General features: G+C 59.5%; 33 protein-coding genes and 7 pseudogenes (1 of these 40 cut by a window edge). 30 read left to right on the forward strand and 10 right to left on the reverse strand.

Features of this window, described 5'->3' with window-relative positions; genetic code table 11:
• Together ACT4ML_RS16865 and ACT4ML_RS16870 are read left to right on the forward strand one after the other, a co-directional pair.
• On the forward strand, positions 1–166 hold the 3' portion of the coding sequence (locus tag ACT4ML_RS16865; RefSeq protein WP_444721946.1) for a thiamine pyrophosphate-binding protein. The gene continues 377 nt to the left of window position 1, outside the view; 166 of the gene's 543 nt are visible here — the last part of the coding sequence; its start codon lies beyond the left edge, outside the window; it ends in the stop codon at positions 164–166.
• Between the two features lie 936 nt (positions 167–1102).
• Entirely contained in the window at positions 1103–2362 is a 1260-nt protein-coding gene (locus tag ACT4ML_RS16870; RefSeq protein WP_444721908.1) for an orc1/cdc6 family replication initiation protein, read from the forward strand.
• Between the two features lie 615 nt (positions 2363–2977).
• Here ACT4ML_RS16870 and ACT4ML_RS16875 read toward each other — a convergent pair.
• A complete protein-coding gene (locus ACT4ML_RS16875) occupies positions 2978–4447 on the reverse strand; it encodes an orc1/cdc6 family replication initiation protein (protein WP_444721909.1) in 1470 nt (489 codons plus the stop codon).
• Between the two features lie 891 nt (positions 4448–5338).
• Here ACT4ML_RS16875 and ACT4ML_RS16880 point away from each other — a divergent pair.
• The 5 genes from ACT4ML_RS16880 to ACT4ML_RS16900 all read left to right on the forward strand — a co-directional run bounded on the left by ACT4ML_RS16880 (position 5339) and on the right by ACT4ML_RS16900 (position 9986).
• On the forward strand, positions 5339–6337 hold the full coding sequence (locus ACT4ML_RS16880; protein ID WP_444721910.1) for a sister chromatid cohesion protein PDS5: 999 nt from the start codon (positions 5339–5341) through the stop codon (positions 6335–6337).
• Positions 6338–6579: 242 nt separating this feature from the next.
• Positions 6580–7761, forward strand: coding sequence for an ABC transporter substrate-binding protein (locus ACT4ML_RS16885; protein ID WP_444721911.1), 1182 nt, complete (start codon positions 6580–6582; stop codon positions 7759–7761).
• Positions 7762–7935, forward strand: a complete 174-nt coding sequence (locus ACT4ML_RS16890; protein ID WP_444721912.1) for a hypothetical protein — start codon at positions 7762–7764, stop codon at positions 7933–7935.
• 9 nt (positions 7936–7944) lie between these two features.
• On the forward strand, positions 7945–9078 hold the full coding sequence (locus ACT4ML_RS16895) for an ABC transporter substrate-binding protein (protein ID WP_444721913.1): 1134 nt from the start codon (positions 7945–7947) through the stop codon (positions 9076–9078).
• The gene (locus ACT4ML_RS16900) at positions 9075–9986 is read left to right on the forward strand and encodes an FAD-dependent oxidoreductase (RefSeq protein ID WP_444721914.1); all 912 of its coding nucleotides are present in this window, start codon (positions 9075–9077) and stop codon (positions 9984–9986) included. The genes ACT4ML_RS16895 and ACT4ML_RS16900 overlap by 4 nt, the downstream gene beginning before the upstream one ends.
• Before the next feature lie 114 nt (positions 9987–10100).
• Here the strand turns inward: ACT4ML_RS16900 and dpsA are convergent, their stop codons facing one another.
• Positions 10101–10646, reverse strand: coding sequence for a DNA starvation/stationary phase protection protein DpsA (dpsA, locus tag ACT4ML_RS16905; RefSeq protein ID WP_138247412.1), 546 nt, complete (start codon positions 10644–10646; stop codon positions 10101–10103).
• Between the two features lie 681 nt (positions 10647–11327).
• Here dpsA and ACT4ML_RS16910 point away from each other — a divergent pair.
• The 3 genes from ACT4ML_RS16910 to ACT4ML_RS16920 all read left to right on the forward strand — a co-directional run bounded on the left by ACT4ML_RS16910 (position 11328) and on the right by ACT4ML_RS16920 (position 13362).
• Positions 11328–12035 carry a creatininase family protein gene (locus tag ACT4ML_RS16910; protein WP_444721915.1) on the forward strand — a complete coding sequence of 236 codons (708 nt, stop codon included), beginning with the start codon at positions 11328–11330 and terminating at the stop codon, positions 12033–12035.
• Positions 12032–12724, forward strand: coding sequence for a class I SAM-dependent methyltransferase (locus tag ACT4ML_RS16915; RefSeq protein WP_444721916.1), 693 nt, complete (start codon positions 12032–12034; stop codon positions 12722–12724). The genes ACT4ML_RS16910 and ACT4ML_RS16915 overlap by 4 nt, the downstream gene beginning before the upstream one ends.
• Positions 12725–13053: 329 nt before the next feature.
• Positions 13054–13362 (forward strand): DUF6653 family protein, encoded by a 309-nt coding sequence (locus ACT4ML_RS16920; protein WP_444721917.1) that lies wholly within the window; start codon positions 13054–13056, stop codon positions 13360–13362.
• A 101-nt stretch (positions 13363–13463) separates the two neighbouring features.
• Here ACT4ML_RS16920 and ACT4ML_RS16925 read toward each other — a convergent pair.
• Together ACT4ML_RS16925 and ACT4ML_RS16930 are read right to left on the reverse strand one after the other, a co-directional pair.
• Positions 13464–13786: pseudogene (locus ACT4ML_RS16925) on the reverse strand (DUF7475 family protein).
• A gap of 250 nt (positions 13787–14036) precedes the next feature.
• Complete coding sequence (locus tag ACT4ML_RS16930) at positions 14037–14648, reverse strand: TetR/AcrR family transcriptional regulator (protein WP_444721918.1); 612 nt, start codon at positions 14646–14648, stop codon at positions 14037–14039.
• 348 nt (positions 14649–14996) lie between these two features.
• On the opposite strand from ACT4ML_RS16930, the gene ACT4ML_RS16935 reads away from it, so the two are divergent.
• The 3 genes from ACT4ML_RS16935 (at position 14997) to ACT4ML_RS16945 (ending at position 21652) form a co-directional block, all read left to right on the forward strand.
• Positions 14997–18068, forward strand: a complete 3072-nt coding sequence (locus ACT4ML_RS16935) for an MMPL family transporter (protein WP_444721919.1) — start codon at positions 14997–14999, stop codon at positions 18066–18068.
• A gap of 280 nt (positions 18069–18348) precedes the next feature.
• A complete protein-coding gene (locus ACT4ML_RS16940) occupies positions 18349–19098 on the forward strand; it encodes a helix-turn-helix domain-containing protein (RefSeq protein ID WP_444721920.1) in 750 nt (249 codons plus the stop codon).
• Positions 19099–19162: 64 nt separating this feature from the next.
• Positions 19163–21652: a heavy metal translocating P-type ATPase gene (locus ACT4ML_RS16945; protein ID WP_444721921.1), complete on the forward strand. Its 2490-nt coding sequence runs from the start codon at positions 19163–19165 to the stop codon at positions 21650–21652.
• A gap of 128 nt (positions 21653–21780) precedes the next feature.
• Here ACT4ML_RS16945 and ACT4ML_RS16950 read toward each other — a convergent pair.
• Positions 21781–22010, reverse strand: a pseudogene (locus ACT4ML_RS16950) (IS6 family transposase); the annotation flags it as partial.
• A 421-nt stretch (positions 22011–22431) separates the two neighbouring features.
• Between ACT4ML_RS16950 and ACT4ML_RS16955 the strand changes: the two are divergent.
• Positions 22432–22649: pseudogene (locus tag ACT4ML_RS16955) on the forward strand (hypothetical protein).
• Positions 22650–23022: 373 nt separating this feature from the next.
• On the opposite strand, the gene ACT4ML_RS16960 reads toward ACT4ML_RS16955, so the two are convergent.
• Positions 23023–23802 carry a formate/nitrite transporter family protein gene (locus ACT4ML_RS16960; protein ID WP_444721922.1) on the reverse strand — a complete coding sequence of 260 codons (780 nt, stop codon included), beginning with the start codon at positions 23800–23802 and terminating at the stop codon, positions 23023–23025.
• 348 nt (positions 23803–24150) lie between these two features.
• On the opposite strand from ACT4ML_RS16960, the gene ACT4ML_RS16965 reads away from it, so the two are divergent.
• Positions 24151–24750, forward strand: coding sequence for an AI-2E family transporter (locus ACT4ML_RS16965; RefSeq protein ID WP_444721923.1), 600 nt, complete (start codon positions 24151–24153; stop codon positions 24748–24750).
• A gap of 140 nt (positions 24751–24890) precedes the next feature.
• Here the strand turns inward: ACT4ML_RS16965 and ACT4ML_RS16970 are convergent, their stop codons facing one another.
• Positions 24891–25271, reverse strand: a complete 381-nt coding sequence (locus ACT4ML_RS16970; protein WP_444721924.1) for an SPW repeat domain-containing protein — start codon at positions 25269–25271, stop codon at positions 24891–24893.
• Positions 25272–25278: 7 nt separating this feature from the next.
• Positions 25279–25632 carry a four-helix bundle copper-binding protein gene (locus ACT4ML_RS16975; protein ID WP_444721925.1) on the reverse strand — a complete coding sequence of 118 codons (354 nt, stop codon included), beginning with the start codon at positions 25630–25632 and terminating at the stop codon, positions 25279–25281.
• Positions 25633–25912: 280 nt separating this feature from the next.
• Between ACT4ML_RS16975 and ACT4ML_RS16980 the strand changes: the two genes are divergently transcribed.
• The 7 genes and pseudogenes from ACT4ML_RS16980 to ACT4ML_RS17010 all read left to right on the forward strand — a co-directional run bounded on the left by ACT4ML_RS16980 (position 25913) and on the right by ACT4ML_RS17010 (position 29540).
• Positions 25913–26233 carry a hypothetical protein gene (locus ACT4ML_RS16980; RefSeq protein ID WP_444721926.1) on the forward strand — a complete coding sequence of 107 codons (321 nt, stop codon included), beginning with the start codon at positions 25913–25915 and terminating at the stop codon, positions 26231–26233.
• Positions 26221–26802, forward strand: coding sequence for an ArsR family transcriptional regulator (locus ACT4ML_RS16985; RefSeq protein ID WP_444721927.1), 582 nt, complete (start codon positions 26221–26223; stop codon positions 26800–26802). The genes ACT4ML_RS16980 and ACT4ML_RS16985 overlap by 13 nt, the downstream gene beginning before the upstream one ends.
• A gap of 144 nt (positions 26803–26946) precedes the next feature.
• The gene (locus tag ACT4ML_RS16990) at positions 26947–28017 is read left to right on the forward strand and encodes a CNNM domain-containing protein (protein ID WP_444721928.1); all 1071 of its coding nucleotides are present in this window, start codon (positions 26947–26949) and stop codon (positions 28015–28017) included.
• A gap of 410 nt (positions 28018–28427) precedes the next feature.
• Positions 28428–28607 (forward strand): annotated as a pseudogene (locus ACT4ML_RS16995) (hypothetical protein); the annotation flags it as partial.
• A pseudogene (locus tag ACT4ML_RS17000) lies at positions 28586–28854 on the forward strand (DUF6610 family protein); the annotation flags it as partial. The pseudogenes ACT4ML_RS16995 and ACT4ML_RS17000, both read left to right, overlap by 22 nt.
• 31 nt (positions 28855–28885) lie before the next feature.
• Positions 28886–29122 carry a hypothetical protein gene (locus ACT4ML_RS17005; protein ID WP_444721929.1) on the forward strand — a complete coding sequence of 79 codons (237 nt, stop codon included), beginning with the start codon at positions 28886–28888 and terminating at the stop codon, positions 29120–29122.
• Between the two features lie 247 nt (positions 29123–29369).
• Positions 29370–29540 (forward strand): hypothetical protein, encoded by a 171-nt coding sequence (locus ACT4ML_RS17010; RefSeq protein WP_444721930.1) that lies wholly within the window; start codon positions 29370–29372, stop codon positions 29538–29540.
• Between the two features lie 85 nt (positions 29541–29625).
• Here ACT4ML_RS17010 and ACT4ML_RS17015 read toward each other — a convergent pair.
• Positions 29626–29724, reverse strand: a pseudogene (locus ACT4ML_RS17015) (MarR family transcriptional regulator); the annotation flags it as partial.
• A 783-nt stretch (positions 29725–30507) separates the two neighbouring features.
• On the opposite strand from ACT4ML_RS17015, the gene tuf reads away from it, so the two are divergent.
• A complete protein-coding gene (gene tuf / locus ACT4ML_RS17020; RefSeq protein ID WP_444721931.1) occupies positions 30508–31779 on the forward strand; it encodes a translation elongation factor EF-1 subunit alpha in 1272 nt (423 codons plus the stop codon).
• Here the strand turns inward: tuf and ACT4ML_RS17025 are convergent.
• Positions 31670–32014: pseudogene (locus tag ACT4ML_RS17025) on the reverse strand (PAS domain-containing protein); the annotation flags it as partial. The gene tuf and the pseudogene ACT4ML_RS17025 sit on opposite strands and share 110 nt — an antisense overlap.
• Before the next feature lie 162 nt (positions 32015–32176).
• Between ACT4ML_RS17025 and ACT4ML_RS17030 the strand changes: the two are divergent.
• From ACT4ML_RS17030 to ACT4ML_RS17060, 7 genes are all read left to right on the forward strand, one after another.
• Positions 32177–33106: a transcription initiation factor IIB gene (locus ACT4ML_RS17030; protein ID WP_444721932.1), complete on the forward strand. Its 930-nt coding sequence runs from the start codon at positions 32177–32179 to the stop codon at positions 33104–33106.
• 258 nt (positions 33107–33364) lie between these two features.
• Positions 33365–34066: a TVP38/TMEM64 family protein gene (locus tag ACT4ML_RS17035; RefSeq protein WP_444721933.1), complete on the forward strand. Its 702-nt coding sequence runs from the start codon at positions 33365–33367 to the stop codon at positions 34064–34066.
• A gap of 445 nt (positions 34067–34511) precedes the next feature.
• On the forward strand, positions 34512–37607 hold the full coding sequence (locus ACT4ML_RS17040; protein WP_444721934.1) for a PAS domain S-box protein: 3096 nt from the start codon (positions 34512–34514) through the stop codon (positions 37605–37607).
• A gap of 117 nt (positions 37608–37724) precedes the next feature.
• A complete protein-coding gene (locus tag ACT4ML_RS17045) occupies positions 37725–38000 on the forward strand; it encodes a HalOD1 output domain-containing protein (RefSeq protein ID WP_444721947.1) in 276 nt (91 codons plus the stop codon).
• Positions 38001–38028: 28 nt separating this feature from the next.
• Positions 38029–38241, forward strand: a complete 213-nt coding sequence (locus ACT4ML_RS17050; RefSeq protein ID WP_444721948.1) for a DUF7576 family protein — start codon at positions 38029–38031, stop codon at positions 38239–38241.
• A 54-nt stretch (positions 38242–38295) separates the two neighbouring features.
• Positions 38296–39939 carry an ATP-binding protein gene (locus ACT4ML_RS17055; protein ID WP_444721935.1) on the forward strand — a complete coding sequence of 548 codons (1644 nt, stop codon included), beginning with the start codon at positions 38296–38298 and terminating at the stop codon, positions 39937–39939.
• 203 nt (positions 39940–40142) lie between these two features.
• Positions 40143–40778, forward strand: coding sequence for an IS6 family transposase (locus ACT4ML_RS17060; RefSeq protein ID WP_444721936.1), 636 nt, complete (start codon positions 40143–40145; stop codon positions 40776–40778).
• Positions 40779–40786 lie beyond the last annotated feature (8 nt).

Consider the following 40786-nt stretch of genomic DNA (forward strand, 5'->3'; position numbering starts at 1 on the left):
CGAGTTCCAGCAGGCGATCCGTTCGGGGATCGAAACCGCACTCACACCCCCGCGCGGACCGGTCCGGCTCGGCGTTCCGAAGTCCCTCCTCGACGCCGAGTTCCGCTCGCCGGCGGTAACGATCGATCCGCAGACGAGCCAGTTCGACGGCGACGAGGAGTTTTGAGCTGCGAGGGCAAATAGCCCGGTCTCCTTTCAGTCGCCACTTTCGTTTGATTGAGAAATTGAGGTGGAACACCGTCCGAGACAAACAAGGAGGGGGTTGGCCTAGTTAGAAGGGCTAACTGATTAGCCTAACTCGTAAAGCCAGCACGATAACTCGAATTTGAAGACTACGGGCGCGAGTGTTGGCAATTAAGGAGCAGTTCAAGAGGGCTAAGAATATCGGTTCTGTCAACACCACACCACCATGTCCGCAGTTTTCGATCGAACTATCAGTATAACAACGGACATGGTGGTGTGGGGGTGGACTGGGGGAACGGAACTCGAGAGAGGTCGGAACAAAGCACGGACACCACAATGTCCGCTGTTCCGTGTGGAAGACTGGGCGATCTCAGGGCTGTAGAGAGGAGAAACGCGGCGAGAAAGAGCGACGGTATCCGCTACTCCGAAGAGATGGAACCGAACCGAGAGCAGCGGACAGCATGGTGTGGAAGAACGCAGTCGGCACCGTTGGTACTCGGAACACACAGTTCGAGAAGACCAGTCAATCGGGTGGTATAGGGAGGAAACGATGGTGAGAGACGAGAGTTACGGTCACACTGCTGACTCGAGTACGAGAGTCAACACACCCACCCCACCGTGTCCGCTGTTCTGCCGAACGAGCGGGGGGTGCCTAATCTGGGTGTGTATATTTCATATATTTCTCATCCTGAAATATCAACTACAGTTGCCATTTGGACTAGCTCTCAGTAGATTGCATTAAAACTTCTGTAGTCTAGATACCCGTCCGAGACCATCCCCCCTCTCGTAGAAGGATTACTGCGGACACGGTGGGGTGGGTGTGTTCCTCGGTTTGATATAAGTGAAAAGAACAGCGGACACTCCGGACGGTGTGGTTTTATAAACCCTGCCGAGAGACACACTCCCAGAGACAGTCCGAATGAGCCTGTTCGAACGAGACACCGAAATCTACAGGAATCGCGACGCGCTGCGGGAGGACTACCAACCGGAGCAACTCGTCGGTCGTGACGAAGAAATCCAGATGTATCAGGCTGCGCTCCAGCCCGTGATCAACGGCGAACAACCGAACAACGTCTTTCTCTACGGCAAGACCGGCGTCGGAAAGACCGCCGCGACCAGATATCTGCTCTCCCACCTCGAGGAAGACGCCAGTCAGTACGACGATATCGATCTCCGGCTGACGTTTCTCAACTGCGACGGCCTCACGTCCTCGTATCAGATCGCGACGCGTCTGGTCAACGAACTCCGAGACGAAACGAATCAGATCAGTACGACCGGCTACCCGCGAGCGACGGTCTACGAGATGCTCTGGGACGACCTCGACGACCTCGGCGGGACTAATCTCATCGTCTTAGACGAAGTCGATCACGTCGAAGACGACTCGATCCTCTATCAGCTTCCGCGAGCGCGTGCGAACAATAACCTCTCCGAAGCGAAAATCGGGATTATCGGTATCTCGAACGATTTCTCGTTTCGAGACGACCTCTCCCCGAAGGTAAAGAGTTCGCTCTGTGAACAGGAGATCCATTTCCCCGCGTACGACGCGAGCGATCTGCAGAAAATCCTCGAGCAGCGGGCGGCGGTCGCGTTTCACGACGACGTCCTCGACGATGCAGTGATCCCGCTGTGTGCCGCCTACGGTGCGAAAGACGCCGGCGACGCTCGCCAGTCGATCGACCTCCTGATGAAAGCCGGCGATCTCGCTCGCGAGGAAGCCGAGACGACCACCGTCGCCGAAACCCACGTAGAGGCAGGCCGTCACGATCTGGAACGCGGCCGGATCGAAGAGGGGATCAGCGGACTCACTCAGCACGGTCACTTGGTGTTGTACTCCCTGCTCACGCTGCATCTCCAGAACGAAACCCCCGTCCGATCACGAGACGTGCGGCCCCGATACACGAACTTCGCACAGCGAGCCGGGCGGGACCCGCTTGTTCCGCGCCGGATGCGCGATCATCTGGCGGAACTGGCCATGCTCGGACTCGTCTCGGTCACCGAACGAAACGAGGGGCGGCGCGGGGGAACGTATCGCGAGTATACCCTCGATATGGACATCGAACTCATCCTGTCGGCGCTCGACGAGGTCCTCGACGACGTCGGTATCCACGACTCCATTCAGGAGCACTTACTCGATGGCGATACGACCGACGAAAATACGTCATTAGCCGAATTTCAGTAATTCAGATCACTAATTCCAATATCAGAATCCCCACCTACCGAGTGAGCCACTTCTACGAGCCCCACACCACCATGTCCGGAGTAAAATCCCATCTCATACCTCCTGAACTCTATTTTATCTGGGTAGCGGATCCAGTATCCGTAATTGTTTACGACGCTGTTAGATATCTAATAGAAATGAGGGTTCCATCGATGAGCACATATCAGATATAACGATGTAGTATACTCTCGCCTTTCTTTGAACAATGGCTGTGCGTATCTCACTCGGAGTTAACACCACTCTGTCCGCTGTTCTTCTCCTATTTTTCTCTTGACAGCCACTGCTGTCGGCTGGGGACGGAAACACTTCGATAGAGGTGTGTCTAATTTCTCAATAATTGAGAAAGTAATGAGAAACGAGAGACACCCCGAACTGGCGATAATCGAGGATAGGTATCCGTATCGGATCGAATTTCCAAACTCCATATTTTCCGTCTATCAGGACATCAAACCGAAGATCACACATCGATAACGGTGTGTGCTGAGATGAGACGACTGTACTCACCTTTCCGGATTGGACGACAGCGATGGCGACCGCGGAGCAACACATCGATAGCGGGGCCCGACGAACAACGACTCACGTCTCGTTTCGAACCTGTGCTTTGACGACGCTCGAGACCTCGTCCACGGAGACCATTTCGAGGCGCGAATCCTCGCGAAGCGTTTCGAGGATCGTTTCGGGACGCTCTCCGAACTGGAACTCGAGGAACATCCCCGAACTCGGGCCGTGGCTCCGCCGTTCGAAGTCGACGAGCGAGTACGTCGTCATCTCTTTCATCTTGTTGACGTAGGTCTCCTGATGGTACTGTTCGGCGTCGATCGCATCCGTGAGGAACTGGTACACGCGGTAGCCAGTCGTGCTGCGAGCGGATTCGTCGTCCGTCTCCGAAGCGACGGCGGCCGTCGCGTAGAGACAGAGCTTCTTCTGCGTGCTGATACCGCGGACGACCTCGAGGACCCGGTTCTTCTCGACTTTGTCCTGTGCTTCGCGGACGTGTTCCTCGCGAACGCGCTCGTCGCCTTCGCGTTCCGCGAGTTCACCGGCGACTCGAACGAGATCGATCGCCTTGCGAGCGTCGCCGTGGGTCTGGGCCGCGAAGGCCGCTGCCAGCGGGATAACGTCCTCGTCCAGAACGTCGTCGTAGAAGGCGTCTCGCCGGCGACGGAGAATCGACTGGAGCTGGTTCGCGTCGTAGTCGTCGAAGTGGACGTCTTCGGGGGTAAAGGAACTCAGGGCGCGGCTCCCCACGGACTCCATCATTTTCGTGTCGTTCGAAATCGCGACGACGGAGACGTGAGCAGTGAGGTCGTTGTTCGCGCCGGCTCGAGAGAGCTGATAGAGGAGACGGGAGAAGGCTGGGTCCTGCTTGTCCCGTCGGCCGACGAGCATGTCGAGTTCGTCGAGAACGAACACTGCCGAGTCGAAGTTTTCGTTGACGATCCGATAGAGTTCGTCCCACTTCTCTTTCGTCGCGACGCCGTGTTTCGGGACCTGTACCTCGACGGCCGCTTCATCTGCCGCGCGACTCGCGAGTTCGTAGACCGCTACGCCGAGCGTATCGAGATCCTGGCAGTTGACTTCGATCGTCCCGAACCGAATGTCTCGCGTCTCGCAGATTTTGCTGATGTTCTTACAGACGGCCTTCGTGATCAGTGATTTTCCGGTTCCGGAGGGACCGTAGAGAAAGAGATTGGGCGGCCGGTTGTCCCCGAGAGCGACGCGGAGCATCTTGGTTACTTCCTGTAACTGTTCGTCGCGACCGACGATCCGGTCCTCGGAAACGATGTGATTCGGGTCGAGAAGCGACCGATCGCGAATGAGCCCCTCCTGTTGGTCGAACTCCAATAACATGTCCTCGATCGACTGCGACTCGCCGGCCGTCGCCGAATCGGTCGCGGATGGAGTCGTCTCGGGTGCCGTCGAATCGGACGAGGACGAAGCTTGCTCCGTCGCTTCATCTTTCGATGGCCCCACTCCGTCTTTCGATACCCTCGCTTCGTCCTTCGATGTCCCCGCTCCGTCTCGAGGATCCTCGAAGTCATCCATACGGTGACCCATACGGGGGAGGAAGAAAAGTGTTGCCACCCCTATCGATGTGTATTTCTTCGGTCGAGCGGCTAGAATGCACTATTTCGACTTGGCAGAGAGAAAACACCGTCGAAGAACGGCTGACGACCGACGATGTGTTCGAGAACCGAGTTTGCCGGAGACAGACACCCCTCTATCGATGTGTTTTCTCCCGCTCGAGCGATACCCTCTCGGGACGTGTGAGTCGGCGATCGATCGAGACGAGATCCATTCAGCCCAGAGAAGGCCTGAGAAACCCGTTCATGAGCGTACAATTGTTCGGCTGGTTTCGGAGAATACGCCCACTCCGCATCGATGAATTCGGAACCGCTCGAAACACATCGAACACATCGATAGAGGGGTGTGTGAGTGTGTTATCTAGAAAGCTAGAAGAAGAGACTCCAAAAACAGCCAGTTAGATCCTTCCAACCGACTTCTTGATCGGTTTCCTGCTGTAATCGTCCGAGTCATCGTTCTTCTCACGTCTTCTCGATCGAGCACCCCCCTCCCGTTCGGCGGGCCAAACACATCGATAAAGGGGTGTCTGTGTCGTGGACTACTCCTACTGTCCGAACCGGCAAGGATCGATCGTGCCTCGAGTGAGCGGAACGCCGAGAAACACATCGATAGAGGGGTGTCCGATCGGAAACTAGAGACCGAACGTCGAGTGATTCACGCCGAATCCGTCCTTGCTTTCCTCCTCGAGGTGCGAGTGATCTACTCGCACGTACACTTCGATAGAGGGGTGTCCCGGATTGGGGATTTACGTATTCTCGCATCGCGTCGAACTTAGCTCCCGGTACCAACCGGATATCCAGTGGATTTTATTGCCCGGCGGGCTCGAATCCACCGGTACACGCCGACGTAACTATGGACGATTCACTACAGCAGTCGTCTGTCGACCGGCTCGCGGGTGCTCTCAACAGTGACACTCCTAAGGAGGCTGTCACACATCTCGAGCGACTCGAAAACCGCGATAAAGAGACACGAAAAGCAGCGGTCCGAGCGATACGCCAGTTCGCCGAAACGCAACCGACCGCACTCGAGCCCGTCCTCACGACGCTTCCGCCGTTTTTGACCGACGAGGAGCGATCGGTTCGTCTGACGACCGCGAAACTGTTCGTCGAAGTCGCCGAGGCCGACCCCGACGCCGTCTCGTCGGTCGTCCCGTCGCTCGCGGACCGACTGGCCGACGAGGACGAGTTCTATTACGTGCGCGCTCGCTCGGCGGAGGCACTGGGCTATGTCGCGTTGGAGCATCCGGAGACGGCTGCCACACCCGAGGTGCTGGCTGACCTGCAAATCGGACTGTCGTTCGACGAGCCCGAGGTCAGAGAGAAGCTGGCGAAGGCCCTCGAGTTCGTGGCGCTTGGCGATCAGGATCGGCTCCGACACCGCGTCTCGACCCTGTCCGAGTCGCTCGACGATCCGAACGAACTCGTCCGTTATCACCTCTGTACCGCCCTCGTCGTGATCGGCTGTGCGTACCCCGATGCGCTCTCCGAGAGCGTCGCCGCACTGCGCGATCGAATGAACGACGAGAACCCCTACGTGCGCGGCCGGGTAGTCGAGGCCTTCGGGTTGCTCGAGCGAGCGGACTCGGACGTGTCGATCCCGGACGTGACCGCGGCCGTCGACGACGACCCCGAACAGTTCCTCGCCGCTCGAGTTCGCTTTGCAACTGGTGGGGACGAGGACCATGCAGACGCCGTTCCTGAGACGGTCGGGTCGATTCCGACCATCCGCGACCGAACCGATGAGATCGTCGCGGAAATCACCACACCGGACGGCGACGAGTGTCCGAACTGCGGACTCGCGCTTCCCGAAGCGAGCACTCCGATGTGTCCGCGATGCGGTGTCCCGTACTGACCGCAACGGACGAACGACTCGAGTTCGGGGGGACCCGATACTCGGCGGCGAGCCGATCGTGGCCGAATCGGGTGCGGTCACCGCACTCGTCGGCTCGAGCAGACCGGAGACGAGCACGCTTTTGGCGGGGCTGGCCGATCAGCTCGCCCGGAGGCGGTTCGGCACTGTTCGACGACGCACTCTTATTTTAGGCCTGCCTAATAATCGGAGCGTTTATTATGGTTTAGGGTAGCCTAAAACCCATGGAGACAAACGAAACGGGGGGCGAACTGCCGACGCGCAGAGACACACTGAAATACGGCGGCGCGCTCGCGACCGGGACCGCCCTCGCGGGCTGTTCGGAGCTGGTCGGACAGAGCGACGAACGGGGTGCCCAATCAGGCGAAGGGACGTATTCGGTGACGATGGCTCCGATGGGCGAGGTGTCGTTCGACTCGCCGCCGGAGAGCATCTTCACGCGACTGACACACCATGCCGGGATGGCGTTTGCCCTCGGACGCGGAAACGATGTCAACGCGATGCACGCACCCGAGTACTACGACAAACTGTGGAATCAGTTCACGCCGCGACTGCCCGGTGTCACGCTCGACTGGACCGGGTTGTACTCCTCGTGGGAGCCGAGCAAGGAGAAGCTCTACGATCTCGAGAGCGACGTTCACCTCGCCGATCCGGCGAGCGTCAACGCCCTCGATAGCTGGAACGCGGAGGATGTCGAGGAGATCGGCGGCACGGTTTCCCCGTGGTTCGGCAACACGTTCAGCGACAGACACGACCAGCCGCCGTCGAACTGGGCCGACCGCTACGAGTACTACGGCCTCTGGGAGATGTTCGAGAAGGTCGCGGCGGTCTTTCAGGAGGAGGAGCGATACGAGGCGCTCGCGGAGATACACACGTCCCTGTTGGACACGATCGAGACGAATCTGCCCGCGAAAGAAGAGCGCCCGACCGTCGTCATGGCGGGGATGAGCGACATCGAGAGCATGTACGCCTACACGCTGGATACGCCCGGGTTTCTGACGGCCCACGTGCGCCCGCTCGGCCCGATCGGCGCGCTGGGCGACAACATCTCCTCGGGCGACGTGATCGACATGGAAGTGCTGCTCGAGGCCGATCCGGACGTGCTCTTCTCGCTGGGCGGGATGCACCCCGAAACGGATCTGGCCGGCATTCGATCGTCGCTGCGGAACCACTCCGCCGGCAGCAGGCTCTCGGCGGTCCAAAACGACCGCGTCTACCCGCAAGGGGCCCGCTATCAGGGTCCGATCCTGAACCTGTTCCAGTTGGAGATGACTGCGAAGCAACTCTACCCCGACGTCTTCGGGGAGTGGCCGACCTATACCGAAGGCCCGTATCCGGAGATTCCGGCAGACGAGCAGCTATTCGACCGCCAAGCGGTCGCCGACATCATCACGGGTGATCGCTGAATGCGCGCTCGAGAGTGGGCGATCGCCGGAGCCTTCCGCGACCCGGCGGAGTACGATATCCCCGACTTGCCGTCGTGGCGCGTCCGTCGCAACGACTGCGGCGGGCTGTCCTTCGCCGACAAGGACGACGAGCCGTTCATCGCCGCCGACCACCCAGTGACGGCCAGACGCTAACGATACCCCATGAGTGACAATACCGATAGCACGACCGAGACACCGACACGCAGAGACACGCTGAAGTACGGCGGCGCTGTGGTCGGCGGCGGGCTGCTCGCCGGCTGTGTGGCTAGCCCGGAGGACGAAACGAGCGAAACGGAGGGATCGTACTCGGTGACGATGGAGCCCGTCGGTACCGTCGAGTTCGACGAGGTTCCCGAAACGTGGTTCCCGTACACGGGCGATTACGCGGACATGGGCGTCGCGCTCGGACGGGGTGACGGACTCTCGGCCATCGGCGTCCGCGCCCGGTTCGCCTCACACCTGTACGAGGAACTCCCCGGCGTCTCCGTCGACGGAAGCGAACTCACCGAACTCTATCAGGACGGCACCGGCAAAGAGATCTTTTACGAACTCGAGGCCGACGTTCACCTCATCGATCCGAACTTCATGGAGAATCGCCTCCAGTGGGATCGGGCCGATGTCGACGAGATCCGAGACGCCGTCGCGCCGTTCGTGGGGAACACGATCTTCTCCCGTGTCTACGACTGGCACGATTACGCCGACTACACGCTGTACGAGGCCTTCGAGAAGATCGCGCAGGTGTTCCAAGAGCAGGCTCGCTACGAAGCGTTCGCGGCGTATCACGACGAGGTGCTCGCGGACGTACGAGCGCGCCTTCCGAACGAAACCCCGACCATCGCGGTTCTCTACCCGGAGGGAGTCCCGCCGGAATCGTTCTATCCGTACCTGATCGGCTCCGGGACACAGTCCAAACACTGGACCGATCTGAACGTCGCGGATAGTCTCGCCCGGAACGATATCGGAGATGCGCAAGCCGGCGGGGGGACCATCGACTACGAAACGCTGTTGGAGATCGATCCGGACGCCCTCGCAATCAGGATGCAAGGTGAGATCACCCAGGAGTATTTCGACACCGAAATCGTCTCACATCTACGGAACCACAACGTCGCGAGCCAGCTTCAGGCGGTTCAAAACGACCGCGTCATCTATGGCGGGCTGACCTACCAGGGGCCGATCATCCACCTCTTCCAACTCGAGCGGGCGGCTCGTGGACTGTATCCCGACGAGTTCGGAGACGAACAGCTATTCGACCGCCAGCGCGTTGCGGACATCGTCAACGGGGAGTTTCACCGATGAGTACTAGCGACACGACCCAAACGAACGCAGCGTTCGATCACGATGTCGTCATCGTCGGCGGCGGCCCAGCGGGCTGTGCCGCGGGGGTCTTTACCGCCCGGTACGGGCTGGACACGGTCATCTTCGATCGCGGGCGCTCCTCGATCCAGCGGTGTGCCGTCCTCGAGAATTACCTCGGTTTCCCGGCCGGGATCGACATCGAGACGCTGTACGGGCTGATTCACGATCACGCCGAGGAGGCGGGCTGTGAGATCGTCCCCGACCTCGTCGAGTCGCTCGAGCGCGCCGACGGTGGCGAGGGGTTCGTCGTCGGCGTTCAGGAGGGTGAGCAAGTCACGGCTCGCCGAGTGATCGCGGCCACGCGCTACGACGGCGAATACATGCGCGGTCTCGACGACGAGGCGGCGATGTTCGAGACGCACGAACACGACGGCGAAGAACACGAGCACTTCGACAAGGGGTACGCCGAGGGCGACGGGACGACGCCCGTCGACGACCTGTTCATCGCGTCGCCGTACGGAGCCACCGGCTATCAGGCGAGCATGGCCGCCGGGCGCGGGACGCGGGTGGCGATCACCCTCGTCGAGGCCGTTCGGCGGGAACGAGGCTACCCCGACCCCGTCGCAACGTACTATGACTGGCGGCGTCCCGAGGCGGAACTCGATGGAGAGTGGAGCGACCGCGATCGGTGGCGGGAGTGGTTCGACGACCGATTGCCAGACGATCACGACCTCGAGGACGAGCGACGCCGAGAGATCCGCGAACGGGAAGTCGATCGCCGACTCGAGACGTACCTCTCCGACGACGAGATCGACGCTCGCGTCGAGCGCGGCCACAGGCGACTCCTCGAACACGTCGACGACGACCTGATCCTCGAGGCGGCGCGCGAAATCGAGTCAGCGGAGTGAGTCCGGAGTGAATAATGGCGCTCCTCGTAGACACACCGACCGACTCTGACCGTGAACCGGTCGTTCCTGTGACCCGACGAGAGAGTACTCCATTCGGGGCCGGACGATTCGCTGTTAGTTCGTCGCGGACTCGAGGACGAGGGTATCGTCTTCGAGGTAGTGTTCGATGTGGTGGGCGTGTTCCTCGATTGTCTCGAGTTGCTCGCGGAGGATCTCTCCCGTCGCGTAGTCGCCGAGTTGCTCCGCGAGTTCGATGTGCTGACGGTAGCTCTCGATGATATCGCCCATCATCTCGAGGTCGTTGGCGAGCGAGGTCCGGATGTCGTAGACGTCTTCGTCCTCGGGTTCGACCGTCGCGGTTTCTGCGAGCGTCGTCATGCTCGCGTGCGGGACGCCACCGAGCGCTTGGAGTCGCTCGGCGAGTTCGTCGGCCGCGTCTTCGACGTCTTCGTAGACCTCTTGGAGGAAGACGTGAACGTCGAGGAACTCCGCGCCTTCGACGTTCCAGTGGTGCTTGTGGAGCTGATGGTAGAGGACGTAGGCGTCCGCGAGGTCGGTATTGAGGGCGTCGATGATCTGTTCGGCCTTTCCGGTCTCGAGTCGAAGGGCGTTCTCTTCGACGGTATCTGCGTCCTGTCGGGTGCTCTTTTGCGTGTTCATTACGATTCACTATTGGTCCGTCACTCTCTTATAACTTTTCAATCACTAAACAATTCTTCGTACTGCCTAAACCAAGGGCTGGATCACAGCACACCTTCGCTCCCGTCCGTCCTCCTCACGGTCTGTGGAGAGAATTCTCGAGCGCCTCAGTATCTGCTTGACTCACACATCACGGTAGTTGTTGTGACGAACAGGGACGATTCCGAGTTCGCTGGAATCGGGATGAAGTTGATAATACCGTCGCCGAACATATTCACTGTCGCGCTCCCACCGCGCGACATGGCCGATCCAACCAACATCCCACCTGACATTGTCCGCGGCTCGCCCGGCGACGGTTGCCACCCCCAACCCGCCGGGCGCTTTTGAGGTTTTCTCGATCTCGAGGCGGTTATGACCGGTCCCGAACCGCTGACTTCCGAGTTCGCTGGCTCGAGCGCGCCACCTTCACAAACACTCGAGTTCTCGAATTGTATCTGAAAGCGAGGGATTGGTACAGTGATCCCGATCGGAGTACCCTTGTTGCAGGGCGAGATCGGCAGCGATCCGAGACGGATCGTAGGCCCCCTGTTTCGATCGACCGCAGAATCGGACGAATGCTGTGGCCATCGATTCCCACCCCGAATCGCAGCAGGCGATCCGTTCGAACCTGTTAAACGGGTCACCGACCAACCGCACAGACACATGGATCTCGAGCGGCATTCGTGGACGGAGATCGAGTCGGCAGCACCGACGACGGCACTCCTGCCCGTCGGCAGCACGGAACAGCACGGGCCCCATGCGCCGGTCGGGACCGATACGATCATCGCTCGGTCGATCGCCGCTGCGGTCGATCAGGAGTGGGACGGGAACGCGGCCGTGCTCCCACCGTTGCCGGTCGGGGTCGCACCGTACCACGGTCGGTTTCCCGGGACGCTGTCGGTCTCGCCGGAGACGCTTCGTCGGTACGCTCGCGATGTCGTGGACTCCGTCTCGGACTCGAGTGACAGTATCGAGACGGTCGTGTTCGTAAACGGACACGGCGGGAACGGCGACACGCTGTCTCACCTCGCTCGAGAGTTGACCGAGCGGGACTCGATCGACGTAGACGTGTTCCTCTGGGAGTGGATGCGTGCTGTCGACGACCACGTCGGGCACGCGGGAACCCTCGAGACGTCGGTCCTGTTGCACCTGTGTCCCGACGATGTCGGGGACCCAGTCGCCGGCGATGCACCGACGTGGGCGAGCACGGTCGACGGCGGCGTCCTCCACGATTTCACCGACGAGTTCAGTGAGAACGGTGCGGTCGGCGACGCGACGGACGCCTCGCCGGAACTGGGCGAGCGGACGTTCGCGACCGCGGTCGACGCGCTCGCGTCGTTTCTCGATCGAGTCGCGACCGAGCAGTCGTGACGGGATCGCCCCCACCCGGACCCGAAAAGGCGGTCAAAGCCGTCGTTCGCCGATACTGGAACGGGTGCTCCGACTCGTACGACGCCGACGGCATCTCCGGCATAGACACGGCCGAGCAGCGTGAGGCGTGGCTGTCGGTCCTCCGGACGTGGCTCGGCGATTCCGATCGATCCAAGCGCGCCCTCGACCTCGGCTGTGGAACGGGGACGCTCTCGGTGCTGTTGGCGGCGTTGGGTCACGACGTTACCGGGGTCGATCTGTCGCCGGCGATGCTCGAGCGGGCTCGATCGAAGGCTCGAGAGCGCGATCTCTCGATCGACTTTCGCACGGGGGACGCCGAGTCCCTACAGGTGCCCGATTCCGCCTACGACGTGGTGACGGCGCGCCATCTCATCTGGACGCTCCCGAACCCCGCGAGCGCGCTGCGGGAGTGGCGTCGCGTCGTCCGGCCCGGCGGTCGCATCCTTCTCATCGAGGGCTACTGGGATTTCCCGCAGCCGTGGGACGAGTACCGGGAAATCCACGATGACCTCCCGTTGTATCGTGGTCGCCCGCCCGAAGAGTTACGCGAGTTTATCGCTGGCCACGGATTCGAGCGGGTCGAACAGGAATCGCTGATGACGCCGACGCTCTGGGGCGAAAAACCGGACCAAGAATTGTATCTCGTGGCTATCGACGTTCCCGGCTGACCGTTCTGCTCTCCTATCAGAACCGTCACCGAGAACACGACCGCTGAAGTGCTCCCGTGGGTCGTTCTCACTCTCGAGTATGCCGCAGCTTCGTTGAACGTGGCACTCGAGGTTCCTGCGTGCCGACAGTGCTCGTCTTCAGTTGCGACAGGGGGATATATGCTCAATCGGCCCGTATTCGCAGTTGCCGTGGTATCTAACGGACACCGACTCGAGGTGACGTTTTGGTGGCGGCATTCCAATCCCAAGAGCAGGTGGAGTCGAACGGTGTTGCTGTCGGCACTACTGTACGCGATCTACCACGAGAGTGGAAGATAGCGGCAGCGGCCGTGGTGTTTACGATCCTCAATCCGGTGCTGTTCTCGCCGCCGGAAACCGACGACGCGTGGATGACTCGCGTGGTCCTCGCCGAGCGATGGTGGACCGAACGAGACCGCGGCGTCATCGGAATCGCGTATCCGAACGTTCTCAACGCGGTCAATATCCCGGTAACCCTCTACGCGATTCTCGCGGCGTATCGCCAGCAACCGCTTCGAACTGCGCCCGCCGGAGCGGGGTCAATGCTTCTCAAATTCTGGTACGTCGGCGAACTCGTTCGCGAGTACGAATCCGAGACCGGCCGCCAGTCCTCCTGCTAAGTTGGATCCCCCTAGTCCTGATCCGGATCTGGCGAGAGAGATCGAACGGAATCGGTTCATGCCGGCTAGGGAACCGAAGCGAGTCTAACGGATAGAGGCGGTCAGGGTGACGATGGCTCCGTCATATATAGATACGCCGCAGCGACTGTGAAGACGGCTTCGCCGGCTTTTGAGACGATCGCCACGAGGTAGAGTTCGCGTCGCCAGTACCGTGTAACGTAGATCCCGATCCCGCCGATGAATCCCAGCCCCGCGAGGACGAACAGTATCCCTTGTGTCTGGTCGAACTGCATGATCATCGGTGCCATCGACAGGTGGACGTACGTCGATGCCAACGCTCCGAGAATCGCGATATACGGGACATTCCGGACGGGAAGCCAGTGAATACCGATCGTGTCTCGGTAGTCGAGTCGTTGTGTGCCATAGTTTCTTCCATCCCTGGTATCACCTCTGGTTAAAATAACTCTTCGACGAAATTAGACACAAACTCGACACGGATCACCAAGGGTGGAAGCACACTGCCAGCAGAATGCCGATTTCTTGGCATGCATCCTTCCGGCACAGCAATTATGAGTCGTCTCTATCGTCGAAGGTAGACCTCGTGGCGATCCCAGACGACCGTCCGTAAGTTCGTACAAACGCCCGATACTGCGAGTACGTCGTCGGTCCGCGTTTCACTCTTCGACGAGGAGATACTCCCGAATGTAGCGCTCGAACGCGTCACGGCTGTCCTCGAGGACGGCCTCCTCGTCATTGGTGACGCGAAACACCATCGTTCCGAGGAAGACGCTCTGGAAGAGTGCTGCCGTTTGCTGGGGGTCGACCTCCTGAAACTCGCCCTGTTCGATCCCCGATCGGATCGTATGTGCGATGTGTTTTCGAATGAACCGGTCGCTTCGGGTGAAATACTCCCGGTAATCGTCGTTGTGGGTCGCCTGCGATCGAAGTTCGACGATCGCTTGCGTGAACTCGGTCGGGGTTGCGGTGTCGCCGAAGCCGAACGTTTGGTCGACGATTTCCCCGATGTGATCGTCCACGTCCCCGTCCCCATACACGGGAATCTGTTCCTCGACCTGATTCAACATGAACTCGAGGAAATCGAGGAGGAGATCGTCCTTGCTGTCGTAGTGGTGGTACAGCAGCGACTTGCTCTTCGAGAACTCGTCGCCGATCCGCTGGATCGTGAGATCGCTGTACCCGTGTTTACAGAGCGCCACGTACGTCGCGCTCATGATGGCGCCGCGAGTTCCGCCCGGATCCTCGAGGAACGGTGGGAGTTGTGTCATCGTGATCGTGTCCTGTTCGCCCCGGGTATTTCGACGACGCCCCGATGTGGATTCCGATTCGATCCCGTTGTTCCCACCATACTGAATCCCGTATACGACTACCAACTATAAAAATTGATTGAATGATCAGTCTACTACTGTCTTTCGTTCTCCAGCAGGTGACTTCATTCACAGCAGATGGAAAAAAGGCCTATAACTATTGACTGAATATTCAATCAACACATGGTAGCGGACACGAGTTGGACGATCGGAACGGCCCCCGCCGATCAAAACGAGGGGGACTCTTCGCTCAGCATAGCGTCACGGACGACAGAGAGTCGGTATCCGGGACGGAGGTCGGCCCGGTAGATGAGCTGGCTCGACACGGTTTCCGAGACGATCACGGACTACAGTCGGCCCGTGATCGCCGTCATGCTCGTTCTCACGCTCGTCGTTGGCGCGGGCGCTGGGATGGTCGACCAGTCCTCAAATCTCGATGCGTTCCAGAGCGACAGCGAGGAAGCGCAGAAACTGGAGTACATCGAGGGGAACTTCTCGACCGGCCAAGAGAACACGTCGGCAGCGCAAGTGATACTCAGGGGTGAGAACGTGCTCACCCAGGAGTCGATGGTCGAGAACCTCCGATTGCAACAGTCGTTCCGCGAGAACGGGACGATCGAGCGGACACTCGTCGACGAACAGCCGACGGTCGGCGTGGCGAATCTCGTCGCGATCTCCTCTCTCACCGGCGAACAGCAGCGGGAACTGGAGGCGACGGCAGCGGAGTTCGAGGAGTTGAACGCGACTGTACGAACCGAACGCACCGCGCTGGAACGGCGGAGTGCGGAACTGAACGCGACCCGGCAGGAACTCCGTACGGCGCTCGAGACGCTTCAGGAGGACCCGTCGGCATCGCCACGTGTGCAGTTCGAGGCAGTCGACGAGAACTCGTCAGTCGACCTCGGCGAGACACAGTATGCGACGTTCAACGAATCGACGCGACTGCTTAGAAACGCCGAAAACGAGTCAGGGATCGAAGCGGCCTATCAGCGCGGCACTCAAGGCGTTCTCGCCGACGAGTACGAGGCCCTCGACCAGCGCAGTACGGACCTCGAGTCACAGGCCGAGCGGCTAGAGGAACTCGGCGCGCAACTGGAAGCGCAACGGGCTGGCCTAGAGAACGCCTCGACAGCCACGCTGCAGGAACAGATCGACGCGCTCGAGTCGATGAACGCGACGGAGTACGAACGGGCACGCAGTAGCGTACTGAGTGAGAACTCGTCCGGCGAGATGAGCGGACTGTCGTTCATGCCGACGAGCTACGATCCGGGGTCGACGAGCGCGAACGCGACGATGCTGCTGGTCACTCACCAGACCGACGGTGGTGGCGGCCAAGGGGGAACGGTATCCGACGCAGTCGTCGACGCGCAACTGGCCATGCAGTCCATCGCGAACGAGGACGTCGAGGGAGACGGATCGGCGGCCATCGTCTTCGGCGGCGGGATCATGGGCGAAGAGATCGAGAATTCGATGGGCGACAGCATCGCGATCGTCGGCCCGCTCGCGTTGTTGTTCGTCGTCGTCGCGCTGCTGGTCGCGTACCGCGATCTGCTCGATATCTTCCTCGGCCTCGTCGGTATCGGCGCAGTCCTCCTCTGGACGTTCGGGTTCATGGGCTGGGCGGGTATCGACTTCAACCAGATGTTCATCGCGGTGCCCGTCCTGCTGATCGGACTCTCGATCGACTACGCGATCCACATCTTCATGCGCCACCGCGAACAGCGCCAAGCGGGCGGTGCGTACGGTGCAGACGACACTCGCGGATCGATGCGGGTGGCCCTGGCGGGCGTCGGCGTGGCGCTCGTGCTGGTGACCGCGACGACGGCCATCGGGTTCCTCTCGAATCTCACGAGTCCGATCCCGCCGATACAGGAGTTCGGCATCGTGAGTGCGGTCGGTATTGCGGCCGCCCTGCTCGTCTTCGGCGTCCTGATCCCGGCGCTCAAAGTCGAACTCGACGAACTCCTCGAGTCTCGCGGCATCGATCGGAAAAAGCGCGCGTTCGGGACGGGTGGCGGCCGATTCAGCCAACTCCTGTCTATCGGCTCGACGGCGGCTCGACGGATGCCGCTCGCCATCATCCTCGTCGCAGTTCTCGTGAGCGCGGGCGGTGCGTACGGCGCGACACAGGTCGACACCAGCTTCAACCAGGAGGACTTCATCGCGGAGGATCCGCCGGAGTGGACGAGCAACCTCCCCGGCCCGATGGAGCCGGGCGACTACTCGATGAAGGAGAACCTCGAGTTCGTCAACCAGAACTTCGCCCGAGAGGACTCCCAAGCCCAGATCCTCGTCGAAGGGAACGTAACTGATCCCGAGACGTTACAGCGACTCTCCGAGGCCGAACGCGAGGCCGCCGAGAGCGACGTCGCGATCACTCTCTCGAGCGGCGAGGCCGACATCCAGAGTCCCCTCGGGACGATGCGACAGGTCGCCGCCGAGAACGAGTCGTTCAACGCGACGTTCACCGCGGCCGATACCGACGGCGACAGAGTGCCCGATCGGAACGTCGAGCAGGTGTACGACGACCTGTTCGCCACTGCCCCCGACGAAGCGGGGAGCGTCATCCATCGGGTCGACGGCGGTGAGGGCTCCGACGGATCCACGGTGGACGACTCGTCCACCGGTGGCGACTACGAGGCCGTTCGAATGGTCGTCTCGACGAGCGGCACTGCGTCCATGAGCGATGTCACGACCGAGATGCGAGCCATCGCGGACGGGATCGACGGGAACGGCCTCGAGGCCACCGCGACCGGACAGACGATCACGTTCGATATCGTGCAAGGCCAGCTGATGGATACGGTCATCGAGAGCCTGCTGATTACCCTCGTGGCCGTCTTCGCCTTCCTGATGGTCGCCTACCGGATCACGAAGGGGAGCGCGACCCTCGGCGCGGTGACGCTGCTCCCGGTCGTGTTCAGCGTCTCGTGGATTCTCGGGACGATGTATCTGCTCGAGATTCCGTTCAACGTCATGACGGGGATGATCACGAGCCTCACCGTCGGACTCGGCGTCGCCTACAGCATCCACATGAGCGAACGGTACAGTCTGGAGCTGGAACGGACGGGATCGGTCTGGGAAGCGATGTCCCGAACGACCACGGGAACCGGCGGCGCACTGCTTGGCAGTGCCGCCACGACCGTCGGCGGCTTCGGCGTTCTCGTCTTCGCCATTCTCCCGCCGCTCCAGCAGTTCGGGATCATCACCGGGCTGACGATCGTCTACGCGTTCCTCGCCAGCGTGCTCGTCCTCCCGAGTCTGCTCGTCGTCTGGACGAAGTATCTCGGGCCGGACGTCTCCTTCGACGCAGCGAGTGCCGGTTCGACCGCCACGACGGCCAGTGACGGCGGCCGGCCGGAGGACCGAAGAACGGAGGACTGACCCGACGATAGCGTCGATCGACAGCCCTCTAGATTCCGTCTGATGTCCTCGTCCGACGGTGCCCCTTTCGAAGTCGAGGACTCTCCCTTCTCGTTGTGAAACCGCCTTCGGTGTACTGTCTTCGTCCTGCACGTCCTCGACTGGTGTTTTCCCCTCGAGAGTTTGATGCGGTCTTTGCTGGTTGTAGTGATCCACGAACTGTTCTCACGTTTCACGCGTAACGAAACAGCGTCGGCAGCACCGACCCACGTGTTATATTCAGCAAATCCCTAGCATGGGTATGCGCGAACTCGTCTTCGCCCTCGAATACGAACCCGGGTGTAACAGGGTGGCGGACACCCTCGCCGATCACCCCGACGCCCGGATCCGCTCGCTGTCACTGCATGCCACCGCTGAGCGTCTCTGGCGAGTCGACCACGTCACCGGACCCCCCGATGCCCTCGACGATATCGGGGACGCCTTCCTCACTAGCGACTACTACGCTGACTGTCTTGCTACTGAGGACTGCGGCGCCACCCAGGAAACCCAAGTCCTTGATCACACCGACGACACGCTCGTTCTCTACTCTGACTGGGAGCGTACCCCGGACTGCGCGTCCGTCCCCCACATCGCCCGCGACCACTTCGGCGACGGCGTGCTGTTCGAGACCCGTCACGAGGGGCGCCACTACACGTGGCGCATCATCCACTCCGGCGAGGGCGACGTGGCCGCATTCTTCGACGACCTCGAGGCGGCGGTCGGCGACTGCGCTCAAACGGAGATGCTCCGGACGGCAGACACGTCGGCGCCAACCAGAGAGACGACAGCCGACCCGAGTGGACTGTCCCCCGATCAGGAGGCTGCCCTCCGGGCCGCCGTCGAACACGGGTACTACCAGTCGCCGCGCGAGGTCGACGTCGGCGACCTTGCCGACCACCTCGACGTGCCGCGGTCGACGCTCACCTACCGGCTCCGTCGGGCCGAGGAACACTTGGCCAAGCGGTACGTCGCTGGCGAGCAACTGACAGGCGGGGCGTCGCCACCGCTCTAACGGGGCAGGACATTTGGAATATTCCAACAAAGGCTTATCGAAATGACGCCCCTACCTCGAGGTGATGACCGACGAATCAAACGCGGCCGAGCGGGTGAGCGGGGGCGGTCGGCGACAGGAGCTGACTGCACGCCTCGTGGTCCCCGAGATGGACTGTCCCTCTTGCGCCCAGAAGGTCGATAAGAGCCTCCAGCGCGTCGACGGCGTCGTCGACGCCACGCTGCAGCCGACCACCGGCACAGCAAACGTCACATACGACCCCGACCGCACCAGCGAAGCCGACGTGGTCGAGGCGATCGAGGCCGCCGGCTACGAGGTCGTCGGGGGCTCGGACGCCGACGGCGACGACGAGGGAACTGAGGCAGCCGACGGCGTCGACATCGCGCCGCCGTCGGCGGTTTGGACGAGTCCTCGTGCGAAGAAGACGTGGATCGGTGCGGCGTTCGTTACCCTCGGACTCCTCTTCGAGTTTCTCCTCACTGCTCAGAACGTCGCGGTAGCGAGCGTCCTCGACTATCCACTTCACGTGGCGGACGTCCTGTTTCTCGGCGCTGTCGCCGTCAGCGGCATCCCCGTCGTCCGTAGCGGCTACTACTCCGCGAAGAATCGGAGCCTCGATATCGACCTGCTGATGGGGACGGCGATCATCGCCGCGACCGGCATCGGCTACTTCGTCGAGGCGGCGACGCTGGCCGTCCTCTTCAGCATCGCCGAACTGCTCGAGGACTACGCGATGGACAGAGCACGGAATTCCCTGCGCGAGCTGATGGAGCTGTCGCCCGACGAAGCCACCGTCAAGCGGGAGGCCGCAGCGACCGGCGGAAGCGAGGCCTCCGAACGAGCGAGCGGGGAGCGTGAGCGACCCGCGAGCCGCGACGGCGAGGAAGTGACGGTGCCCGCCGACGAGGTGGAAGTCGGCGAAGTCGTGGTCGTCCGGCCCGGCGACAAGATTCCGCTCGACGGGACGGTCGTCGAGGGCGAGAGCGCGGTCGATCAGTCGCCGATCACCGGCGAGAGCGTCCCTGTCGACAAGACCACCGGCGACGAGGTGTACGCCGGTGCGATCAACGAGGAGGGTTACCTCGAGGTCGAAGTCACGTCGACGGCGGGCGACTCGACGCTCTCGCGGATCATTGAGATGGTGCAGGGGGCACAGGCGAAGAAGACCGAGACCGAGCAGTTCGTCGACCGGTTCTCGGGGTACTACACGCCGGTCGTGGTCGTGCTGGCGATCCTGACCGCCCTCATCCCGCCGCTGGTCATCGCCGACCCCGTGTCGGTGGACGTAGCCGGGTACGGAGTCAGCTTCGCCGGTGACTGGCAGACGTGGTTTATCCGCGGGCTCACACTGTTGGTGATCGCCTGCCCGTGTGCGTTCGTCATCTCGACGCCGGTGTCCGTGGTGTCGGGCATTACCAGCGCCGCGAAGAACGGCGTCCTGATCAAAGGCGGCAACTACCTCGAGGCGATGGGCGAGGTCGACGCCGTCGCCATCGACAAGACGGGCACGCTCACGAAAGGCGAACTCGCCGTCACCGACGTCGTCCCGGTCGGCGACACTGACGAGGCGACGCTGCTCCGCCACGCCGCCGGACTGGAGCGGCGCAGCGAGCACCCCATCGCCGCGGCGATTCTCGCTCGTGCCGACGAGGCAAGCGTGGGCGATCTGCCCGAGCTGACGGGCTTCGAGAGCCTGACGGGCAAGGGCATCCGCGGGGAGATCGACGGCGAGACGTACTACGCGGGCAAGCCCGCTCTCTTCGAGGAGCTAGGTTTTGACCTCTCGCGGGCTCGCCGCGAGACAGACGGTGTCCCCGGGAGCGGAACGACCGGGGGCTCGTCAGGCCATCGGTCTGACGGTGGCGTCGTGGCGGAAGATACGGCCGAGTCCGATGACGGAGCGTTCGCCGGGGATGCTCTCGCCGCACTAGAGCGGGAGGGCAAGACGGTCGTCGTCGTCGGGACGGACTCGGAGTTGCTGGGAGCCATCGCCATCGCCGACGAGGTGCGTCCCGCCTCGAAGCGGACTGTCGAACGCCTGCACGAACTAGGTGTGGAGCGCGTCGTGATGCTGACCGGCGACAACGAGGGCACCGCCCGCGCCATTGCGGAGGAAGTCGGCGTTGACGAGTACCGCGCCGAACTCCTACCGGACGACAAGGTCGACGCGATTGAGGAGTTGCAGGTAGAGTACGGCGACGTGGCGATGGTCGGCGACGGTATCAACGACGCGCCCGCGCTCGCCACCGCCGAGGTCGGCATCGCAATGGGTGCGGCCGGTACCGACACCGCGCTTGAGACTGCGGATATCGCACTGATGGGCGACGACGTCGGGAAGCTGCCGTACCTGTACGAGCTGTCGCACACGGCCAACGGCGTCATCCGGCAGAACATCTGGGCGAGCCTCGGCGTGAAGGCCCTGCTCGCGCTTGGCGTGCCGCTGGGACTGGTAAGTGTCGCGATCGCGGTCGTCGTCGGCGACATGGGGATGAGTCTCGGCGTCACTGGGAACGCAATGCGGCTGTCGCGAATCGTCCCCGACCGGCTTGAGTGACCGCCGTCCCTTGCTCTCTGGCTTGTCGCGTTTTCTCACCACGATAGTATAGAGAGAGCAGATAGTAACGGATGCACTGCTTGTCGTTAGCCGTCGTGGATTCAGGCGAACGTGCGATTCTCGGACTCAGATTCGCCGGCTGTCGGCTGTAGATCAGCTTTCTGCAACCAATTATGGATCGTCAACCTCGCCCGTTCGACACCGAATATCTCTCAGACAGAAACAGTATTCAAAAGTGACAATCCGGACAGATGGATCTGGATACTCAACTGCATCAGCTCGCGTGGTATCGCCTCGCGTTCCACAAAATCTAATTGAAGCCGCTATTAGCGCCGTTGAAGCGGCTGGATTCTGGCATGGACACCTAGACTTCTGACCACCTCGCTTTTCAGCCGGTATCTGGCAGGATAGGGCGCCAAAACCTCGCGCTTCAGCGCGGGGATACAGCGCCCGAACGTAGTTTTAAGAGGCTTTACAGCGTACTGAATGCTGACCGAGGCGGTCTATCCGCCCTATCCCAATGAGACAATATCGGGATTCGCCCTTTCGTTGTGGAAGACACCCCTTCCATCAGACGAACAGGGTGCAGGAAGCAAAAGATAACCCTGAATCCTCGTCTCACGACGGTGGATAGGGGTAACGGTAGCGTGGCACTGCCAGCATTCCCTCCCGGAGTGTTAAACCGTAACTCTCCCAAACCAGCAAGCCTCTGCTTGTGGGAAGCCCCGCCGTGAACGGCGGGGAGGATGTCACATGCGAAGCCGCGGTTAACGCCAGCGATGCCACTCACCGACCGATAGGAGGACCTCTCCTTGTCGTAGTCGCACTGACCGAATTCTCAGTCCACTATGAGAGCGCTGATCCTGAACTCGCTGAACAGGCGTGGCAGCTGGCCGCTGATCACCTCGAGAAGACCTCAAAAGACCGCCCGGATGGGCACAAGGGGGATGGCCGCCGGGCGGATACAGGACATGGTTGGGGTGGGGTTGGATGCTGATTGGACTGTGTCGCGCAGGAGAACGCGACAGTGAATATGTTCGTCCTGACCTATATCAACGCCGCCCCGATTCCAAGTGAGTAAGAATCGTCCTACCGGCCCTTTGAAATCACACCCACTCGGCGTTCCGAGCGGTCCGATCGCGAATCTCTTGGACGGCCTCGCAGATCATCTGACCCTGCTCCAGCTGCAACGTGGTCTCACTTTGGCCGTCGGAGAGCGAGCCGCCCGATAACGTCGTGATCCATGGCTGGCCATCGGCAGTTTCTCGCCGGAATTCGTTGTCCGTCCCGAGTTCGAACTCGGTACATGATGGAACGAGCGCGCAAGTGCTCTGGGCCGGGTGCGGCCGGGAGATCGTACCCCGTTTCGTTCATTCTTCCGCACCCACTACTTGGGCGACGTGGGTGAACGTAACGAGGCCGATTCCACCGACGAAGTTCCCTGCGGTCGCGACGACGACCGTTTCGACAAGTGCTCCGTAACCGATCGGAGCGTCGAAGAGAAGTCCGAAGAAGACGTGGATCGCAGTGACGATCACGTGATCGAATGGCCCAAGGGCCAACAGGAACCCGACGATATAGGCAATCGTGATGCGGCTCCGGACGCTGTTGACTCCTTGTAGTAGAAACGACAGTAAGCTCACAAGGGCACCGCCGATGATAGCACTCGCGAACATCCCTCTCATCGGCCGATGGACGATCTCTTCCGCAGTCCGCGCCAGTGCGTGTGCCGAGCCAGATGGAAGAACGCCATCGACGGCAAAGACGGACGCGAAGAGGAACCCGCCAACGAGGTTGACGACGAGGGTGACGATCCACAGACGAAGGAGAGACCCAACCAGCCACGATCCTTCCTGGTCGACTGCCTTCGCAGCCGGATCGAAGAAGTTCTCGTTGAACAGCTCCGATCGACCGACGACTAGGAAGACGACACCAACGGCGAAGGTGAGGGCGCCCGCAATATGTGCGACATCACCGAAGCGCGGTTCGACCAGTCCGTCGACGACTCCAAGCGTGGCAATACCGAAGACAATGGTAAACCCCGCGATGAAGCTGGTCGCCGTGAGCTCAAGCAGTGATTGGTCGAGGCGCCGTTCCCCTTCCGTGATTGCCCGATCAAATATCTCCGCTGGGTCCGGAGCGATTGGCACGTCGGAGTCGATACGTACTAACGGGATAATACATATCCATGGATATTCAACGGACCTGATACCAGACAAGTCAGTACCTCTTCGGTGAACTGCCTAGACGGGTTACACTGCGTTTCGAATGGGTTTGCTTGTCGGCGTTGAATCGCCCTTTCCCACGATCACGTCCGGTCAGTCTGCTCTTGGCAGCGACACCGAAGGGAGAAGCCGAATATTGGATCGGTGGGGAGGCCTGGTTATCGGAGGGAATCGTCGTCGATAGCAAGGGTTTCTTCGTCGACGACATTGAACTCGGCAGCGACGAGATTACCCGCCGGATTCGTGTTCTCGGTTCTCGCTCGATTCTTTCTCATGCTTACGTTTCTCTTCTATCTCTTGCGTGACGACCAGAAGTTACGACGGTGGTTCTACGAGAGCATCGACCATGACGACGAGATCGTCCCGTACATCGAGTCGGTCGACGACGATCTCGAAACTGTCTTTCTCAGTAATCTCGCGGTTATTGCGGTCGCAGCCGTAACTGCCGCCGCAACGTACACCGGTCTCAACTACCTCACACCGAATGGGGCTATCGTTACGACGCCGGTGTTACTCTCACTACTTATCGGAATTGGGTCGCTGATACCGGCCGTCGGAATGAAAATCGTCTACGTCCCGTACGGCCTGATTCTGGTCGGGCTCGCAGTGACGACATCAACGCCGCTCTGGCATCCAATCGCCTTCTTCGTTCTCACGTTCGTCGTCGTCGACACGATTCCCGATTTCTTCGCGCGGTCGTACCTCTCCGCACGAAGCGGCGTTCATATGGGGTTAGTTCTCCTCGGGTACTTCCTCGGGACCCTTGCTTTCGGCTGGTACGGACTCTTCCTCGGCCCGATCGTCGTCGTCCTCGCGGTTCATTTTGCACACATGATCTTCCCCTCTCTCAGTAGTGATCTTCTCGGGGAGTAATCACGACCGACGAACGCGGCGAGCTACCCGCGAGTTTCAGTACTGGACACAGTCCGATGGCGAACCGGCCACAGATGCACCACAGTACGCCGTCTGCGTGGTCGTGGACGCGCTGCGAGGTGACGCCGTCGACGGGTCGATTACTCGTATTCGACAGTCGCGCGAACGGACGGATCGCGGTCGGCAGCAGTCGCGGTGTACGCGTTGTAGCCACCGAAACTCACGATCACGGTCCCCGCGACGACGTCGTTCCACAGTGCCGGTCCCTCGAGACCGAGAGCGAAGGGAGCGATGACGAGCCAGCAGCCGAGGATCGCAACGATTCCTGCTCCAGTAGCGCTCGGGGGCCGCCGACTACGAACGTTGGCGTAGTTGTAGCCGGCGACGACAGCGACCGCGGTGCCGACCAAGACATCGTTCCAGCGAGCGATTCCCGACGCGGCGAAGACGAAGGAGGCGGTGATTAGCCAGTAGCCGAGCAGGCAGTTGCCGCCGGCAGCGAGTCTCGTCGTCGCGTCCATTCGCCGTTCAGGCCGAGGCCATGTTCCGGCAGGTCTCCGCACAGTCCCGCAGCGCGTCCGCACAGACCTGACAGTGTTCGGCGTCATGGCGTTCACATTCCTCGGCGCACTCCTCGCAGGCACCGGCACAGGCTTCGGCGAGCTCCGTGCTGTAATTCGAGTTGCGGGCCATGAATCGCGCGTGCATCGTCGTTAAGTCGGCGACATCGCGACACAGCCGGAGACACTTGGCCATCTCCTCGCCCTCGCCGGCACACTCGTCGGCACACCACTCACACGCCTGGGCGGCTTCGAAGCAGTTGTCGATACATTCCTGCATCTCCTCGTTCTCGCTTACGTGATCGATCTGGGTCAGTGCCATTGCGATACGAGTGATCGACGACGACCGGCTTTGTTATCCGCAGGCCACGATGATCCGACCGAACGGTGAGGAGCAATACTCGCAGTGGGAGGTGGGGGATGGCCGATCGGTGAGGCGCGGTTCATGGATGATTACCGTGGCCTAGCGATGGGTTCGCCGGCGGATCACCGTCACCGCCGCCGGCCGATATCGGTCCGGATCGGGATGGTCTCGATCCAATCGCCGCGCCGATGAAATACCATGCCGCAGCTTAACGACACCCGAAACCGAACCCTCACGCGTGCCCCACTCCGTCGTCCACCTTCTCGGCGTCCCGTTCGCGATCATCGCCGGCACCGGTGCCGGGGTGTTCGCGCTCCTATCCTGGGGGATCTTCCGCGACTCCCCCTTCGGCACGGCGATCGCTCTCCTCTCGGCCGGGATGGTCGCGCTGACGATCTACCACACGATGTTGCTCGTCGTCGAGCCGGAGTCGCTGGTTCTCGATGTCCTCCGAAGCGCAGCAAACACGATCATCGCAATCTTTGTCGGCCTGCTGATACTCCGCCACCGACAGCTCCGCCACGGGAAATCCGGAGGTGAGGGGATATGGTCGGACTAGATCCCTTCATCGGCTACAACCTTGTGATCGGGACCGTTGTCGCCCTCGAGCTCTTGTATCTCCTCTCGCTCGAGGCATCAGTGACGGCCTACCGCCGGTTCGTGCTCGTGACCGTCGCCGGGCTAGTGCTGGCCGTGATCGGTGGACCGATCGTTGAGCTAGTCGCGCCACAGTTCGTCCACTGGGTCCACGGCGTGGCCGCGTTGCTGGTTGTCTTCGGTCTCTACGATCCTGTGGCGAACGACGTACGGACAACCGAGTGGGCGCGCGTGCTGTTGAGCGAGCCATCGGAAATCCGACGACCAGCTGAGTGGATGACCCCCATGGATGACGAGATCCTTGCCGCGCTCCATAGTACGGACCTCGTCCTGACGCCGGCGGTCGTCGCCTTCAACACTGGATTCAGCCGGAAAGAAGTGAATCGTCGCCTGATCGAACTGGCGGACCACGGGTTCGTCGAAAAGATCGAACGGGGAAAGTATCGGCTGACTCGACGCGGAGAGCAGTACCTCCGGGGGCAACTCCAGACGCCTCCATCGACGGACACCGATACCGGGATTTGGAGTTGAGTCGTCCGGCAAACCCAGCCTCCGGTTTCCTTCTCTCGATTATTTGGGTGTTGTATGGTAACGCCGAACAGGTGATATGATGCGTCCGGATCAGTATCCATAGACCCCATTCATTTGTGGCTGCTTCTACAACTAGTTCGGACGATGACTCCCCTCGAGATCAGTCTCCGAATACTGGCTGGTTTCATCTTGATCGGATTGAACGCGTATTTCGTCGCTATCGAATTCGGTTTGACTCGTGCCCGACAGTACTCCAAGTCCGAGTTCGACACGCCGTCGCTCGAGCTCGCATGGAAGATGACCGAAGACCTCGAGTTTTACCTGACGACGTGCCAGATCTGGATCTCCGGAACAAGCATTGCGTTAGGGATCGTCGCTGAACCCGGGCTCGCGGCGGTGTTCGAGCCGCTGTTCGAAAATACAGCGCTCGCATCGGTCGGTGCTGGATCACTCCTCGGATTCTTGCTGATCAATCTCGTTCATCTTACCCACGGCGAACAGACGCCGACGTATCTCGGCGTCGAACGCTCCAAACAGGTCTGCCAGTACGGCGCACGACCCCTATACTGGTTCGCGAAGGTGCTTGCGCCGGCGATTTGGTTCGGTGACTGGATTGCGAAAAAGACGCTCGGCCTCTTCGGAATCGAAATGACCGGCGCGTGGCAGGAGACTGAACAGGAAGTCATCGAGACTCGAGCGGACCTTCGGAACCAGCTTGGATCCGTTCTCGAAGAAGGAGAGCTTTCGGAAGAACGCCGCGAAGAGGTGATGAATGCGTTCAATATCGGTGAACAGTCGATCAGTGAAGTGATGGTCCCGACTGATGAAATCGTCGCTTTGTCTACTGAAGACGAGTCCGAAGTGAATCTTCAGAAGATGGAAGATCGACCGCAGACCCGATATCCGTTGATCGGCGATGATTTGACTGATTTTCAGGGTATTCTCTACACCCCGATCCTTCTCAGACATCGCGAGGAGTTAGCCAGCGGCGATCTCGACTTTGCTGCACTGGCAGCGCCGCCGATGACGCTCTCCCCTGACGCTGATGTCAGCGATGCCATTGATCAGTTCCAAGCAGAACGGCAAGAACTTGCTCTCGTAATCGAGGACGGGGAGGTTATCGGGCTGGTGACGGTAACTGACCTATTAGAGGCGATCATGGGTGACATTGAAGATCCGCTCGACCAGGAGTCAATCGAGACACCCAATCGGTGAGAGAACTCCATCGAATAGTTCTAGTCAGTGATGGATCAGAGTTCCTTGAGTGAGCGATACTATCAGGACGATGAATATAGTTCGGCCACTTGGACCACTGAAAATCTCGTCCCCACAGACCAAATTCCGAAATCCGATTACTAACCGGTATATTTGCCATTCTCCGCCGTATCGACAAATTTGTTCAGGGCAAATTTCCCGTTCAGGTCATGGAATTGGCAACTGTTCAGGGCAAAACCGCAGTACGGAGGCGATGTTCAGGGCAAATCCGCGCTCAAAACCAACTAGTATAGAACGGGTTGCACCCGTTGGATAGGGTAGCGAGCAGTCGACCGGATTATGGCGCTTTTATCAGAATGCGGATGGGTAGTATGCGACCAGATGGACGCGTAGTACGAGGCGGATCAGTGATGTCTGAACATCCGATCTCGGTACTCCCCGAGCAGTTACGTGAGCGCGACCAGTGGGTGTGTTGGCGAGAAAAATCTCGAGACGGGAGGCCGACCAAGATCCCGGTGACACCTGGGAGTGGTGAGTTCGCGTCTTCGACGGATCCAGAGACATGGGTGTCGGTCGAAACCGCGCTCGAGTCCGTGAGTTCTGGAAATCCCACGGAATCTGGCCTGAGATGACATTCCAGGACGAGGGGTTACATATCGAGTCGAGAGCCACCCTCAACTGATCTCGAGCAGGCCGCTTGCACCGAGTGTCGGGCGACTGTCTGGCGAATGTATCGCGGCCCCTACGTCACCGAATACCATACCGGCGCTGTCTTGTGGATACTGCAGCTACGACTACTACTATTCTTATATATTAGTAAATATAAATGTAACATAACTCAATTATAATTGTAATCGGGTCAGTGAGTGTGGTTCGACAGAAACTCCTGACACCGGTCATGATCGTAGCGCTCGTGGCAACTGGAATGACAGCCTCGGCGGGGGCGACCACGGCGCAAGCTGCAGACAGCCTCAGCGGGAAGGATTTTGAAGATGCACTCCACCTGTACTTGACCTTCGAGGAACGATTTAACACGGAGCAGCTCGAAACGTACGTCAAAGAGCTTGGAGTTGAGGACTACTATGCTGAACTCACAGAAGTTTGAAGACGATCAACGGCGGAACACGGAGCAACGGCGTGCAATGATCAAGCGCTGGGCCGAGTACATTCGAACACACGACGATAGTGAGTGGTCACGCCAGCAGAATCGCCTTATCGACTCCCAACTCCAGTCGGCGAACGAGATGGCTGCAGCTGGCGACACGGACCCTGTTCAGTTTGCGGCTGCTCGAGATCGAGTGCGCGACCGGTAATTGTCCACAGACACTCTTCCTAGGGACCCTGCGACAGAAATGACGTTTACCACTACCTCATCAGGATCAGACGACGATGAGGTACGCCAGCTCTATGAGCGGTATCAGGCGGCCGAGAGCGACGCCGAACGTCACGAAATCGTCCTCGAGATGGGGAAGCTTGACGGACGCCGCCACGCGGAGATCTACGCAGCGCTCGAAGACGAGTGAGGGCCTTCTTCCAGGCAACCGTATGCGAAGTCGTTCAGGACTGGCAACTAGCTGGTTTTCGATCTAGGGTTGTCGCTAGCTGGGTTCAGTCAGCCGCAAGATCCCAAGCATCGAGTTCGCCAGCGAGATACGGTTTTCCCTGACGAGTGATGTCGTAGATGCCGTTGCCGAGATGGACGAATAGGTCGTCGGATGGGGACGTAGAAATACAGCTCACGGTGGAAGGAATTTGACTTACTGTGACGCCGGAGAACGTCGACGTCCTAATTGACGAAGAGTCCTGCTCAACGAACGTGCAGTAGAATCGCGGCCGGTATCCGAGACCCTTCCTGAAAGCCCTCGGCCGCTCGACATCCCGTGACCCACACTGCGTGCCTCGTTCCTGCGGTGCTTACGGGGTCGGGGGCCAGCCGAGACAGCTTCACCCTTTCTGAGCCCACTAGGGTAGCGGGTGGGAAGCCGGTCGATGTGGCCGGTTGGATGGGTGTTTCTCTACGGCCCGTCCCACTCGCCGCTGCCGCCCACTGATCCAGAGTACGATCCGAGTCCCTAGCTACGGGAGAATCAAGACGATGGCCGAGAGCTCCGCACCTACATCCACAACGATTCGTACACGCTGCAATGGAACGAGCGATCCCGTCTGGAGATTCGCATCGGCATGGATCTCAAAGACAAGTACGAGTTCAGAACGTACGAACGACTTCGGTTGCCAGTTCGGGGCAAGCCGAAGTGGCGTGGAGACGGTGGTCGACTCGAAATCTCGTACGACTCGGTCGAAGAGAGCAGATCGGATGGCTCTGAGGCCGACGAGTTCATCGATCACTGTGAGACACCAGCGCCACCGACCCCACTCGAGGTAGATAGCCGAGCCCGTCGTTCCTCTCAATCGAACGTTCCAGTACATCCTGGTAGGGGTTTACCAGTGTCTAGCGCGTATTTCAGATGACGGATCCCGAGACGATTCATCATGAGCACAAATAAACCCCACCAGAATCTGGCCATTATCGGCCACGTCGATCACGGGAAGAGTACGCTTGTAGGACGTCTCCTCTACGAGACGGGGAGCATACCCGAGCACGTCATCGAACAGCACCGCGAGGAAGCAGAGGAGAAAGGCAAGGGTGGCTTCGAGTTCGCCTACGTCATGGACAACCTCACCGAGGAACGCGAACGCGGTGTCACCATTGACATCGCTCACCAGGAGTTCTCGACGGATACGTACGACTTCACCATCGTCGACACGCCCGGACACCGCGACTTCGTCAAGAACATGATCACTGGGGCCTCGCAGGCCGATCACGCCGTCCTCGTCGTCGCCGCTGACGACGGCGTCGCGCCCCAGACCCAGGAGCACGTCTTCTTGGCTCGGACCCTCGGGATCGACGAACTCATCGTGGGCATCAACAAGATGGATATCCCCGATTACGAGGAGTCGACCTACAACGAAGTTGTCGAGGAAGTCAAGCAGTTACTCAAGCAGGTCCAGTTCAATACCGACGACGCATCGTTCATTCCAGTTTCGGCCTTCGAGGGAGACAACGTTTCCGAGCACTCCGACAACACGCCCTGGTACGACGGTGAAATCCTGCTTGAGGCGCTAAACGATCTTCCCGAACCGAAGCCGCCAACGGACGCACCGCTGCGACTTCCGATCCAGGACGTCTACACGATTTCGGGTATCGGTACCGTCCCTGTCGGACGTATCGAGACCGGCCTCCTCAACACCGGCGACAACGTCTCCTTCCAGCCCAGCGATGTGGGCGGCGAGGTCAAGACGATCGAGATGCACCACGAAGAGGTGCCCAAGGCAGAACCCGGTGACAACGTCGGATTCAACGTCCGCGGCATCGGCAAGGACGACATCCGACGCGGTGACGTCTGTGGCCCCGCCGACGATCCGCCAAGCGTTGCTGAGACGTTCCAGGCTCAGATTGTCGTCATGCAACACCCTAGCGTAATCACCGCAGGTTACACGCCAGTCTTCCACGCTCACACGGCACAGGTCGCCTGTACGATCGAGTCGATCGACCAGAAGATCGACTCCTCGAGCGGCGAGGTCGCCGAGGAGAACCCCGACTTCATCCAGTCGGGCGACGCTGCTGTGGTCACCATCCGACCGCAAAAGCCCCTCAGCATCGAGCCGTCCAGCGAGATCCCAGAACTCGGGAGCTTCGCCATCCGCGACATGGGTCAGACCATCGCAGCCGGCAAGGTCCTCGAAGTCCACGAGCGGACCTGACAACCTGTTGGAACCCGACATAGTTCGTGACAGCGCCTGTCTCGTCTTGGACCGGCGCGATGGAGACGCGGTTCCAGAACTGGCTGCCGTCCCGTCGGTAGTTCCGCAATTCGACGGTGACCGGTTGCGCTTCATCGATCGCCGTTCGCATTGCCTCGACCGGCTCCGAATCGGTGGCCTCGCCCTGACGGAATCGACAGTTCCGGCCGACGATCTCTGCCTCGTCGTAGCCGGTGAGCCGCTCGAACTATTCGTTGACAGCTATCAGCGGATTGTCCTCCCGAGACGGATCGCTGATGGTGATTCCGATGGCAGCTTCTTCGAGGGCCCGATGTCGTAGTTCCAGCTCCCGTTGTCGCTCCCGACGGTCAGTGATTTGTCCTCTTCGGAGTTATCGATGGCAACGAGAGACATCTACACGACTGTGTTCGATGAAGACGTCCAGACGACTGTAACTGACTGCCCGGACTGTGGCGGCAGCGTTCGAACTACTGATCGTGAGACGATTTGCGAGGACTGTGGACTTATCCTCGAGGAGACCCAACTCGACCGAGGACCGGACTGGGGGAGACGTGACGAGCAAGGATCCAATAGACGAACCGGCGCACCGCTGACACCCACATGCCACGATCGCGGCCTCTCCACTGAGATCGGATACAAGCGAGACGCGAACGGAAACACCCTCTCAAGTAGGAAGCGCCGACACCTGAACCGACTGCGTCGCGAACAGTCCCGTGCTCGGTGGCAGTCAAAAGCCGAACGGAACCTCGCCTACGGTCTCAGTGAAATCCGGCGGGTCGTTGCGAGTCTCGGCCTCGCACAGAGTATCCGGAATCAGGCGTGTTCGCTGTTCCGAACGGCACAGTCCGAACAGCTCTGCCGTGGACGATCGCTCGAGGCGGTGGCCGCGGCCAGTGTCTACGCCACGTCTCGGTGTAACGGACTCGGACGATCACGGGCCGAAGTCACAGCCTGTGCACGCTGTGATCAACAGAGACTCACCTCCGCCTACAACGCGATGAACGTCGAACTCGAGCTACCGACACAGCCGATTGCAGCAACGGATCGGATTCCGAGGCTTGCGACAGAACTCGAGGTCTCAGATCATGTTCGTCGACGAGCGCTCGAGCTCGCACAGGCGGCACGTGAACACGGACTGACGGTCGGCTGCCGGCCGAGTGGCGTCGCAGCGGGCTGTCTCTATCTTGCTGCCCAGCGAGTCGGGCTGTGTCTCTCGCAACAGCGGATCGCCGATGTCGCAGACACATCACCGAACACGCTCCGCAGTCGACGAGACGAGTTACTCGAGATCGATACCTGTGCCTGATACGGCAAACCAGAGGGACGCTTGTAACCAGTAGTTGGTAGTACGGCTTCTTTATTCAGATATCTGGGTGAGAATGAATTGGGTGATTCGGTAACTACAGCTGCGGACTTAATGCGGTCCCTTCTGTCAGCTATCGGTTGTTTTGGTAGAACAGTACCGAACAGAGAACGCGTATGAAGCAGCTCAGTCAAACGAGTCGAAGCATTGGTGCTCCGGGGTTGAAAGAATAATACTCCAGCCCATAAGGTCCGACTCGAGATGCAGGTATTCTCGTCGGCTGATGCTCGGAAGCGTGGGGTCCTCGTTACCGTTCTCTTGTTGGCTGCGTTTGTTCTCCTCTACTTGTCGCTTCGACGATACGCACCGTTCATTTTCCATCCCAACGAACTCCAAACGTGGATAGATCAATTCGGCGTTCTCGCACCGGCTGCCTTCATGTTCGTCCAGATCGGTCAGGTGGTTGTTGCGCCGGTCCCAGGGCAGGTCGTTGCGCTCGTCGCCGGCTACCTTTTCGGTTCGGTGGCCGGCACGGCCTACAGCATCACCGGCGTTCTCATCGGGAGTGCAATCGCGTTCTTGCTCGCAGACCGATACGGTCGTACATTCGTCGAAGACATACTCCACAAGGACGTCGTAGCTCGCTTTGACGAGTTCGTTGATCGGGTCGGATTTCCGGGCCTCGTCGCGTTCGTCCTCATCCCTGGGCTTCCGGACGACGCTATTTGCTTTCTCGCCGGACTCACTAAGTGGAAGCTCCGAACGTTCATGGTCGCCATCACCGTCGGACGCCTCCCGGCGTACGTTCTCACCGTCTACGCTGGCGGCGAACTGGCAAGCGGTGAGTTCACCAAAGGGGTGGTAATCATCGGGACCGTGATCGTCGCCTCCGCTGTCGGTTACTACAAACGCGAAGCGATACGGGACTTGGTAGGCAGCCTACGGGAGCAAACTTCGTCCTGATTTTCGTGTACCTGAAAACGAGCTACCGCCCGACCACTCGATAAGGCTGCTGCTCAGCGTCTGTCCGTGTGAACTCGGCCACTGTATCTATCCCCGCGTTATGACTGAAGTGTGGTAGATTGCAACCCATAGTGCTACATCGTTCAACTATATTCAGCACGACCGCTAAAACCTATTACTGGTTAGAACTTTCAAGAATACCGATAAACTGTACCTCTCTTTCTTTAGCATATAGTATAGAATGACATCAGGTTAACAGTCATACAGAGGGCAGTCTTAGCGTCTACAAACTTCTGTCCATTCAAGGACCGGAATACAGGAATCAACACCTTCAGGGCCTACAACATAGTATTACCGCGGTACTCATCTAGGGACAGCGGTGAGTAACAATGACCAGAGTCCGGGAGCGGTTGGTCTTTCCGTCTGGCGATACTCAGGCACAAGCATGGATGAGTCGGGTAGCTCCCCAGAGACGTCGCTAGCCGGCATACGAAAAGTTTTCAACAGCGCAGGGGGTGCAGGAACTCCCCTTACCACAAAGGAAGTTGCGGATGAGCTTGACTGTGAGCAAAAGGCTGCATCCGAGAAGCTCACCACATTAGCCGCGAAGGGCACGCTGAAGCGCAAAGAAACCGGGGCTGGTAATTGTATCTGGTGGAAGCCGGCCGATGAGCAGCAGACGGCGGGCGAAATCGAGCGCGAGGAGGAGTACCAGGCTCTCGTTCAGGCGGTGAAGGACTATGCTATTTTCATGGTTGATCCAGATGGGTACATTCAAACCTGGAACAAGGGGGCCAAACGGATCAAAGGCTACCGAGAAGAGGAGATTCTCGGTGAACACCTCTCGGAGTTCTATCCGGACGACGCAGACACCGAACCGGATCACCTACTGAATCAAGCTGCGGTCGAGGGATCGATCGAAGACGAGGGGTGGCGTGTCCGAAAGGACGGAAAGAAGTTCTGGGCCCGCGTCACCATCACCGCTCTCTACGGCGAGAACGATGACCTCCGGGGATTTGTAAAGATCACGCGTGACCTGAGCGACCGCCACGAGAGGGAAGAGGCTCTCCGTCGTGAGCGGGATATTACCGAACAGTTCCGGCTGCTGGTCGAGAACGTCGAGGAGTATGCCATCTTCATGATGGACCCTGACGGGTATATCCAGAGCTGGAACACGGGCGCCGAGAAGGTCAAGGGCTATTCGGTGGAGGAAATCGTCGGCGAGCATTTCTCCACATTCTATCCTGAGGAAGCCGTCAAAGCTGGCACCCCCGAGGAAAACCTCGAAAAGGCCCAAGAGCGGGGCTACCTTAACGACGAAGGCTGGCGCGTCCGCAAAAGCGGCGAGCGGTTCTGGGCGAACGTGACGATCACGCCGATTCAGGACGACGGTGAGCTCCGCGGGTTTGCGAAAGTCACGCGGGACATGACCGAGCGCCACGAATACGAGGAGCAACTGCGCCAGGAGAAAGAGCGGTTCCAGCGCATGGTCGAAGAGGTCCAGGACTATGCGATCTTCATGCTCAATCCGGAAGGGTACATTCAGACCTGGAACGAAGGCGCCGAACGGATCAAAGGCTATCAAGAGGAGGACGTTCTCGGAGAACACCTCTCGCTGTTCTACCCAGAGGACGAGGGGAGTGCCTCCCCCAACGAACTCCTGGCGCAAGCTGCTGCCCAGGGCCGCATCGCCGACGAGGGGTGGCGCATTCGCAAGGACGGCTCCCGATTTTGGGCGAGTGTCGTTATTACCGCCCTCTACGACGACGATGGTGAGCTCCGTGGGTTCGCGAAAATCACACGCGACCTGACAGAACGAAAGCGCCGCGAAGACCGCCTTACTGCCCTCGACGAGATGGGGCGTCGCCTTCTCGAGACCGAGACCGCACGGGAGGTGAGTGAAACTGTCATCGACGCGGCGGAGGGTGATCTGGATCTCCCGATCACGACGATCGCTCTCTACGACGACGAGAGCGGAACGCTTCAACCACACGGTCAAACGACCCGCGCTGCACAGGTACAGTCCAACGTCCCATTCCTCAATCCCACGTCCGACTTCCCGTGGGAGGTCTTTGGAAACGACGAACCCCTCGTCATCGATGACCTCGCTGATCACCTCGATCGAGAGTCCGATGAGCATCCGGTGACCAGCGGCATCATCACTCCAGTCGGCAAACACGGCGTTTTCATCGCCGGCTTCGAGTCAGTTGATACTCCGAGCGACGAGGAGATTGATTTCGTGAAGATTGTCGCGGCGGATCTCGAAGCTGCCTTGAATCACGTCGAACGGCAACAACTCCTCCGGGAACGAGAAGCGACGCTCGAGGAACAGAACGAGACGCTCACCCGCGTCAACCGGATCAACAGCATCATCCGGACCATCGATCAGACACTCATCGACGCCTCGACACGTGAGGAGATCGAGCAGGCAGTCTGCACCGAGTTAGCGGCCTCGGGGCCGTACCGGGTCGCCTGGATCGGCCGTCGAGAGTCGGCCTCCGAGACGTTGACCTCCGTCGCCTGGGCCGGTGCCGACGCCACGTACGGAGACGAGTACGCCATCACCGCCGACGACGGCCCGACGGAGAACCATCCGGCCGGGCTTGCCGCTCAGTCGCACGAATCGCAGACGATACAGGATATTCGGTCAGATCCGCCGTTCGAACCGTGGCGTAAAGAGGCGCTCAAACGGGGCTATCGGTCCCTGATCAGCGTGCCGATTCTCTACGAGGAGTCGCTCTACGGCGTTCTCACGGTCCAGGCTGACCAACCCGAGACCTTCACTGGGATGGAAGCCCAGGTTATCGAGGAACTCGGAGAGACAGTCGCACACGCGATCAACGCCCTCGAGAGCAAGCAAGCGCTCGTGAGCGACGAGATTGTCGAGTTGGAATTCCAAATCAATGGTCGGGAGGTCCCGATTCTCCAGTTGGTCGACTATGCCGACTGCGCGTTCGAACTCGATAACGTTCTGTCGCATGAAGACAGGCCTACCAGCGCCTTCTTCACCACTCACGGTGCAGCGCCGGCGGTGATCGAAGAGTTCGTCAACCAGTCATTTGCAGTCTCGGACCTCCGACTCATCACCGAGGACGAAGACGAAGACGAATGCGTTTTCGAGGCGACGATAACTGAGGAGAGTTTCGTTGCGACGTTGCTCGACCACAGGGCAGTCCCCCAGACGGTTACAGCCGAAAAGGACAATGGGCGGGTAGTCGTCTCCCTTCCGACGCAGGTCGACGTCCGGGAGTTCCTCGAGATGCTTCAGTCGAAATACGGCGATTTGGACCTGACAGCCCGCCGAACCCGCGAGCGGACGGCACGGACACCCGACGAGTTCAAGGCCGCGTTCGAAGACAGAATTACCGATCGACAGCTCGAAGTCCTCCAGACGGCGTACTTTAGCGGCTTTTTCGATACCCCCCGGAAGAGTACCGGTGAGGAGATCGGTGACGCGCTGGGCGTATCACAGCCGACGGTCAATCACCATCTCCGTGCCTGTCAGCGCGAATTGTTCGCGATGCTCTACGACGAATCGTGATCCACTGCGCCCGGTCTAGATAGATAAGCGGCGGAGCGAGCGGTGGTTAAGTACCAACAATAAATCGCCTTCCCCGGCAGGGGCGTATAGCTATCTGTGTCAGATATCGCCCCCTCCGTGAGCGCAAATCCCTCCACCGAACAACTTAGCACGAAAGTCGTTCTTGCAGTAGCCGACGCCAAGAACGTTGATCCGCTCGATCTCCCGCCACTCTACTATGCGATTGATCCGGATGCCCTCGACCAACTCTTCCAGTCGCGATGTCGGACTAGAGCCTCTGGTACGGCCACGGTTCGGTTTACGTTCGCTGGTTGTGACGTTGTCGTTGCCAGTGGAAATCAGGTGACAGTAACGCTGACCGACTCGGACACCGAGCGCGATATTGAGGCGTGACTGCGTGGGTGTGACTACTCCAAAGCCGATGCCAGACCCAAACGAAAAGCCCAGCCAGCCAGTCGCAGATAGTGGCTTGGGCGAGGAATTCGAGCAGTGTGCCACCTGTGGGGCGACGCTTCCCAACGACGAGTGGTGTCCGATCGTTACCGAGACCGATGCTGAAGGGGAGCTGGTCATCCGATCGTTCTGTGATGAGGCGTGCAAGAACGCATGGACCAAACAGTCAGGTGACCCATGATTGAACTCGTGGGCATGGCCAAGTCTTTCAGTTTGCTACTCGTCGTGAGAAGTAATGAGTAGAGAGGACAGCGCAAGCGGTCCTCCTGATGACCCAGTGGCTGAACTTGAATACCGTCAAAGGACCTTACAAGAGGTCTCAGACATCATTTCCGGCACCGACCAGTCATTTAATGAGCAAATCGACGCACTTCTAGAGGTTGTTCGAGAGGCGATTGGAACGGACTATGCAACGTTCTCGTACGTCGAGGGAGACTCCTATGTTTTTGAAGCGGTAGACGTGCCGACCGATGTCAACCTTCATGCAGGGAAGATAGTTCCCCTTGATGAACTCCCGAATTGCAAGCACGTCGTTGAGACCGAACAGACACTTGTTTTGAGAGATGTTGAAGAGGAGGCTCCAGAGTTAGCGGACCCCACTTGGGGGATTGCCTGTTACATCGGGTCACCGGTGTTCGCTGGCAATGAAGTCTATGGGACGTTTTGCTTCTACGGGATGGAGTCACGGGCCGAGGAGTTCTCCGACTGGGACAAAACCCTCGTCGAACTTGTCAGTAACAGGGTAAACTCCCAACTCGCACAGAGAGAACGTGAGCAGACCTTGCGAGACGCCAAATTACAGATGGAGGCCGCAGTCGAGGCGGGTGCGGTGGGGACCTGGGAATGGCGCATTCCAGAAGACAGATTCATCGCCGGGCCCTCGTTCGCTGAGACGTTCGGAGTCGACCCGAAAGCAGCCAGTGAAGGCGTCTCGCTCAACCAGTTTGTCTCTTCTATCCACAAAGACGACCGCGACCGGGTCCAACGCCGAATCGATGAGGCCATCGAATCGGGTGAGGTGTATGAAGAGGAGTACCGAGTCTGGAACGAAAACGACGAACTTCGCTGGGTCCTCGCTCGTGGCCACGTCGAGTATGACGACGACGGAAACCCTCAGACCTTCCCAGGGGCGCTCATCGACATCACGGACCGAAAGCACGCCGAGCAACAGCTTGAATCCCTGAATAGCCGGTTGAAGAAGTCGAACAAACGCCTCGAACAGTTCGCCTATGCAGCTTCGCATGACCTGCAGGAACCCTTACGAATGGTTTCGAGCTACCTCCGGTTGCTTGAAAATCGGTACGGGGACACGTTGGATGAAGATGCCCACGAGTTTCTTGACTTCGCCGTCAACGGTGCTGACCGGATGCGCAACATGATTGACGAACTCCTCGCATATTCACGGGTTGAGTCTCACGGTTCTCGGTTTCGCCCCGTTAACTTGAACGACGTGTTAGCGGACGTACAGACAGACCTCCAGCGGCAAATAGCGGAGAAGACTGCCGAGATAACCGTTGAGAATCTCCCTCAGGTCGAAGGAGACGCCAATCAGTTCCGTCAACTGTTTCGGAACCTGTTGGAAAATTCGCTCGAATATAGCGGTGATGAGCCACCACGCATCCATGTCTCGGCCGACCAAGATGGGAATGGCGTGGTCATCGCCGTTCAGGACGAGGGAATCGGCATTGAACCCGACGCCCAAGAACGTATCTTCGAGGAGTTCGAGCGCCTGCACAGTCGAGAGGAACACACTGGCACAGGCATCGGACTGGCGCTCTGTCAACGAATCGTGGAGCGCCACGACGGCGAAATTTGGGTCGAATCTGAGCCTGGTGAGGGCTCTACTTTCTTCGTTTCCTTTCCAATCTCTCCTATATAGGGTATGTCCTCATTTGCTGCTTTGAAGAACAGCAACTTCCAAATAGCACGTAGTATCGTATTCTAGCTCTCCTAGGAGATTCACATTGGTTACCTTATATATTGTTGTTACGTCCATACGGTCGTGTTTAGTTTGTAGCATTCTGCCAGAGGCTGTGTTTAGTTAAGCGTGAAAAGTGAGGCGGCACGATTTTGTGCTGGTCTATGGCAAAAATCGACCGCCTCAATGGTTGTAGCGACTGGATTGATTTGAGTTTTGTGGAGAGAGAACGGACACCGCGCCGGCTGATGGAGCTTGGTATTCGACTCCACCTTGCTGGATTATCGCTTTCGAATACCGTTTGGGAACTCGAGAAGTTCGGTGTCGAGCGTTCGCGAAAGGCTGTTCACGATTGGGTGCAGAAAGCCGATCTACAGCCAACAACTGATGCGAATCCGAATCACGTTGCGCTCGACGAAACCGTGATTCGAATCGATGATCACCAGTATTGGCTGTATGCTGCAGTCGATCCTGAAACAAACAGAATTCTTCATATACGGCTATTTTCGACGACTACGACCGCATTGACTGAACGCTTTCTGCGAGAACTAATCGAGAAACACGATGTCGAAAACGCTGTGTTTCTCGTCGATGGCGCACAGCATCTCCAGACAGCACTCCGCCGACACAGACTCCGATTTCGATACGAAAAACAGGGAAATCGGAACGCTGTCGAACGTATCTTTCGAGAGATAAAACGACGCACCTCTTCATTCTCAAACTGTTTCAGTCATGCTAAACCATCAACCGCAGAATCGTGGCTCCAAGCCTTCGCTGTCTGGCAGAATGCTACAAACTAAACACGACC

The organism is Natrinema sp. LN54 (assembly GCF_052439245.1).
GTDB classification, from domain to species: domain Archaea; phylum Halobacteriota; class Halobacteria; order Halobacteriales; family Natrialbaceae; genus Natrinema; species Natrinema versiforme_A.

Excerpts from the sequence above, each read along its gene's own strand:
- ACT4ML_RS16870 (WP_444721908.1), top strand. The coding sequence starts at position 1,103 with ATGAGCCTGTTCGAACGAGACACCGAAATCTACAGGAATCGCGACGCG.
- ACT4ML_RS16875 (WP_444721909.1), bottom strand. The coding sequence starts at position 4,447 with ATGGATGACTTCGAGGATCCTCGAGACGGAGCGGGGACATCGAAGGAC.
- ACT4ML_RS16880 (WP_444721910.1), top strand. The coding sequence starts at position 5,339 with ATGGACGATTCACTACAGCAGTCGTCTGTCGACCGGCTCGCGGGTGCT.
- ACT4ML_RS16885 (WP_444721911.1), top strand. The coding sequence starts at position 6,580 with ATGGAGACAAACGAAACGGGGGGCGAACTGCCGACGCGCAGAGACACA.
- ACT4ML_RS16890 (WP_444721912.1), top strand. The coding sequence starts at position 7,762 with ATGCGCGCTCGAGAGTGGGCGATCGCCGGAGCCTTCCGCGACCCGGCG.
- ACT4ML_RS16895 (WP_444721913.1), top strand. The coding sequence starts at position 7,945 with ATGAGTGACAATACCGATAGCACGACCGAGACACCGACACGCAGAGAC.
- ACT4ML_RS16900 (WP_444721914.1), top strand. The coding sequence starts at position 9,075 with ATGAGTACTAGCGACACGACCCAAACGAACGCAGCGTTCGATCACGAT.
- dpsA (WP_138247412.1), bottom strand. The coding sequence starts at position 10,646 with ATGAACACGCAAAAGAGCACCCGACAGGACGCAGATACCGTCGAAGAG.
- ACT4ML_RS16910 (WP_444721915.1), top strand. The coding sequence starts at position 11,328 with ATGGATCTCGAGCGGCATTCGTGGACGGAGATCGAGTCGGCAGCACCG.
- ACT4ML_RS16930 (WP_444721918.1), bottom strand. The coding sequence starts at position 14,648 with ATGACACAACTCCCACCGTTCCTCGAGGATCCGGGCGGAACTCGCGGC.
- ACT4ML_RS16935 (WP_444721919.1), top strand. The coding sequence starts at position 14,997 with ATGAGCTGGCTCGACACGGTTTCCGAGACGATCACGGACTACAGTCGG.
- ACT4ML_RS16940 (WP_444721920.1), top strand. The coding sequence starts at position 18,349 with ATGCGCGAACTCGTCTTCGCCCTCGAATACGAACCCGGGTGTAACAGG.
- ACT4ML_RS16945 (WP_444721921.1), top strand. The coding sequence starts at position 19,163 with ATGACCGACGAATCAAACGCGGCCGAGCGGGTGAGCGGGGGCGGTCGG.
- ACT4ML_RS16965 (WP_444721923.1), top strand. The coding sequence starts at position 24,151 with ATGCTTACGTTTCTCTTCTATCTCTTGCGTGACGACCAGAAGTTACGA.
- ACT4ML_RS16970 (WP_444721924.1), bottom strand. The coding sequence starts at position 25,271 with ATGGACGCGACGACGAGACTCGCTGCCGGCGGCAACTGCCTGCTCGGC.
- ACT4ML_RS16975 (WP_444721925.1), bottom strand. The coding sequence starts at position 25,632 with ATGGCACTGACCCAGATCGATCACGTAAGCGAGAACGAGGAGATGCAG.
- ACT4ML_RS16985 (WP_444721927.1), top strand. The coding sequence starts at position 26,221 with ATGGTCGGACTAGATCCCTTCATCGGCTACAACCTTGTGATCGGGACC.
- ACT4ML_RS16990 (WP_444721928.1), top strand. The coding sequence starts at position 26,947 with ATGACTCCCCTCGAGATCAGTCTCCGAATACTGGCTGGTTTCATCTTG.
- ACT4ML_RS17010 (WP_444721930.1), top strand. The coding sequence starts at position 29,370 with ATGACGTTTACCACTACCTCATCAGGATCAGACGACGATGAGGTACGC.
- tuf (WP_444721931.1), top strand. The coding sequence starts at position 30,508 with ATGAGCACAAATAAACCCCACCAGAATCTGGCCATTATCGGCCACGTC.
- ACT4ML_RS17030 (WP_444721932.1), top strand. The coding sequence starts at position 32,177 with ATGGCAACGAGAGACATCTACACGACTGTGTTCGATGAAGACGTCCAG.
- ACT4ML_RS17035 (WP_444721933.1), top strand. The coding sequence starts at position 33,365 with ATGCAGGTATTCTCGTCGGCTGATGCTCGGAAGCGTGGGGTCCTCGTT.
- ACT4ML_RS17040 (WP_444721934.1), top strand. The coding sequence starts at position 34,512 with ATGGATGAGTCGGGTAGCTCCCCAGAGACGTCGCTAGCCGGCATACGA.
- ACT4ML_RS17050 (WP_444721948.1), top strand. The coding sequence starts at position 38,029 with ATGCCAGACCCAAACGAAAAGCCCAGCCAGCCAGTCGCAGATAGTGGC.
- ACT4ML_RS17055 (WP_444721935.1), top strand. The coding sequence starts at position 38,296 with ATGAGTAGAGAGGACAGCGCAAGCGGTCCTCCTGATGACCCAGTGGCT.
- ACT4ML_RS17060 (WP_444721936.1), top strand. The coding sequence starts at position 40,143 with ATGGCAAAAATCGACCGCCTCAATGGTTGTAGCGACTGGATTGATTTG.